At 58.2% G+C, this 56,280-nt stretch carries 54 protein-coding genes (1 of these 54 only partly in view); 40 read left to right on the top strand and 14 right to left on the bottom strand.

The genetic code is table 11. The annotated features are described in order from the left end of the window. The first annotated feature begins 122 nt into the window (after window positions 1-122). From PMYSY11_RS06020 to PMYSY11_RS05985, 8 genes are all read left to right on the top strand, one after another. On the top strand, window positions 123-944 hold the full coding sequence (locus PMYSY11_RS06020; protein WP_150548601.1) for an NAD-dependent epimerase/dehydratase family protein: 822 nt from the start codon (window positions 123-125) through the stop codon (window positions 942-944). Between the two features lie 48 nt (window positions 945-992). Further along, entirely contained in the window at window positions 993-1,874 is an 882-nt protein-coding gene (locus tag PMYSY11_RS06015; RefSeq protein WP_150548600.1) for an SMP-30/gluconolactonase/LRE family protein, read from the top strand. A 75-nt stretch (window positions 1,875-1,949) separates the two neighbouring features. After that, window positions 1,950-2,921 (top strand): TRAP transporter substrate-binding protein, encoded by a 972-nt coding sequence (locus PMYSY11_RS06010; RefSeq protein ID WP_090512826.1) that lies wholly within the window; start codon window positions 1,950-1,952, stop codon window positions 2,919-2,921. 67 nt (window positions 2,922-2,988) lie between these two features. Next, window positions 2,989-3,519 carry a TRAP transporter small permease gene (locus PMYSY11_RS06005; RefSeq protein WP_069900408.1) on the top strand — a complete coding sequence of 177 codons (531 nt, stop codon included), beginning with the start codon at window positions 2,989-2,991 and terminating at the stop codon, window positions 3,517-3,519. Then, the gene (locus PMYSY11_RS06000; protein ID WP_150548599.1) at window positions 3,519-4,799 is read left to right on the top strand and encodes a TRAP transporter large permease; all 1,281 of its coding nucleotides are present in this window, start codon (window positions 3,519-3,521) and stop codon (window positions 4,797-4,799) included. Before PMYSY11_RS06005 ends, PMYSY11_RS06000 begins: the two co-directional genes overlap by 1 nt. Before the next feature lie 72 nt (window positions 4,800-4,871). After that, window positions 4,872-5,783: an EamA family transporter gene (locus PMYSY11_RS05995; protein ID WP_150548598.1), complete on the top strand. Its 912-nt coding sequence runs from the start codon at window positions 4,872-4,874 to the stop codon at window positions 5,781-5,783. A gap of 57 nt (window positions 5,784-5,840) precedes the next feature. After that, entirely contained in the window at window positions 5,841-6,731 is an 891-nt protein-coding gene (locus tag PMYSY11_RS05990) for an aldose 1-epimerase (protein ID WP_150548597.1), read from the top strand. A 552-nt stretch (window positions 6,732-7,283) separates the two neighbouring features. Beyond that, window positions 7,284-8,522 (top strand): OprD family porin, encoded by a 1,239-nt coding sequence (locus PMYSY11_RS05985; protein ID WP_150548596.1) that lies wholly within the window; start codon window positions 7,284-7,286, stop codon window positions 8,520-8,522. A gap of 278 nt (window positions 8,523-8,800) precedes the next feature. On the opposite strand, the gene kdgD is transcribed toward PMYSY11_RS05985, so the two are convergent. Further along, complete coding sequence (kdgD, locus tag PMYSY11_RS05980; RefSeq protein ID WP_090512840.1) at window positions 8,801-9,712, bottom strand: 5-dehydro-4-deoxyglucarate dehydratase; 912 nt, start codon at window positions 9,710-9,712, stop codon at window positions 8,801-8,803. Window positions 9,713-10,249: 537 nt separating this feature from the next. Between kdgD and PMYSY11_RS05975 the strand changes: the two genes are divergently transcribed. The 6 genes from PMYSY11_RS05975 (at window position 10,250) to PMYSY11_RS05950 (ending at window position 17,571) form a co-directional block, all read left to right on the top strand. Then, entirely contained in the window at window positions 10,250-11,647 is a 1,398-nt protein-coding gene (locus tag PMYSY11_RS05975) for an enolase C-terminal domain-like protein (protein WP_150548595.1), read from the top strand. Between the two features lie 98 nt (window positions 11,648-11,745). After that, entirely contained in the window at window positions 11,746-12,717 is a 972-nt protein-coding gene (locus PMYSY11_RS05970) for a tripartite tricarboxylate transporter substrate binding protein (protein ID WP_069900414.1), read from the top strand. A gap of 74 nt (window positions 12,718-12,791) precedes the next feature. Then, a complete protein-coding gene (locus tag PMYSY11_RS05965) occupies window positions 12,792-13,265 on the top strand; it encodes a tripartite tricarboxylate transporter TctB family protein (RefSeq protein ID WP_150548594.1) in 474 nt (157 codons plus the stop codon). A gap of 9 nt (window positions 13,266-13,274) precedes the next feature. Further along, window positions 13,275-14,795 carry a tripartite tricarboxylate transporter permease gene (locus PMYSY11_RS05960; protein WP_069900416.1) on the top strand — a complete coding sequence of 507 codons (1,521 nt, stop codon included), beginning with the start codon at window positions 13,275-13,277 and terminating at the stop codon, window positions 14,793-14,795. Between the two features lie 120 nt (window positions 14,796-14,915). Then, window positions 14,916-16,073: an L-talarate/galactarate dehydratase gene (locus tag PMYSY11_RS05955; protein WP_150548593.1), complete on the top strand. Its 1,158-nt coding sequence runs from the start codon at window positions 14,916-14,918 to the stop codon at window positions 16,071-16,073. Between the two features lie 64 nt (window positions 16,074-16,137). After that, a complete protein-coding gene (locus PMYSY11_RS05950) occupies window positions 16,138-17,571 on the top strand; it encodes an FAD-binding oxidoreductase (RefSeq protein ID WP_150548592.1) in 1,434 nt (477 codons plus the stop codon). 71 nt (window positions 17,572-17,642) lie between these two features. Here PMYSY11_RS05950 and PMYSY11_RS05945 read toward each other — a convergent pair whose 3' ends face one another. The 3 genes from PMYSY11_RS05945 to PMYSY11_RS22010 form a co-directional block, all read right to left on the bottom strand. Continuing rightward, complete coding sequence (locus tag PMYSY11_RS05945; RefSeq protein ID WP_090512856.1) at window positions 17,643-18,398, bottom strand: FadR/GntR family transcriptional regulator; 756 nt, start codon at window positions 18,396-18,398, stop codon at window positions 17,643-17,645. 388 nt (window positions 18,399-18,786) lie between these two features. After that, complete coding sequence (locus tag PMYSY11_RS22015) at window positions 18,787-18,942, bottom strand: hypothetical protein (protein WP_172970667.1); 156 nt, start codon at window positions 18,940-18,942, stop codon at window positions 18,787-18,789. After that, window positions 18,933-19,292 carry a hypothetical protein gene (locus PMYSY11_RS22010; protein ID WP_172970666.1) on the bottom strand — a complete coding sequence of 120 codons (360 nt, stop codon included), beginning with the start codon at window positions 19,290-19,292 and terminating at the stop codon, window positions 18,933-18,935. The genes PMYSY11_RS22015 and PMYSY11_RS22010 overlap by 10 nt, the downstream gene beginning before the upstream one ends. A gap of 508 nt (window positions 19,293-19,800) precedes the next feature. Between PMYSY11_RS22010 and PMYSY11_RS05935 the strand changes: the two genes are divergently transcribed. The 8 genes from PMYSY11_RS05935 (at window position 19,801) to PMYSY11_RS05900 (ending at window position 28,932) form a co-directional block, all read left to right on the top strand. Continuing rightward, window positions 19,801-20,634 (top strand): SDR family NAD(P)-dependent oxidoreductase, encoded by an 834-nt coding sequence (locus PMYSY11_RS05935; protein WP_090512862.1) that lies wholly within the window; start codon window positions 19,801-19,803, stop codon window positions 20,632-20,634. An 81-nt stretch (window positions 20,635-20,715) separates the two neighbouring features. Then, window positions 20,716-22,593 (top strand): acyl-CoA synthetase, encoded by a 1,878-nt coding sequence (locus tag PMYSY11_RS05930; protein ID WP_150548590.1) that lies wholly within the window; start codon window positions 20,716-20,718, stop codon window positions 22,591-22,593. Between the two features lie 64 nt (window positions 22,594-22,657). Further along, window positions 22,658-23,635: an AAA family ATPase gene (locus PMYSY11_RS05925; RefSeq protein WP_150548589.1), complete on the top strand. Its 978-nt coding sequence runs from the start codon at window positions 22,658-22,660 to the stop codon at window positions 23,633-23,635. A 28-nt stretch (window positions 23,636-23,663) separates the two neighbouring features. Continuing rightward, entirely contained in the window at window positions 23,664-24,614 is a 951-nt protein-coding gene (locus PMYSY11_RS05920) for a DUF58 domain-containing protein (protein ID WP_090512869.1), read from the top strand. Further along, window positions 24,611-25,108, top strand: coding sequence for a DUF4381 domain-containing protein (locus tag PMYSY11_RS05915; RefSeq protein ID WP_150548588.1), 498 nt, complete (start codon window positions 24,611-24,613; stop codon window positions 25,106-25,108). Before PMYSY11_RS05920 ends, PMYSY11_RS05915 begins: the two co-directional genes overlap by 4 nt. Next, a complete protein-coding gene (locus tag PMYSY11_RS05910) occupies window positions 25,095-26,090 on the top strand; it encodes a vWA domain-containing protein (RefSeq protein ID WP_150548587.1) in 996 nt (331 codons plus the stop codon). Before PMYSY11_RS05915 ends, PMYSY11_RS05910 begins: the two co-directional genes overlap by 14 nt. Next, entirely contained in the window at window positions 26,090-27,616 is a 1,527-nt protein-coding gene (locus PMYSY11_RS05905) for a VWA domain-containing protein (RefSeq protein ID WP_150548586.1), read from the top strand. Before PMYSY11_RS05910 ends, PMYSY11_RS05905 begins: the two co-directional genes overlap by 1 nt. Next, window positions 27,613-28,932, top strand: coding sequence for a BatD family protein (locus tag PMYSY11_RS05900; protein WP_150548585.1), 1,320 nt, complete (start codon window positions 27,613-27,615; stop codon window positions 28,930-28,932). Before PMYSY11_RS05905 ends, PMYSY11_RS05900 begins: the two co-directional genes overlap by 4 nt. Before the next feature lie 22 nt (window positions 28,933-28,954). Here the strand turns inward: PMYSY11_RS05900 and hemH are convergent, their stop codons facing one another. Both hemH and PMYSY11_RS05890 read right to left on the bottom strand, forming a co-directional pair. Continuing rightward, window positions 28,955-29,977 (bottom strand): ferrochelatase, encoded by a 1,023-nt coding sequence (gene hemH / locus PMYSY11_RS05895; protein ID WP_150548584.1) that lies wholly within the window; start codon window positions 29,975-29,977, stop codon window positions 28,955-28,957. A 13-nt stretch (window positions 29,978-29,990) separates the two neighbouring features. Continuing rightward, complete coding sequence (locus tag PMYSY11_RS05890; protein WP_150548583.1) at window positions 29,991-30,893, bottom strand: TIGR01777 family oxidoreductase; 903 nt, start codon at window positions 30,891-30,893, stop codon at window positions 29,991-29,993. 211 nt (window positions 30,894-31,104) lie between these two features. On the opposite strand from PMYSY11_RS05890, the gene PMYSY11_RS05885 reads away from it, so the two are divergent. The 12 genes from PMYSY11_RS05885 to PMYSY11_RS05830 all read left to right on the top strand — a co-directional run bounded on the left by PMYSY11_RS05885 (window position 31,105) and on the right by PMYSY11_RS05830 (window position 41,288). Continuing rightward, window positions 31,105-32,100, top strand: coding sequence for an NAD(P)/FAD-dependent oxidoreductase (locus tag PMYSY11_RS05885; RefSeq protein ID WP_150548582.1), 996 nt, complete (start codon window positions 31,105-31,107; stop codon window positions 32,098-32,100). A gap of 8 nt (window positions 32,101-32,108) precedes the next feature. Continuing rightward, the gene (locus PMYSY11_RS05880; RefSeq protein WP_069897906.1) at window positions 32,109-32,324 is read left to right on the top strand and encodes a TIGR02450 family Trp-rich protein; all 216 of its coding nucleotides are present in this window, start codon (window positions 32,109-32,111) and stop codon (window positions 32,322-32,324) included. A gap of 186 nt (window positions 32,325-32,510) precedes the next feature. Beyond that, on the top strand, window positions 32,511-33,479 hold the full coding sequence (locus tag PMYSY11_RS05875; protein WP_150548581.1) for a YbgA family protein: 969 nt from the start codon (window positions 32,511-32,513) through the stop codon (window positions 33,477-33,479). Continuing rightward, window positions 33,476-34,438, top strand: coding sequence for a MerR family transcriptional regulator (locus PMYSY11_RS05870; protein WP_069897776.1), 963 nt, complete (start codon window positions 33,476-33,478; stop codon window positions 34,436-34,438). The genes PMYSY11_RS05875 and PMYSY11_RS05870 overlap by 4 nt, the downstream gene beginning before the upstream one ends. Window positions 34,439-34,449: 11 nt before the next feature. Further along, the gene (phrB, locus tag PMYSY11_RS05865; RefSeq protein WP_150548580.1) at window positions 34,450-35,901 is read left to right on the top strand and encodes a deoxyribodipyrimidine photo-lyase; all 1,452 of its coding nucleotides are present in this window, start codon (window positions 34,450-34,452) and stop codon (window positions 35,899-35,901) included. After that, window positions 35,901-36,323 carry a nuclear transport factor 2 family protein gene (locus tag PMYSY11_RS05860; protein ID WP_150548579.1) on the top strand — a complete coding sequence of 141 codons (423 nt, stop codon included), beginning with the start codon at window positions 35,901-35,903 and terminating at the stop codon, window positions 36,321-36,323. Before phrB ends, PMYSY11_RS05860 begins: the two co-directional genes overlap by 1 nt. Then, the gene (locus PMYSY11_RS05855; protein WP_090512899.1) at window positions 36,320-37,093 is read left to right on the top strand and encodes an SDR family NAD(P)-dependent oxidoreductase; all 774 of its coding nucleotides are present in this window, start codon (window positions 36,320-36,322) and stop codon (window positions 37,091-37,093) included. The genes PMYSY11_RS05860 and PMYSY11_RS05855 overlap by 4 nt, the downstream gene beginning before the upstream one ends. Beyond that, window positions 37,090-38,337 (top strand): NAD(P)/FAD-dependent oxidoreductase, encoded by a 1,248-nt coding sequence (locus tag PMYSY11_RS05850; protein ID WP_150548578.1) that lies wholly within the window; start codon window positions 37,090-37,092, stop codon window positions 38,335-38,337. Before PMYSY11_RS05855 ends, PMYSY11_RS05850 begins: the two co-directional genes overlap by 4 nt. Beyond that, a complete protein-coding gene (locus PMYSY11_RS05845) occupies window positions 38,337-39,137 on the top strand; it encodes a DUF1365 domain-containing protein (protein ID WP_150548577.1) in 801 nt (266 codons plus the stop codon). Before PMYSY11_RS05850 ends, PMYSY11_RS05845 begins: the two co-directional genes overlap by 1 nt. Continuing rightward, window positions 39,124-40,398: an SAM-dependent methyltransferase gene (locus PMYSY11_RS05840; protein WP_150548576.1), complete on the top strand. Its 1,275-nt coding sequence runs from the start codon at window positions 39,124-39,126 to the stop codon at window positions 40,396-40,398. The genes PMYSY11_RS05845 and PMYSY11_RS05840 overlap by 14 nt, the downstream gene beginning before the upstream one ends. Then, window positions 40,391-40,912: a DUF2878 domain-containing protein gene (locus PMYSY11_RS05835; protein ID WP_150548575.1), complete on the top strand. Its 522-nt coding sequence runs from the start codon at window positions 40,391-40,393 to the stop codon at window positions 40,910-40,912. Before PMYSY11_RS05840 ends, PMYSY11_RS05835 begins: the two co-directional genes overlap by 8 nt. Window positions 40,913-40,964: 52 nt before the next feature. Beyond that, complete coding sequence (locus PMYSY11_RS05830) at window positions 40,965-41,288, top strand: YkgJ family cysteine cluster protein (RefSeq protein ID WP_090512912.1); 324 nt, start codon at window positions 40,965-40,967, stop codon at window positions 41,286-41,288. 43 nt (window positions 41,289-41,331) lie between these two features. On the opposite strand, the gene PMYSY11_RS05825 is transcribed toward PMYSY11_RS05830, so the two are convergent. Further along, window positions 41,332-42,510, bottom strand: a complete 1,179-nt coding sequence (locus PMYSY11_RS05825; protein WP_150548574.1) for a BamA/TamA family outer membrane protein — start codon at window positions 42,508-42,510, stop codon at window positions 41,332-41,334. A 284-nt stretch (window positions 42,511-42,794) separates the two neighbouring features. Further along, window positions 42,795-43,379, bottom strand: coding sequence for a YajG family lipoprotein (locus tag PMYSY11_RS05820; protein WP_069897785.1), 585 nt, complete (start codon window positions 43,377-43,379; stop codon window positions 42,795-42,797). 833 nt (window positions 43,380-44,212) lie between these two features. Between PMYSY11_RS05820 and mqo the strand changes: the two genes are divergently transcribed. Continuing rightward, window positions 44,213-45,715, top strand: a complete 1,503-nt coding sequence (gene mqo, locus PMYSY11_RS05815) for a malate dehydrogenase (quinone) (RefSeq protein ID WP_150548573.1) — start codon at window positions 44,213-44,215, stop codon at window positions 45,713-45,715. Between the two features lie 58 nt (window positions 45,716-45,773). On the opposite strand, the gene PMYSY11_RS05810 is transcribed toward mqo, so the two are convergent. From PMYSY11_RS05810 to PMYSY11_RS05800, 3 genes are all read right to left on the bottom strand, one after another. After that, window positions 45,774-46,130, bottom strand: a complete 357-nt coding sequence (locus PMYSY11_RS05810; protein WP_150548572.1) for a PilZ domain-containing protein — start codon at window positions 46,128-46,130, stop codon at window positions 45,774-45,776. Window positions 46,131-46,188: 58 nt separating this feature from the next. Next, window positions 46,189-46,614 carry a DUF4124 domain-containing protein gene (locus tag PMYSY11_RS05805; protein ID WP_150548571.1) on the bottom strand — a complete coding sequence of 142 codons (426 nt, stop codon included), beginning with the start codon at window positions 46,612-46,614 and terminating at the stop codon, window positions 46,189-46,191. An 87-nt stretch (window positions 46,615-46,701) separates the two neighbouring features. After that, window positions 46,702-47,067 carry a tetratricopeptide repeat protein gene (locus tag PMYSY11_RS05800; RefSeq protein ID WP_069897789.1) on the bottom strand — a complete coding sequence of 122 codons (366 nt, stop codon included), beginning with the start codon at window positions 47,065-47,067 and terminating at the stop codon, window positions 46,702-46,704. A 283-nt stretch (window positions 47,068-47,350) separates the two neighbouring features. Between PMYSY11_RS05800 and pyk the strand changes: the two genes are divergently transcribed. Further along, entirely contained in the window at window positions 47,351-48,802 is a 1,452-nt protein-coding gene (gene pyk, locus PMYSY11_RS05795) for a pyruvate kinase (RefSeq protein WP_069897790.1), read from the top strand. A 72-nt stretch (window positions 48,803-48,874) separates the two neighbouring features. Here the strand turns inward: pyk and PMYSY11_RS05790 are convergent, their stop codons facing one another. Genes PMYSY11_RS05790 through PMYSY11_RS05780 form a run of 3 tightly spaced genes read right to left on the bottom strand, consistent with a single transcriptional unit; the run spans window position 48,875 to window position 51,760 of the window. After that, window positions 48,875-49,648: an enoyl-CoA hydratase gene (locus PMYSY11_RS05790; protein ID WP_150548570.1), complete on the bottom strand. Its 774-nt coding sequence runs from the start codon at window positions 49,646-49,648 to the stop codon at window positions 48,875-48,877. A gap of 59 nt (window positions 49,649-49,707) precedes the next feature. Further along, complete coding sequence (locus tag PMYSY11_RS05785; RefSeq protein ID WP_150548569.1) at window positions 49,708-50,646, bottom strand: iron-sulfur-binding ferredoxin reductase; 939 nt, start codon at window positions 50,644-50,646, stop codon at window positions 49,708-49,710. Continuing rightward, a complete protein-coding gene (locus PMYSY11_RS05780) occupies window positions 50,639-51,760 on the bottom strand; it encodes a GGDEF domain-containing protein (RefSeq protein WP_150548568.1) in 1,122 nt (373 codons plus the stop codon). Before PMYSY11_RS05780 ends, PMYSY11_RS05785 begins: the two co-directional genes overlap by 8 nt. Before the next feature lie 203 nt (window positions 51,761-51,963). Here PMYSY11_RS05780 and PMYSY11_RS05775 point away from each other — a divergent pair, with 203 nt between their 5' ends. The 4 genes from PMYSY11_RS05775 to tcyL all read left to right on the top strand — a co-directional run. Further along, window positions 51,964-53,487, top strand: coding sequence for a fumarate hydratase (locus PMYSY11_RS05775; RefSeq protein WP_069897794.1), 1,524 nt, complete (start codon window positions 51,964-51,966; stop codon window positions 53,485-53,487). A gap of 685 nt (window positions 53,488-54,172) precedes the next feature. After that, a complete protein-coding gene (locus PMYSY11_RS05770) occupies window positions 54,173-55,168 on the top strand; it encodes a D-cysteine desulfhydrase (protein WP_150549658.1) in 996 nt (331 codons plus the stop codon). 105 nt (window positions 55,169-55,273) lie between these two features. Continuing rightward, on the top strand, window positions 55,274-56,071 hold the full coding sequence (tcyJ, locus tag PMYSY11_RS05765; RefSeq protein ID WP_069897801.1) for a cystine ABC transporter substrate-binding protein: 798 nt from the start codon (window positions 55,274-55,276) through the stop codon (window positions 56,069-56,071). Further along, on the top strand, window positions 56,068-56,280 hold the 5' portion of the coding sequence (tcyL, locus tag PMYSY11_RS05760) for a cystine ABC transporter permease (protein ID WP_069897802.1). It continues 456 nt past the right edge of the window; only the first 213 of its 669 coding nucleotides appear in the window; it begins with the start codon at window positions 56,068-56,070; the stop codon falls past the right edge of the window. The genes tcyJ and tcyL overlap by 4 nt, the downstream gene beginning before the upstream one ends.

The following is a 56,280-nucleotide window of genomic DNA, read 5'->3' as shown; positions in this document are numbered from 1 at the left end:
AGCCTTTTCGACTTTAGTCACGTTGACATCCCAAACAAGTCCTGTTGAAATCAGCCAACTTCTAGTCATACGACAACGTATGACCATACAAACAATAACAATCTTTGATTCAGGGCCGCCTAATGACTCCTACCTCATCAGCCCAACCACGTGTTAACCGCCTCCTGCTGACCGGCGCTGCCGGCGGCCTCGGCAAGGTACTGCGCCAGCGCCTGGGCCAGTATGCCGACATCCTGCGCCTCTCCGACATTTCTCAGCTGGAACCTGCCAGCGGCCCACACGAAGAAGTTGTGCCGTGCGATTTGTCTGACAAAGCCGCCGTGCACGCACTGGTAGAAGGCGTTGATGCGATTCTGCATTTCGGTGGAGTTTCAGTAGAGCGCCCGTTCGAAGAGATTCTTGGCGCCAATATCAGCGGCACCTTCCACATTTATGAAGCGGCGCGGCGCCACGGCGTTAAACGCGTAGTATTTGCCAGCTCCAACCATGTGATCGGCTTTTATAAGCAGGATCAGGAACTGGACGCGCTCTCCCCTCGCCGCCCGGATGGCTACTACGGCTTGTCCAAATCCTACGGCGAAGACATGGCCAGTTTTTACTTCGATCGCTACGGCATCGAAACAGTCAGCATCCGTATCGGCTCATCGTTCCCGGAACCGCAAAACCGCCGGATGATGTCCACCTGGCTGAGTTTTGACGACCTCACCCAACTGCTCGAAAAATCCCTGTTCACGGCCAATGTCGGCCACACCATTGTTTACGGCATGTCCGATAACGCCAAAGTCTGGTGGGACAACCGCTACGCAGCACACCTCGGCTTCCACGCCAAGGACAGCTCCGAAGTGTTCCGCGACAAGGTCGAGGCGCAGCCGCCTGTTGCAGCCAATGATCCGGCGGCGGTGTATCAGGGTGGCGCTTTTGTTGCCGCTGGCCCGTTCGAATAAGTCGGCGCGACTTAACCCGGCCCGCGAACAATAATAAGAGACGCCTCCATGCAAGCCGAATTGATACTCGACGCCCGAAATGCCGTCGGCGAAAGCCCGGTCTGGAACATTCAGCAGCAAGCACTTTACTGGGCCGATATTCCGGCGCGCCGCCTGCATTGCTGGCACGCCGCAAGCGGCCAGAGCCAAAGCTGGCAAGCCGATGAAATGCTCGCCTGTATCGCTCATCGTGCAGACAACAAAGGCTGGATCGGCGCAATGCAGAGCGGCATTTTCGACCTGCAGCCGCAAGCCGACGGCACCCTGCAAAGCCGCTTGCTGGCGAACGTCAATCACAGCCACGCTGATATGCGCTTCAATGACGGCCGCTGTGACCGGCAAGGCCGCTTCTGGGTCGGCAGCATGCTGCTCGACATGGCAGCGGGCATTCCAGCCGGCGCGCTTTATCGGTTTGCCGATGGCCAACTGAGCCAGCAACTCGACGGCTTCATCGTGCCCAACGGCCTCGGTTTCAGCCCGAATGGCCGCACCCTGTATTTGTCTGACTCTCACCCGAGCGTGCAACTCATCTGGGCATTCGATTACGACACCGACACCGCCACGGCGCATAACCGTCGCGTGTTCGTCGACATGAATCATTTCCCTGGCCGCCCGGATGGCGCGGCGGTCGATGCCGACGGATGCTATTGGATCTGCGGTAACGATGAGGGCCTGATTCATCGCTTCACCCCGCAAGGCAAGCTGGATCGCTCACTCGCCGTACCGGTGAAAAAACCAGCCATGTGCGCGTTTGGCGGCGCGGATCTGAGCACCCTGTTCGTCACCTCAATCCGTCCCGGCGGCGACCTCTCCGACCAGCCATTGGCTGGCGGCGTGTTTGCTCTGCAACCGGGGGTGAAAGGCTTGCCCGAACCTGAGTTCCGGGGCTGACGCCCCAGGGTTTTCTGCTGTAACCAACGCTGTTCGCAACACTGCATACCAACAAAAACAAAACTGGAGATTCCAATGAACTTCAAACGCAAGTTGCTCGTCGCTGCCCTTCCTCTGATGTTCTGCATGTCGGGTGCTGCTCACGCACTGGAAATCAAATTCGCAGAGATTCATCCGGCAGGTTATCCAACCGTTGTTGCCGAAGAGGCGATGGGCAAGAAGATTGAAGCGGCCACCAACGGCGACATCAGCTTCAAGATGTTCCCAGGCGGTGTACTCGGCTCGGAAAAAGAAGTTGTCGAGCAGACTCAGATCGGCGCGATTCAGATGACCCGCGTCAGCCTCGGCATTGTCGGCCCGGTTGTACCGGACGTGAACGTCTTCAACATGCCATTCGTGTTCCGCGATCAGGCGCACATGCGCAAGATCATTGACGGTGAAATCGGTCAGGAAATTCTCGACAAGATCACCAATTCCGAATTCAACCTGGTCGCGTTGGCCTGGATGGATGGCGGCACCCGCAACCTCTACACCAAGAAGCCGGTGCGCAACATCGAAGACCTCAAAGGCATGAAAATCCGCGTTCAAGGCAACCCGCTGTTCATCGACATGATGACGGCCATGGGCGCCAACGGCATTGCCATGGACACCGGCGAGATCTTCAGTGCCCTGCAGACCGGGGTAATCGACGGCGCGGAAAACAACCCGCCAACCATGCTTGAGCACAACCACTACCAGAACGCCAAGTACTACACCCTGACCGGCCACCTGATTCTGCCGGAGCCGGTGGTGATGTCGAAGGACACCTGGAACTCGTTGAGCGAAGAGCAGCAGGCGCTGGTCAAGAAAGTGGCCAAGGAAGCCCAACTCGAAGAGCGCAAACTCTGGGATGCCAAGTCCGCAGCCAGCGAAGAGAAGCTCAAAGCCGCCGGTGTCGAGTTCATCACGGTCGACAAAAAACCTTTCTTTGATGCCACCGCTCCAGTACGCGAGAAGTACGGCGCGCCTTACGCCGATCTGATGAAGCGCATTGCAGCTGTCGAGTAATACCCTACTCCCTGAAAGCGCCTTGGCGGCGGCTTGCAATGCGTCGCCAAGGCAGTGGTGAAGCCTGATGAAAGATACCTTCTTACGCGTCAACGACGTGATCTACACCAGTTGCATCTGGGTTGCAGGTCTGTCGGTTGCGACCATGGCCCTGATTATTCCCTGGGGCATTTTTACCCGTTACGCACTCGGCAGCGGCTCCAGCTGGCCCGAGCCCGTAGCGATTTTGCTGATGGTGCTGTTCACCTTTATCGGTGCTGCCGCCAGCTACCGCGCAGGCGCGCACATGGCCGTGTCGATGGCCACCGATCGCATGCCGCAACACGTTCAGCGCTATTTAGAAGTGCTGGTGCAACTGCTGATGGCGACCATCTGCCTGTTCATGCTCATTTGGGGCATCAAACTGTGCGCGGCCACCTGGAACCAGTTCAACCCGTCTCTGCCAAGTTTGCGCGTCGGCCTGTGCTATTCGCCGATCCCGCTGGGCGGTGCGCTGACTCTGATTTTCATTGTCGAGCGCATGGTGTTTGGCGACCAGAGCCACCGCAAAGCGGTCAATTACGAACAACACGAAGAAAGCAGTGAGGCCCTGTCGTAATGGACGCTTTTATACTTCTTGGCACCTTTATTCTGCTCATCGTGCTACGCATGCCCGTGGCGTACGCCCTCGGTTTGTCGGCATTGGCAGGCGCCTTCTGGATCAATATCCCATTTCACGCGGTGATGATTCAGGTCGCGGGCGGGGTTAATAAATTCTCCCTGCTGGCCATTCCATTTTTCGTTCTTGCCGGCGCGATCATGGCCGAGGGCGGCATGTCCCGGCGCCTGGTCGCATTTGCCAGCGTGCTGGTCGGATTCGTCCGTGGCGGCCTGTCTCTTGTGAACATCATGGCTTCGGCGTTCTTCGGCGCGATCTCCGGCTCGTCGGTTGCCGACACCGCTTCGGTGGGCTCGGTGCTGATTCCGGAAATGGCCCGCAAGGGTTATCCGCGTGAATTCTCGACAGCCGTAACCGTAAGCGGTTCGGTGCAAGCACTGCTGACGCCGCCTAGTCATAACTCGGTGCTGTACTCGCTGGCAGCAGGCGGCACGGTGTCGATCTCAGCCTTGTTCATTGCCGGTATCGGGCCGGGGATTTTGCTCACTTGCGTGATGATGGGCATGTGCCTGTTCTTCGCCAAACGCCGCAGCTACCCGAAAGGCGAAGTGATCCCGCTCAAGCAGGCGCTGAAGATTTGCGTCGATGCGCTCTGGGGTTTGATGACCATGTTCATCATTCTCGGCGGCATTCTAAGCGGTGTGTTCACCGCAACAGAGTCTGCAGCCATTGCCGTGGTCTGGGCATTCTTCGTCACCATGTTCATTTATCGCGACTATAAATGGCGTGACCTGCCCAAGCTGATGCACCGCACCGTGCGCACGCTGTCGATCGTGATGGTATTGATCGCCTTTGCCGCCAGCTTCGGCTACATCATGACCCTGATGCAGATACCCGCGAAAATCACCACGGCGTTCCTGACCTTGTCAGATAACCGCTATGTGATCCTGATGTGCATCAACGCCATGCTACTGGTACTTGGCACCTTGATGGACATGGCGCCGCTGATCCTCATTCTCACGCCGATTCTGATGCCAGTGATTACCGGTCTGGGCATCGATCCGGTGCACTTCGGCATGATCATGCTGGTGAACCTGGGCATTGGCCTGATTACCCCGCCCGTTGGCGCCGTGTTATTCGTCGGCGCAGCCGTGGGCAAAGTGACCATCGAAAACACCGTCAAAGCACTGCTGCCGTTCTACGCCGCGCTGCTGATGGTACTGATGGCCGTGACCTACATTCCGGCTATTTCGTTGTGGTTACCGCACGCGCTGTTGTAAGCGCTGCATGACTCAGGGAGCGCCGCCTGCGGGCGGCGCATGCTTGAATTGGCCAAGGATGCAAACCCCGCAATGTCTATTTCAACCCCGCTGCCACGGCACATTGCCGTGCTGCTACTGGCCTCACTAGCCTGCTCGTTCGCGGGCAATCACATTGCTGCGCGCATCGCTTTCGATCACGACACCGGCCTGTTGCTGGCCATGCTCTGCCGCGCCGGCGTGACAATGCTGGCGCTCGCCGCACTGATCGCCTATCGCCGCGAGTGGGTTGCTCTGAGCCGCACGACATGGGGTTGGCAACTGCTACTCGGCTTACTCATCGCTATCCAGAGTTTCTGTATCTATTCCGCCGTGATGCGTATTCCGGTGGCGCTCGCCTTGTTGCTGGTAAACATGGCGCCGATTTTTCTCGCCCTGCTCAACTGGGCATTGGGCGGGCCCAGACCCACCCGCCGCGCGGCCATATTAATGGGCCTGATTTTATTCGGCCTGGTCCTGGCACTGAATGTTGCAGAACAGCTTTCGAGCCAAACCGAAATCGACGCACGCTGGATCGAAGGCGTGATGTTCAGCGTCACAGGCGCTGTGGTGTTTGCTTTTGCCCTGTGGATTACCGAACACAAATTACACGCTGTACCCGGCATGGTGCGCAGCGTGCTGACGCTGCTTGTGGTGTTTGTCGCTGCAGCTCTGGTCGGCAGCAGTGGCGTGGTCGAAAACGGCATGCACTTGCCAAGCGCTGCCACCGGATGGATCGCCCTCGCCTGCCTGGTTCTGCTTTACGGGGCAGCCTTCTCCACCCTGTTTATATTCGTCTCGCGCCTCGACATCACCCGCAATGCACCGGTGATGAACATGGAACCGGTGGCGGGCCTGGTGTTTGGCTGGCTGATTCTCGATCAGCACCTTAACGGCATACAGATTATCGGCGGCCTTATCGTGGTCTGCGCTGTGGTGCTGCTGGCCTACAGCAAACAAAAGTAATCAGCCGCGTTGAATAGAGCGCCCCCGAAACCGGCAGCGTTCAACTGGGGATCAAGCATGCAACCCGCATTACTGTATCTCGAAGATTCGCTGACCCGCCTGAGCCTGCTCCCGGAGCGAGGCGCCAGCCTGGTCAACTGGACAATCAAGGCCACAGGCCAGCCGCTGCTGCGCCCCAGCGATGACGCCGCGCTTGCAGCTGGCACGCCGAGGCGACTGGCCTGCTACCCACTGGCGCCCTGGTCGAACCGGATTGCCAACGGCGGATTCGACTGCCCCGACGGCTGGCTGGCACTTTCGGCCAATACTGATCACGATCCTTACCCGATTCATGGCAGTGCCTGGCAACAGGCGTGGCACGCTGAACAACACAGCACCGGTCATGCACGCCTGAGCCTCGATAGCCGCGAACCCTTTGCGTACCGCGCCGAGCTGGATATTTCGCTGGATGAAGGCTGTTTGCATCTGCGCTTACAGGTCACTCATCTGGCCGATGAACCCGCGTGGCATGGTCTGGGCTTGCACCCCTATTTACCCCGCACCGCCGCCACGCGCTTACAGACAGTGGCCAGCCAAGTGTGGCTTGGCGCACCTGGCGAGCTGCCCAGTCAGCCGGGCGCGATACCCGCGCAATGGGACTTCGGGCAACGCAACTGCCTGCCAGACACGCTGGTTGATCATGCCTTCAGCGGCTGGGATGGCCGCTGCGTGATTAGCCAGGAAGACGCCGGCTACCAACTGAGCTGTCGGGCCAGCGGCGCGGATTATTTTTTGCTGTTCTGCCCTCCAAGCAGCGAGTTCTTCTGCTTTGAACCTGTGAGCCACCCGATCAACGCGCATCACTTGCCAGGCCGACCTGGCTTGCGTTTGCTGCGCAAGAACGAGGCAGCCGAAGTGGATTTCAGCCTGCACTACCAAGCGTTCAACGCGCCGCGAGAAACAGACTGACCGGGCGAAATTCAGGGCCAACGCTGGCGCGTTAGCACAATGCTTACCGATGCTTCACGCGAGGGAAGAAAACATGATGTCATCCTACAACTAAAGTTTTTTAGCATTACCAACCTCTAACCCAGTGGCTGATCTTAAAAATCAGACATCAGGCTAAATTCGGCCTAAATAAAGCCGAAAATCAGCAAAAACAGGGTTAAAAGACAAAAAAATATCTCGAATTAGCCAAAAGTAGACATTGACAATAACAAACTCAGCTATGAATAATCAGGCAAGTTGTACGACGACGTACAACACTAATAATAATCACAAAAACAGGTCCAGCATGAAGCTATCAATCCGCACTCCCCATCTGTCGCTTGTTCGCATCACGCAATTGCACCGCCCGATACTGGCGAATTTCAGCCTAGCGAATTGCGCCCAGTAGCTGTCACACAACCCCAAAAAAACTATCCGCACCCCGAACCGGCTCGCTCTTATTGCCTGTAGAACAGCCCTGCGCGCGGTTTCGATGACGGATGCAACTCGGTCACACACTGGAGCAAAATAATAATGACTGCACGCAACGCCCTCTCTCTTGCTGTACTCAACGCCATCGGCGCAGCTGCCCTGCCACTGAGCAGCCAGGCTGCTGGTTTTGCAGATGATGCCAAGGTCAACTTTGGCCTGCGCAACTTCTATATCAACCGTAATTTCACCAACCCGGCTTATCCGCAGGGCAAGGCTGAAGAATGGACCCAGAGTTTCATTCTGGATGCGCGTTCGGGCTTCACCGAGGGCACGGTCGGTTTCGGCGTCGACGTACTTGGTCTGACCGCGATCAAGCTCGATGGCGGCCGCGGCACGGCCAGAACAGGCCTGCTGCCGGTGCATGATGACGGTCGCCCGGCGGATGATTACGGCCGCCTTGGTATTGCCGGCAAGGCGCGTATCTCGAAGACCGAATTGAAGATTGGTGAGTGGATGCCGGTGCTGCCGATTCTGCGCTCCGACGATGGTCGCTCGTTGCCACAAACCTTTCAGGGCGGTCAGCTGACCTCCAGCGAAATTGCTGGCCTGACCCTGTACGGCGGCCAGTTCCGTGGCAACAGCCCACGCGATGACGCCAGCATGGACGACATGAGCTTCGGCAAAGGCGTTTCGGACCGCTTCAATTTCGGCGGTGGTGAATTCCGCTTCAACGAAGACCGCACAATGATCGGCGTCTGGGGCGCAGAACTGAAGGATGTGTACAACCAGCAGTTCTTCAATCTGGTGCACACCCAACCGGTGGGCGACTGGACGCTGGGCGCCAACCTCGGCTACTTCATCGGCGGCGAAGACGGCAGCGAACTGGCCGGCAAGATGGACAACAAAACCAGCTCCGGCCTGTTCTCGGCCAAGAGCGGTTCGCACACCTTCTACCTCGGCCTGCAGCGAGTCAGCGGTGACAAGTGGATGCGCGTGAACGGCACCAGCGGCGGCACCCTGGCGAACGATAGCTACAACTCAAGCTACGACAACGCTGAGGAACGCTCCTGGCAGGTTCGTTATGACTTCAACTTCGCAGGCCTCGGCATTCCCGGCATGACCCTGATGAACCGTTATATCAGCGGCGACAATATCAAGAGCGGCGCAGTTGATGACGGCAAAGAGTGGGGCCGCGAAACCGAGCTGGCCTACGTCGTCCAAAGCGGCGCATTCAAGAACCTGTCGATGAAATGGCGCAACAGCACGATTCGTCGTGACTTCAGCACCAGCGAGTTCGATGAAAACCGCCTGATCTTCAACTACCCGCTGCCGATTCTGTAACACCTCACGCGACCTCCTCCACGTAGCACTTTACCCGCCCTTGAGGCGGGTTTTTTATGCCCGCAGTTCACTGAGCGATACCCAAGCGAATCGCTCAGGTATACGCCGCAAACACACGCGTCATAGTTCAAGCCACCCGCAACCAACAGCGGATAGCCCTGCCCCGTCAAACCCCTGGAGGAGATAGACAGCGAGTCGCACCAGCAAGACAGACCTTGGCGGCCTAGAAGACGCTGGGCCAGAACAGCCCAGCGGTATTACAAGCAACTCAACAAGTGTTACTGAGCGCCTTGGGCATCGATCAGAGCAGCCAGCTGCTCGTATTCCTCAGGAAGCAGATCTGTCAGCGGGGCGCGAACCGGGCCAGCATCGAAGCCTGCGATTTTGGCGCCGGCTTTAACGATGCTCACCGCGTAGCCTGCACGGCGGTTGCGGATATCCAGATACGGCAGGAAGAAGTCATCAATGATCTTGCCAACGGTGGCGTGATCTTCACGGGCGATTGCGTGATAGAAATCCATCGCGGTTTTCGGGATGAAGTTGAACACCGCAGACGAATATACCGGCACGCCCAGTGCCTTGTAGGCAGCGGCATAGACTTCGGCAGTCGGCAGACCGCCCAGATAGCTGAAACGATCACCGAGGCGGCGACGGATCGACACCATCAACTCGATATCACCCAGGCCATCCTTGTAACCGATCAGGTTCGGGCAACGCTCAGCCAGCTGCTCCAGCAGCGGCGCCGTCAGGCGGCAAACGTTGCGGTTGTAAACCACCACGCCGATTTTCACTGACTTACACACCGCTTCAACGTGAGCGGCAACGCCTTCCTGACTGGCTTCGGTCAGGTAGTGCGGCAGCAGCAACAAACCTTTGGCACCCAGACGCTCGGCTTCCTGAGCGTACTGAATCGCCAGACGGGTCGGGCCGCCGACACCGGCCAGAATCGGCACACCGCCGTCGCAGGTATCAACAGCTGTCTTGATAACAGCGGAGTATTCATCAGGGGCCAGCGAGAAAAACTCGCCGGTGCCGCCTGCAGCAAACAATGCAGACGCGCCGTAAGGCGACAGCCACTCAAGACGACGCGCATAAGTGTCAGCACGGAAATTGCCGGCAGCGTCAAAGTCGGTCACCGGGAAAGACAGCAGACCGGAAGAGAGGATGGACTTCAGTTCTTGTGGATTCATTATTCGAACACCCTGAAAAGCGAGTTGTGATGGGAGTAGTTCAGCTCATGCTGTAGTCATACGTTATCGTACAACTATAAATAAAACCATACCTGTCGTCTTGTAAATTGATATGTAGCCGGCAACGTGCATAGCTACAGCACACGAACGTCTGCGAAATATTGCTTAAAAAGCCGAAAATAGACGGTCTTAGGCCACTTAACCTCAGCCAAACACACAACCACAGCAATCCACTCTTTACGCTGCAGGCGATGAAATACCTGTTTGCGATGACATCGCATCGTTGACAAGCGGGTTTCGAGATGTTGATAATCGAGCCAAGTCATACGACAACGTATAACACTAAAAACAACAATCGAATTACAGGCCCTGCTATGCCATTTTCATCACAGGCCCATCCGCACCTCTGCATCCGGTGCGGCGTAAAGTTGACCCGCACCAGCCTCTCAGCTGATGCCACTGCCCCATTTGCTACAGCCAATCAACTGCCACAGATTGGCAACCGCGCCCTCCCTTTCCATGCGGGGAGTGGTAGCCATGCGTGACTGCAAAAGCCCTATCGTCAGAACCATGCAAGTGATCCCAGTAGCGGGACACGACAGCATGCTGCTCAATCTCTGCGGCGCCCATGCCCCTTATTTCACCCGTAATCTGGTACTGCTGACCGACAACGACGGGCGTACCGGCATCGGTGAAGTGCCTGGCGGTGAGGGCATTCGTCAGGCACTGGAGCGCTGCCGCTCGTTGGTTATTGGCCAGCCGGTGGCACGCTACAACTTCATTCTCAACAGCCTGCGCCGCAGTATTGCCGGACGCGACGGCAGCGGCCCGCAGACCACTCAGCATCAGGTAACGTCTGAGTCCGAAGCCGCTGTGCTCAAGCAGCCGCACGAAATCAATCTGCGCCTCGACAACGTCATCACGGCAGTAGAAGCCGCCCTGCTCGACCTGCTCGGCCAGCACCTTGGTGTGCCGGTAGCCGAATTGCTCGGCAGCGGTCAGCAGCGTGATTCGGTGCCGATGCTGGCTTATCTGTTTTACATCGGTGATCGCAACCGCACCGACTTACCTTATCTGAGCGGCGATGACAGCCAGCACAGCTGGTATCACCTGCGTCATCAGGAAGCTCTGACACCGCAGGCAATTGCCGATCTGGCCAGCGCCGCACACGCACGCTATGGCTTTAAAGACTTCAAGCTCAAAGGCGGCGTGATGCGCGGCGCGCAAGAGATGCAAGCTGTAGCGGCAATCAAGGCGCGCTTCCCTGACTCACGCGTAACTCTCGACCCGAACGGCGCCTGGTCATTGGCAGAGGCGATAGAGGTTTGTCAGGGCCAGAACCATATTCTGGCGTATGCCGAAGACCCATGCGGGCCTGAAAATGGCTTTTCCGGCCGCGAGATCATGGCCGAGTTCAAGCGTGCCACCGGCATCCCGACGGCAACCAACATGGTCGCTACAGACTGGCGCCAGATGGGCCATTCGCTGCGCCTCGAGGCGGTCGACATTCCACTGGCAGATCCGCATTTCTGGACCCTGCAAGGCTCGGTTCGGCTCGCGCAGATGTGCGAAGAATTCGGCCTGACCTGGGGCTCGCATTCGAACAATCACTTCGATGTATCACTGGCCATGTTCACCCACGCCGCTGCCGCAGCACCTGGCCGTATCAGCGCAATCGACACCCACTGGATATGGCAGGAAGGCCAGGAACGCCTGACGCGTGAGCCGCTGCAGATTGTCGGCGGCGAAGTGCGTGTTCCGCAGAAACCCGGCCTCGGTATCGAGCCCGATATCGACCGGATCATGCAGGCGCACGAGCTGTATCAGCAAGTCGCCAGCGGCGCCCGCGATGACGCCATGGCCATGCGCTACCTGGTTCCTGGCTGGCAGTACGACCCGAAAAAACCGAGCCTGGGCCGCGAGCCAGCCCTGTGAATCAGGCTCACGCAACACTGCTCCACGGTGACATTTAGCACGAGCAAGAAAACACCTAATAAACACAAAAAACCAAGCTGTAGTTCTGGAGAATGACAATGAAAAAAACACTGTGCGCCTCCCTTATCGCCTCCTTTCTTTCGCTCACTGCTGGCGCAGCTGTTGCGGCTGATGCAGCAAACTGGCCGACTCGCCCAGTGCAGGTTGTGGTAATCGCCAATGCTGGCGGTGACACCGATTTCAACGCCCGGATGATGGCCAAGTACTTCACCAAGGTCACCGGCAAGTCGATGGTCGTGACCAACGTCGCCGGCGGTGGCGGCACGCTGGCAGCCGAACAGGTTAAAGGTGCAGCCGCAGACGGCAACACCATCCTGTTCACCCACACCGGCCAGCTGATTGTTAACGAAGTGGCAGGTTTGAGCGAAGACAGCTACGACGCATTCGATATTTCCTGCATCGCCGGCGTCGATAAAGGCGCGGTGTTTGTATCGGGCAAAAGCTCGGGTATCGACACCCTCGATCAGCTGATCACTAAAGCCAAAGCTGAGCCCAACACCATCACCTACGGCACTGAAATGGGCAGCTTTTCCCACCTGCAAGGTCTGATGTTCGAGAAGCTTTCGGGCACCGATCTGAAGCTGGTCGACAGCGGCACCGTATCGGAAAAAATCGTAGCCCTGCTCGGCAAGCGCATCGATCTGGGCGCCATCAGCTACGGCTCGGTTCAAGACTACGTGACCAGCGGCAAGATGAGCGCACTGGGCCAGCCAAACGAAGAGCGCAACGCCCTGCTCGGCGACATCAAGACCTTCAAGGAACAGGGTGTTGATCTGGTGATCGACAAGCCTTACGTGGTGGCCTTCCCGAAAGGCACAGACCCGGCAATCGTCGCCAAAATGGCGGACGTGATGAAGCAGATCACCGAGCAACCGGAATACGCCGAAGAACTGAAGAAATCCTTCAAGCAACCGGTCAGCTACTACGGCACCGAAGAAGCCAAGGCAATCCTGAGCAAGAGCCGCGACACGTACATGCAATTCAAGGATGAGCTGCGTCAAACCAAGTAATCCCGCAACAAGCCGGGTGCGCCCGAATGGTGAGCGCCCGGCTGCTCCGTCCTGACGATTAAAGAGGATCCACCATGGATACCTGCAAAAGAAACGAGTTGCTGATTGGTCTGGCGATGCTCGGCGCCGGCCTGGGCTACTTGTTCATGACCCTGCAATTGCCTAGAAGAGGCTTCGTCGATTCAGCCTTCGTGCCTTACATCCTGTCAGCGGTTTTGTGTCTGCTGGGTGTTCTGCAACTGCTGGCCTGGAAAAAACTGCCTAAGCCAACCGCAGGTGCAGCGGTTGAAAAAGAGTCGATTGATTACCTCACCGTTATTAAAAGCTTCGCCTTGGTCATCATCTACGTGGCCCTGCTGGAAACCGTCGGTTTCCCGATCATGACCGCCCTGTACCTGTATGTGCAGTTCCTCGTATTGACCCCTCTCGATCAGAAAGCCAATCACCTGCTGTACGCCGGGATCGCGCTGGTGTCGAGTGCGTCGATCTACTTCCTGTTCCGCGAGAGCTTCGATCTGTTGCTGCCCGCAGGCTTACTGAATTTCTAGGAGACGGCGATGATTGAACTCCTGCAACAAGGCTTCGGCGCCGTATTCTCGCCCTATATATTCGTGCTGATCACCCTGGGCGTCGCCGTCGGCATCGTCTTCGGCGCAGTGCCCGGCCTTTCGGCCACCATGGCCATCGCCTTGTGCTTGCCGCTGACCTATACCATGGGCCCGGCTGCCGGCTTGTCGCTGTTGGTTGCACTGTTTATCGGGGCAACGTCTGGCGGACTCATATCGGCGATATTGCTCAATATTCCGGGAACGCCCTCATCGATTGCGACCACCTTCGACGGCGCGCCAATGATGCGCCAGGGCCTGGGCGTTAAAGCCCTGGGGCTTGGCGTGGTGTTCTCGTTTCTGGGGACTATTTTCAGTATTGGCGCACTGATGTTCATTGCCCCGATGCTGGCCGATATTGCCCTGAGTTTTGGCCCGCACGAATACTTCGCGATTGCCGTGTTCTCGCTCACGCTGATCGCCACGCTGTCGACCGGTTCCCTGGTAAAAGGCTTGTTTGCAGGCGCGCTGGGCTTTGCTTTCTCCACCGTCGGCATCGCCCCGGTTGAGGCAGTACGGCGCTTTACCTTCGATCACCCGAGCCTGAACGGCGGCTTTGCCATGCTCACGGTGATGATCGGCATGTTCGCCGTGGCCGAGGTGCTCAAGTTTGCTGAAAAAGGCCGCTCGGCTGATCGCGCCAAGCCGCAGAACATCAGCATGAAAGGCATCAAGGGTTTCGGTTTCTCGATCAAGGAATTCATCTTCCAGATCCCTAACGCCACCCGTTCAGCCCTGATCGGTGTCGGCATCGGCATTTTGCCGGGCATTGGCGCCGGCACCTCGAACATCGTCTCGTACATCGCCGCCAAGAAGCGTTCAAAAACCCCGGAGATGTTCGGTAAAGGCGCTCCAGAAGGCGTGGTTGCCAGTGAAACGGCGAACAATGCCGGTATCGGCGGCGCGATGATTCCGCTGCTGACCCTGGGCATTCCGGGTGACACCACCACGGCGATTCTGCTGGGCGGTTTCATGATCCATGGTATTCAGCCAGGTCCGTTGCTGTTCCTTACCCAGGGCGATTTGGTCTACACCATATTCGCGGCGCTGCTTCTGGCCTCGGTGTTGATGCTGTTTCTCGAATTCTTCGGCTTGCGCATCTTTATCAAGCTGTTGTCGATCCCCAAGCACATCTTGCTGCCGATTATTCTGGTGCTCTGCGTGGTCGGTGCGTTCGGCCTCAATAGCCGGGTCTTCGATGTCTGGGCGATGATGCTGTTTGGTTTGCTTGGCTACGGATTCGTCAAAGGCGGCCTGCCGATTGCCCCGTTCATTATTGGTTTCATCCTCGGACCGATGGCCGAAACCAATTTGCGCCGTGGCCTGATGTTGTCTGACGGCAACTTCATGGGCTTCCTCAGCAACCCGATTTCCGCGGCCTTCCTGGCACTCGCGGCGCTGTCAGTGTCCTGGCATCTGGTTACTGCACTGCGCGGCAAAAAAGACGGCGTTGCTCAGCTTATGAGCAGCTAAGCGCTCAACCTCTCCGCAGTTCTTCAATTTGCACCCCAACCCTGCTGTGACAACGCCCCAACGTTGTTACAGCACGGGCAACGCTGGCCTTAAAAACGCTACATCCACGGGAGAATCAGCATGCAAGACCTGAAAAACAACACGTCTGGTGATGATGATCAAATTGCCTGGGTTCGCGTCGCTTCGGTATTTGTGCCGCTCGCCAATCCCATCAGTGACGCCAAAGTTCTCACGGGCCGGCAGAAGCCGATGACCGAGATCGCCATTCTGGTGGTCGAAATCGAAACCAAAGACGGTCATCGTGGCCTTGGCTTCAGCTATTCAAAGCGCGCAGGCGGCCCCGGCCAGTTTGCCCATGCCAAGGAACTCGCTCCGGTACTGATCGGAGAAAACCCCAGCGACATCGCCAAGTTGTGGGACAAGCTGTGCTGGGCGGGCGCCTCGGTCGGGCGCAGCGGCCTGGCAACTCAAGCCATCGGCGCTTTCGACGTGGCCCTCTGGGATCTCAAAGCCAAGCGCGCCAACCTGTCACTGGCTCGCCTGCTCGGAGCTCATCGCGATTCGGTGCAGTGCTACAACACCTCGGGCGGCTTCCTGCACACCCCGCTCGAGCAGTTAATGATCAACACCGATATCTCACGCGAAAAAGGCATTGGCGGCATCAAGCTTAAAGTCGGCCAGCCCGATCAGGCGCTGGATCTGCACCGCGTCAGCAGCATCCGCAAACACCTCGGCGACGCCTTCCCGTTAATGGTCGACGCCAACCAGCAATGGGACCGGCCAACCGCTCAGCGCATGTGCCGCCAGCTGGAACAGTACAACCTGATCTGGATTGAAGAGCCGCTCGACTGCTACGACGCCCAAGGCCACGCCATGCTCGCGCAGCAGTTCGACACACCAATCGCCACTGGCGAAATGCTCACCAGCGTTGCCGAACACTGGGAGTTCATCAAACAGGGTGGTGCCGACTATCTGATGCCGGATGCGCCGCGCATTGGCGGCATCACGCCTTATCTGAAAGTCCAGGCGCTGGCCGAACACAACGGCCTGATGATTGCGCCGCACTTCGCCATGGAACTGCATATCCATCTGGCGGCCACCTACAGCCGCGAGCCCTGGGTCGAGCATTTCGAATGGCTTGAGCCGCTGTTTAACGAACGCATGGAAACCCGCGATGGCCGCATGCTGGTGCCAACCCGGCCAGGCCTTGGCTTGTCGCTGAGTGAACAGAGCGCACGCTGGACCGCACAGGAATTCACTGCGGGCAATCGCCCGTAGCGCCCCACATCTGCTGGTTGCAGGCGGCCAACACCAAGTGCAACCGGCAGCACAGGAGACCGCAATGAGCCTCGTCACAAGCCCCGAATTTATTCGCCGTATCGAAAGCATCGTCGGCAGCGCCGGACTGGTGCAAGACCCCGAGCGCATGCACAGTTATCTGGTCGACTGGCGCAATGCCTACACAGGCAATGCGGCATTAATCGTCCGCCCGGCCAATACCGAACAGGTCGCGGCGGTGGTGCGCCTGTGCCATGAGGCAAACGTCGCACTCGTACCGCAGGGTGGGAACACCGGTTTATGCGGCGGCTCGATCCCCGATGCAACCGGCCAGCAAGTGGTGCTGTCGCTCACCCGCATGACGCGCATCCGCGAGATCGACCCGGCCAACGCGACCATCACGGTCGAGGCCGGAGTCATTCTGCAGCAGTTGCAACAAGCCGCCAGCGAAGCCGGGCGCCTGTTCCCGTTGTCGCTGGGTGCAGAAGGCAGTTGCACAGTGGGCGGCAACCTCGCGACCAATGCGGGCGGAACCGCTGTTCTGCGGTACGGCAACATGCGCGAACTGACTCTGGGCATAGAGGTTGTGCTGCCTGACGGGCGTATCTGGAATGGCCTGCGCGGCCTTCGCAAAGACAACACCGGCTACGACCTCAAGCACCTGTTTATCGGCTCGGAAGGCACGCTCGGCATCATCACCGCTGCTGTACTCAAGCTGTTCCCCGCCACCCACAGCATGGCCACTGCTTGGGTTGCCCTGCCTTCACCAGAAGCGGCGATCGAGCTAATCAGCCATATTCGCGGAGTCTGCGCCGATCGCCTGACCGGCTTCGAGATGATGTCGCGGCAAAGCCTGGAGTTTGTCTTGAGCCATGTCGCCGGTTGTCGTGACCCGCTGACCAGCGAGCAACCGTGGTATGCGCTGATCGAGTTACGCGACACGATCAGCGATGCGCCTCTCACCGAGCTACTTGAAACCTGCCTCAGTCACGCATTTGAGCAGGGCTTGGTGATTGATGCCGTGATCGCCAGCAATGACAGCCAAGCCGCTGCATTATGGGGCCTGCGCGAGGGCATTTCAGAGGCGCAGAACCATGAAGGGCCGAGCCTGAAACATGACATCAGCGTCCCGGTAAGCCAGATACCCGCGTTTATCGAACGCACGGATAAAGCTCTGCAAGCCAGGTTCCCGGGCGTGCGAATCGTCTCGTACGGGCACATTGGCGACGGCAATCTGCACTACAACATCAGCAAACCGGTGGGCGCCGACGATGTTGCATTCAAGGCCAACGAGCTGGCGATCATGGATATCATTTATCAGAAGACCGGCGAGTTTAACGGCAGCATCAGCGCCGAGCATGGCCTGGGGCAGTCAAAGCCAGCTGCGGCGGTGCGTTTCAAGGACCCGCTGGAAATCGAACTGATGCGCGCGATCAAACGCACGCTGGACCCAACCGGGCTAATGAACCCGGGCAAAGTATTTGCCGCCGAACAATAGCCGCTCATGCGCGTGAGCATCTGCGACGGCAAATGCTCACGCGCTGTTTGCTGGCTTTGCGTATGGAGAAATCAGGCGTTCAGGGCTTCGGCTTCGGCCGCTTCGTGGGCCTGACGCAGACGTTCGCGGCTGTTGGTCAGGTGCAAACGCATGGCGGCGCGTGCTGCTTCCGGGTCCTGACGGGCAATCGACTCATAAATCTGCTCATGCTCACGGCCCAGACGCGCCATGTAATGCGCCTGATCATCATGGGCAATGCTCGCCGAATTGACGCGGGTACGCGGGATAATACTGGTGCCCAAGTGCATCATGATATCGGTGAAGTAGCGATTGCCGGTGGCCTCAGATATCAGTAAATGAAACTTGAAGTCCGAAGCGACAGCGTCACCGGTCTGCGAGGTGGCATCTTCCAGCGCATCGAGCGCTTCGCGCATTCCTTTGAGCTGCTCGTCACTGCGGCGCTGCGCAGCAAGACCGGCAGACTCGACCTCAAGGCTGATACGAAACTCAAGCACCGCCAACACTTCACGCAAGGTGACGATAGTCGCCGGATCAATGCGGAAACCGCTGGGGCTGGGCGTGTCGAGCACGAAAGTGCCGATACCGTGGCGGGTTTCAACCAGACCGGCCGCCTGCAGGCGTGACAAGGCTTCGCGCACAACTGTGCGACTCACGCCCTGAGCCTCCATGATCGCCGACTCGGTAGGCAACTTGTCGCCACGCTTGATCAGACCCTCACGAATCTGCTCGGAGAGTTCGGCAACCAGCTCTTGCGCAAGACTGCGATGCTTGCGACGAGTACGCGGCGGCGGAGTCTGAGTATCCATAACGGCTTATATTCTCAACATTAATTGTGGGGTTAAGCATATCGCAGCAGTCGTACGATGACATCATTAAATAGCCATCATTTATTATAAATAAAGGACATTCTGCGTAATAAGAATCAGCTACAGGGCAATAAAGACGGGCAATACTGCAAAGATGCCATATTCGCAGGTGATTACGATATCAGACGATAGAAGTGGTTGTTGCGCAGGTCGATCATCTGCCAGAGGCCAGACCGAGGAATAACCCAACCGCTATCCCCGGCCCTGCGGCAACAATTTGAAGCAGCTAATTAAAACCCCGGCTTGCGCAGATATCCGCTGCGCACTCTCGGGGCTGGATTCATCGCATAAACCTGCGAATGAGGCCTGTTAACTTATGTGCGGGCAATTAGCGATTACCTCCGCGATCATCGCCTGGCTCACCGGCCGCATGTAATCCACGGTCATCGCCGACTTCTCCTGCGGCGTGCATACCACGGTCATCACCTACATGCATGCCACGGTCGTCACCCACGTGCATGCCGCGATCGTCGCCTACATGCATACCGTGATCGTCACCGGCCTCGCTGTGGTTGCCGTGGTCATCTCCGGCTTCAGAGTGATTGCCATGGTCATCACCGGCCTCATGCCCGGAATGATGACCACCACCATCATGGCCACTGTCGTTTCCTCCATGACCTCCGCCACCACTGCCGCCGCCTCCACTGCCACTTCCACCGTGGCCTCCGCCACCACTTCCGCCGCCTCCACTGCCACTTCCTCCGTGGCCTCCACCACCGCTTCCGCCGCCTCCACTGCCGCTTCCACCGTGGCCTCCACCGTGGCCTCCGCCACCACTTCCGCCTCCTCCACTGCCACTTCCTCCGTGGCCTCCGCCACCACTTCCGCCTCCACCGCCGCTACCGCCCTCCTTTGCATAGGCAGTTGAGAAACCAGTCATGCTTAATGGGGCAATGGCTGCCGCGCCCACCAGCAATGCGCAGGCTGATAGAGCCAATACTTTCTTGTTCAGGTTCATGAATACGCACCTCATTATTGAAGTAACGAGCGCAAGCCAAGCCGAGGGAGCCTTGAGGCCCCCGGGCTGGTTACTTAAATATTGCAACATTTGCCGCAAACGCACCGGATTTAGACCAGTGGTGGTGAATGCATACCTGACTAACGAAGTTTCTGCAGGCCGCGTCAATAGTGACCTCAGCGCGTACGCTGGGGGATTCGCATTTCGTGAAATATCAAGTTTTAGGCGCAGTTTGCAAAGCCCGCATCAATACGGCGGATCTAACCTATGAGCGGCATTGAGCCGCAGGCAAAAATGCACTGCTTTGCACTCGGCAAACACGCATAAAGCGTTTAAACCAGAGGCTGCCAAGCGTTATTCGCCCATAACAAGAAAGGAAAACATATGCGTAACTGGACGTTCGGAACCCCCAAGGTGGCCTATATATCGGGCGGTGGAAGCGGCATCGGTTTGAACATCGCCAACGTATTGCTTGAGGAAGGTTGCAGCGTGGCGCTATTCGATCTCAAGTTCGACGATGAAGTGTTACGACAACTGCGTAAACAATGCCGGGCCAGCCAAAAAGTCGAAGTCTACGTGGTGGATATTACCGATCCCCAAGCGGTTGATGCGGCTATGGATGAAGCCGCCCAGACGTTGGGCGCCGCCGATCTCGCCCTCAATTCGGCCGGTATTCTGCGCACTGGCGTGTTCACTGAAATGCCTTACGAGACGTTCGAACAGGTGGTGCGGATCAACCTGCTGGGCAGTCGCAACTTTGCCGCCAGCGCACTGCGTCATATGCACAGCGGCAGCCATCTGGTGCTGGTCGCCTCATTAGCCGGGATTGTTGGCACTTACACGCAAGCGGCTTATGTAGCCTCGAAACACGGCGTAGTTGGTTTGGCTGAAGTGTTGCGCCTTGAGCAGAAACTCAAAGGAATTGATGTCTCGGTTATCTGCCCAGGCGAAATCTCCACGCCGCTGCTGACCTATGAGCGTGAACACGGCAGCAATGTCACCAAACGGCTCAATGAAATCGCCGGCGTTCTTACGGTTGATGAAGCCGTGAGCGGCATCATGAAAGGCCTCCGCTCGCGTGAATTCATGATCACCCCGGGGTTTCGGGCAAAAATTCTGCGCGCTGTCGCACGCAAGGCTTCTGGACTGTTTCGCCGAACAATCGATATAAATCTGGCTAAAGCGATTGCCGAAGATCAGGCCTTAAGCCTTAAATAGGGCTTTCGCCGGCGCTGCTACGCAGTGCCGGAATTCACCAGAAGGCCGGAATCTCGGCTGCGCTTGCCAAGGATTGTGTACATGGGTGTTTTTCCTCTCCCCGACCTGCATATCTCAACCATCGCGGACATTCACGCACTGGAACAGACTGCCGTAACCGACTTGGCGCTGCCCAACAGCACCTACGAACTACTGCAAAATGCGGCCGCCACTTACGGCGACAAGGTCGCATTGCGCTTTCTGCCGAAAGCGACGCTTGATGAACAATCGATCAATCTGAGCTTCCGGCAACTCTTCGCTGGCGTCACCCAGACTGCCAACGCCTTGCATCAGCTGGGCGTAGACAAACACAGCGTGGTTTCGATGCTGCTGCCGAACCTGCCGCAAACTCATCTGGCCATCTGGGGCGCGGAAGCGGCCGGGATTTTCAACCCGATCAACCCGCTGCTTGAAGTCGAGCATATTGCCGCCATCATTAATGAAGCGCAGTCAAAAGTGCTGATCACGCTGGCGCCAATGCAAGGCAGCGACTTGTGGCAAAAAGCTCAGGCCATCAAGCAACTGGCGCCCTGCCTCAGCCATATTCTCACCGTCAACCTCACCCCCAGCGCAGACGGCTCGCAACACCTAAGCGACTCGGTGCTCGACTTCGACGCAACGATCAAGGCGCAACCCGCAGACCGGCTTATCAGCGGTCGCCAATTCGCCCCGGACGACATCGCCTCGTACTTTCATACCGGCGGCACCACTGGCACGCCCAAACTGGCGCCACACACCCACCGCAACGAGCTGGTGTGCTGCTATCAGATGGCCAGCGTGGTTAATCTGGACGCGCAAAGTAAGTGCCTCTGCGGCCTTCCGTTGTTTCACGTCAACGGTGTGTTCGTCACCGGTCTGGCACCGTGGCTGGTCGGATCCGAGGTGATTCTGGCAACGCCTGCGGGCTACCGCACACCGGCGCTGATGGACAATTTCTGGGCATTGGTCGAGCGCTATCGCGTCTCGTTTTTCAGTTGTGTGCCGACCATTCTCAGTGGCCTGCTCGACAAGCCAAGCGAGGGCCATGATTTGTCATCGCTCGATGTAGCCCTCTGCGGCGCAGCGCCGCTGGCAACCGAATTGATGCGTAAGTTCGAGCGTAAAACCGGTATTGTTCTGCTCGAAGCCTACGGCCAAACCGAAGGCACCTGCGGCAGCACGGTCAACCCTAAACACGGCGAACGCCGGGTAGGCTCAGTCGGTTTACCCCTGCCCTATCTGAAAATTCGCATTGTCGAAGTCGATGCACAGGGCAAGTGGCTGCGTGATTGCGCAGTCAATGAGCCGGGCTGCGTTGCCATCTCCGGACCCAATGTTTTCAGTGGCTACAAGCAGGCGCAGCAGAACGAGGGCCAGTGGATTGCCGAAGGCTGGTTCAATACCGGTGATCTCGGACGCCTCGACGAAGACGGTTACCTGTGGCTGACCGGCCGCAGCAAAGACTTGATTATTCGCGGCGGCCACAACATTGACCCGCAAATGATCGAGGAAGCTTTCTACCAGCATCCAGAAGTTGCCGAAGCCGTGGCGATCGGCAAGCCGGACAAGCGCGTCGGTGAGGTGCCGGTTATTTTCCTGCAACTGCAAAAAGGCGCTGGCGTCAGCCTTGACGAGCTGATGCGCCACGCTCAGGCAAGCATTCACGAGAAAGCGGCCGTGCCCAAAGAGATTCACTTGGTTGAGGCCATGCCGTTAACCGCCGTCGGCAAAATTTTCAAGCCGCAACTGCGCAATCAACTGATTGAAAAGATGGTCACTGATGAGCTGAATGCCCTGCTGCAAACACCGTTTAAAGTGGCCGTACGGGTCGACAAAAAGTTGGGCCAATGCGTGATTGTGTCGACCACTGCCGAATCTGCTGCCACGGTTAAACAGGCACTGGCCGACTACACATTCTGTCTTGAGGTGAATCAGGGCTGAGTTGAAATTCACCACGCAGGTATTCACCTGAATACCTGCACGCGTTGTACGAAAAGGGAGATTTATGAGCATTCGCAACGAATTTCTGGACTTGCAACGCCGTATTGGCGAGTCGGTACTCGGTCAGGATGATGTAGTGCGTCAAGTATTGCTGGGGCTGTTGGCCAACGGCCATGTACTGCTCGAAAGCCTGCCGGGTCTGGCCAAGACGCGCACGGTGAAAGCGCTGGCCGAGCACCTCGACACGCGCATGAGCCGCATCCAGTTCACCCCCGACCTGCTGCCATCGGACATTACCGGCGGCGAAGTCCTGCACAGCAAAGACGGGCAAAACCAGATCCGCTTCGAGCCGGGCCCGCTGTTCGGCAATATCATCCTCGCCGACGAGATCAACCGCGCACCCGCCAAGGTCCAGGCGGCGCTACTGGAAGCCATGGAAGAACGCCAGATCACCGTGGCAGGTGAAAGTCACGCCATGCCGGAGTTGTTCATGGTGCTGGCGACGCAGAACCCAATCGAGCAGGAAGGCACCTATGCGCTGCCTGAAGCGCAAATGGACCGCTTCCTGATGAAGGTGCAACTGGATTATCCCTCGGCAGAAAATGAAAGTGAGGTGCTGCGCCTGCTTCGCGCCGAAGAAAAGCAGGGCCTCAAGGGCGATCGGCCGGCGGTGCAGCGGCTGGATCCCGCGCTGGTGTTCAAAGCCCGTCTTGAGATCAGCGAGATCCATGTCGCCGAGAGCATTGACCGCTATCTGATTGACCTGGTGAACGCCAGCCGCTCTGCCGCCGATTACGACGCCGACCTGGCCCGCTGGATTGCCATTGGCGCCAGCCCCCGTGGCGCGATCAGTCTGGACCGAGTAGCACGAGCGCATGCCTGGCTCGAAGGCCAGGACTTTGTCTCCCCGGATGATGTGCGCGCAATCATGCTGCCGGTTCTGCGTCATCGCCTGCAACTGAGCTACGACGCAGTGGCCGACGGGGTCAGCGCCGATCAGGTGGTGCAGCGTATGCTCGATGTCGTCGCCGTTCCGGCATGAGCACCGCCGCCGATAATCAGGATTGCCCATGACTGCGCCCGCCGATAAAACCGATGGCTTCGTCTACGTGTCGCTCAGCCAATTAATGGCGCTGCAAACGCCTGCACGCGGCCTGAGTTTTGCCGCCCGGCAACCACGTGCAAGCATCCTCGCTGGCAACCACGCATCGCGCATGCGCGGTCGCGGGCTGAATTTTGATGAACTGCGTCGTTATCAGCCAGGCGACGACCTGCGCCACCTCGATTGGCGCGCCTCGCTGCGCACCGGCAAACCCTTTGTGCGTTCATTTAGCGAAGAACGCGACCGGCCGATGCTGGTGGTGGTCGACCAGCGCATCAACATGTTCTTTGGCTCAAGCCGAAGTTTTAAATCGGCAACAGCGGCGGAGCTGGCCGCCCTCGCCGCCTGGATCGCATTTCACAGTGGGGACCGGGTCGGCGGTCTGGTGTTTGACGACCAGCAGATTGAAAGCTTCGCGCCCCTGCGCAGTCGCGCCCGCGTGCAGGCACTCTGCGCGAGTATCTGCCAGCATAATCAGGCGCTGAATGCGGGCATTGCCGAGGTCGAGCACGACACTCAACTCGACACGGTGTTGCAGCGCTGCCTGAATCTGGCCAGTCACGACCACACCCTGTGCATCGTCAGCGACTTCGCCGGCGCCACCCCGCGCACATTGCAACTGCTGCGCCAGCTCTCCAGTCACAATGATGTCATTGCCATGCAGGTTTATGACCCAACGGCGCTGGCCTTGCCCGAGAGCGGACGCATACGGGTCACTCAGGGTGAGCTACAGGTCGAGTTGGCGATTGATAAAAAACACATTCGCCAGCCACTCGGCGAGTTTCTCACCGGCCGCCTGCGCGATGTCGCCAAGCTGTTAAGGCGCAGCCAGGTGCCACTGCTGATGATCAGCACCGCTGAAGATGCCTTAAGCCAATTACGCCGCGAACTCGGGCGCCTGCATGAGGTGCACCGATGAGCAGTGACTCACCCTTGATCAGCCAGCTCATCGAGTTGCCGCTGCCGGAACCGATCAGCTACCTGCCGCAAACCTGGGGTTGGCTGGCACTACTTGCGCTTATAGGTGCGGTGGCGCTGATTTACGCCTGGAGACGCGTGCAACGCTGGCGGCGTAATCGCTATCGCCGTGAGGCGCTGCAACAGTGGCAGCAACTCAATCAGCAGGCGCAAAGCAGCGATCCGACTCAGGCCGTTGCGGCCCTGCGTGAGCTCCCCGAATTGCTCAAACGCACGGCCCTGTCGATGCCCACAAATCCTCCGGTGGCAGAGTTGAGCGGGGCGCGCTGGCAGGCATTTCTGGCCAAGACCAGCGCCCAACCGCTGCCCGAGAACTTTGCCACGCAACTGGCATTACTGAGCTACGCCCCAGCGGCGAGGCTTGAGCAACTGGACGCGCAGCAACTGCTCGCGACCAGTCGCCACTGGCTGGAGACGCACAATGTGGCAGTTTGAATACCTCTGGCTACTGGTGTTGCTGCCATTACCCTGGCTGATTTATCGCCTGTTGCCCGCTTATCGCGAAGCCCGCAGTGCCGTGCGCGTGCCTTTTTTCAAGGCCATGCTGCAAGCCATTGGCGCCACGCCAGACGCCCAGAACAATCGACACGACCGCTGGCAATTGCTGCTCAACCTGTTGATCTGGGCGCTGCTTCTACTGGCCGCAGCACGGCCTGTGGAAGTCGAGAAACCCATCGTGCGTCAGCAACCGGTGCGCGACATGATGCTCGCCATCGATATTTCGCAGTCCATGGAGACGCGCGACTACCGCGATGAAAACGGCCAGCTGATCGACCGACTGAGTGCGGTTAAAGCAGTGGTCAAAGGCTTTATCGACAAACGCCAGAATGACCGGATCGGCTTGATCGTGTTCGGCAGCGGTGCCTTTGCTCAGGCGCCAATGACCCTCGATCACTCAAGCCTGGATATTCTGCTCGACGAAACCGCCATTGGCATGGCCGGACCCAACACCGCGATTGGCGATGCCATTGGCCTGAGTATCAAGTTGCTTGATGCCGCCAAAGAGCGCGAGAAAGTGCTGATCCTGCTCACTGATGGCAATGACACCAGCAGCGCTATCGAACCGCAGCATGCCGCCATCATGGCGAAAAACCATGACATCGTCATACACACCATCGCCATTGGCGACCCCAAAGCCAGCGGCGAAGACAAGGTGGATCTCACTGCGCTGAAACGCATTGCCCGCACCAGCAACGGTCGCTTCTTTCGCGCCGATGACAGCTCGGCGCTGGAACAGGTGTACGCCACACTCGATGCCATGACGCCGCACGATGTCAAAACCCTCAGCCATCAGCCCAAACGTGACTGGTTCTGGCTACCACTCGGCGCGGCGTTATTGTTGCTGTGCCTTTACCATCTACTGGCAATTGCCGCTGCACGTTTGCCACGCATGCATCCGCACAGCAAGGAAAGCTGATGGATATTGACTTGTCTGCCCTGCACTTCATCCGCCCACTCTGGCTTTTGCTGTTGGTGCCCGGGTTGTTGTTGCCGATTATCTGGCGCAATGGCCAGAGTATGCAGCGCCGGTTGAACGGCAAGATCGCGCCGCACTTGCTCGACTATCTGCTGCTGACACCGCAGGACAATCACCGCCTGCGACCCGTGCATCTGTGCGCCGCGATCCTGATTATTGGCGCCATTGCCGCTGCGGGGCCGACCTGGCAGGAAGACCGTCCCGATTTTGTTGATAACCACGCGCCACTGATTCTGGCGCTTGATCTCTCGCCCTCGATGGACAGCCGCGACGTGCCGCCGAGTCGCCTGGAAGCGGCCAAGCACAAACTGCATGATCTGGTCGAACGCCGTGGCAACGCGCACACCGCGCTGATCGCCTATGCCGGCAGTGCACACATTGTGTTGCCGGCCACCGATGATCCGGCGCTGTTGAACAGCTTCATTGAGCCTCTGAGCAGTTCGCTGCTGGAGATGCCCGGCAAGAATCTGCTGCAAGTGGTCGAGCAGGCCAAACGGATTCTTGCCGCCGAAAAAGCCCCCGGCAGCCTGGTGATTATCAGCGACGGCGCCGACACCTCCCAGCTTGATGCGCTGCAACAGCAACTCAAAGGCAGCCTGTTGCAAGTGTTGATACTGGCGGTGGGCTCTGAGGCGTCCAATTTTGATCGCCCGGGCCTGGAGCAATTGGCACACGCGCTGGATGCACCGCTCGGCAGCCTGACCCTGAATGATGACGACCTCGACTGGATTGAGCTGCATGCGCAGAAGCACTTCAAGGCTGCCAGCGGCGATGCCAACGAAACACGCTGGAAGGATGCCGGTTACTGGTTGGTGTGGCCGCTGTTGCTAATCGCACTGCTGTGCATTCGGCGTGGCTGGAGTATCAGTTGGAGCGCGGCAATCGTACTTGGCATTGGCTTGGCGCAACCGGCACCGGCGCAAGCAGGTGGGTTCGCGGACGCTTTTTTAACGCCCGACCAGCAAGGCCGCTGGGCCTTTGAGCACGGCCATCTGCCGGCCGCTGCCGCGCACTTCAAAGATCCATACTGGAAAGGCATCGCCGCCTATCAGGCGTCTGATTACAAGCTGGCCGTGAGCACGTTCAGCACCCTGGATACCGCTCGGGGCCAGTTCTACCTGGGCAATAGCCAAGTGCGCCTGTTTCAGTTTGCCCCGGCAATTGAGGCCTACAAACGCGCCTTGGCATTGCAGCCGGACTTTGCCGAAGCCAAGGCCAACCTGAAACTGACCCTGGCCCTGCAAGAAAAGAGCTTTGAAGACGCCGAGAACCTGCCGGGCGATAAAGCTGACGAGTTGAAGTTCGACAATACGAGCGATCGCGGCAAGGAAACTGAATTGAAAGCCGGCAAGGCGATCAGCGATGAGTTGTGGCTGCAAAACCTCAGCACCTCACCGGCGAAATTCCTCAAGCAAAAATTCTCCATGCAAAATGCAGCCAGAACTGCCGCAGGTACCGCACAATGAAATCCTGGCTGCTACTGCTCAGCTTGCTCGCGCTGACATTTTCCGCCCACGCCAGCGAACCCGAATTACAGGTAACCGCACGGCTGGTTCCGGACAAAAACATTGTGGTTGGCAGCACCGTGAGGCTGCAAATTGATGTGCTGGTCGAAACCTGGCTGACTGCCGCGCCGGATTTGCCAGAGCTGAAACTGTCGGGCGCAAGCGTAATACCGAGCAACGGCCGGGCCCAGAACATCAGTCGCAAACAGGCCGGCAAGACCCTGTTTGGCGCGAGTTACAGCTACTTGATTACCCCGCACCAAGCCGGCAATTTTTCCATACCGGCGTTAACCATCGAGGCCAGTGTCGGTCAGGCTAGCGCCCCACTCAGCGCCAGCACTCAGCCCATAACCTTCAGCGCCGCGCAGCCTCCGGGCTTCGCCGCAGATGAAGTGCCATTGGTGGCCAGCGCGCTCGACTGGCAGCAATCAATCCATTATTCCGCGCAACCGCTGAAAGTAGGCGACAGCATTACCCGCGAGCTGCACCTCAAGGCCCAAGACTCTCTGGCGCTTAATTTGCCAACGGTTGAAGCGCCAGCAGTCGAAGGCCTGCGTCTGTATAAACGTGAGCCTGAAGTGACCGATCTTGAAGATGGTCGCGGCCATAAAACCGGCGGCCAGCGCGTTGATCGGCAAGTATATGTGGTCGAACGTGAAGGCGATTTCAGTCTGCCGCCACTTAAGCTCAAATGGTGGGACAGCAGCGCCAACACCCTGCGCGAAACCAGCATTGACGCTGTCGAGTTCAAGGCTGCCGCGCGAGCGCCGCTAAAAACTCCGTTCTCGGTTGAGCAGGACCTTGAGCAACTGGGCCAAAGCACCCGCATACACCTCTCGCAATATTGGTTGAGCTTGCTATTGGGCGCGGTATTGCTGACCGTGGTGGCGTACTACGCGCGTCCGTTAATCTGGCGCGGCCGTCGTGTTTATCAGGCTCAGCGCGCGCGAATCAAGCAACAATGGCGAGCCTCTGCGCTTTTTGCCTGGCGTCAGGTTGGCCCGCAGCTGAAACAGCCGCAACCGCAACTGGGGGCTTTTTACCTGTGGCTGCAGCGCCGCACCCAACGTAAGAGCCTGCGCCAGTTCATGCAGTTGTTGCCGCCATCATTGGCCAAGCGGCTGAGCCGGTTTATCGAGCAACGCTATGCTCAGCAAACTGCCAACCCGCAGGCGGTGGAGGATTTGCTGGACGCCCTGCCGAACCTGCGCCGGGCAGCCAACAAGCGCACTGACCGTACGCACAAGCCAGCGTTAAGGCCACTCAACCCGCAATAACCGCGCTGCGGTTCTGGCAGGATTAAAGTTGCTGCGGTGCGCGGGCGCACAATGCACCCAGCGCTTTAACCCACTCGGGATGATCATTCAGGCACGGCACCAGCTGCAGCGATTCACCGCCTGCTTCGATGAACACCTCGTTGGCGCGATCACCAATCTCTTCCAGGGTTTCGATGCAGTCGGCGACAAACGCCGGGCACATCACCAGCACCTTCTTCACCCCTTGCGCGGCAAGCGCCTGCAAGTGCGGCTCGGTGTAAGGTTCGATCCATTTTGCACGCCCCAGTCGTGACTGGAACGACACCGACCATGTGCCATCGGCCAGCCCCGTTTTCCGGGCAAAGGCCTCGGCGCTGCGAATGCACTGCGCGCGGTAGCAACGGGCAACCACTTCATCCGACGCGGTCTGGCAGCAGTCCGCCCCTTTAAGGCAATGGCCAGTGGGGTCGAGCTTGCGCAAGTGACGCTCGGGCAAGCCATGAAAGCTCAGCAGCAAGTGGTCATATTCCTGCTGCAAATGCGGCGCGGCGCTGGCGACCAATGCATCGATGTACTCGGGCTGATCGTAAAACGGCGCGACAATCGACAAGCGCATGTTCATGGCGTTGTCACGCATTACCCGCTTCACTTCCTCGATCACCGTGGTGGTGGTGCTGTCCGCAAACTGCGGATACAACGGCGCCAATGTCACCTGAGTGACGCCCTTTGCGGCAAGACGCTTGAGGCTGGATTCGATCGAGGGCTGACCGTAGCGCATGGCCAGTTCCACCGGCCCGTGCTGCCATTCACTGCGCATGGCTTCGGCCAGGCGTTGGCTGAGCACCACCAGCGGCGAGCCCTGCTCCCACCAGATCGAGGCGTACGCGTGGGCGGATTGCTCCGGGCGTTTGATCAGTATCAGTGACACCAGCAGCCGGCGCACCGGCCACGGCAGGTCAATTACATAAGGGTCCATGAGAAATTGATTGAGGTAGCTGCGCACGTCAGCAACATCAGTCGAGGCAGGAGAGCCCAGGTTAACCAGCAGCAGAGCGTGATCGGTCATGCAAAATCCTAATTCAGTGGGTACTCAACAGATCCGCGAGCGCCACATCCAATCGAGTGAAACGAAACTTGTAACCGGCGTCGAGCAAACGCTGCGGAACGCAACGTTGACCAGCGAGCAGTAAACCGGACATCTCGCCGAGCGCCATGCGCAAAACGATGCTGGGTACAGGTAACACAGCAAAGCGACTCAGAGCGTGCGCCAGCTCATAAGTAAACTCACGGTTACGAACAGGATGCGGCGAGCAGACATTATAAGGGCCGCTGGCGCTTTGGTGATGCATAAGAAAATCTATGGCGCCGATTTCATCCGCCAGATGCACCCAGGGCATCCATTGCCGACCGCTGCCGACATTGCCGCCCATACACATTTTGTAGAGCGGGATCAGGCGCTTGAGAAAGCCCTGCTTATTTGCCAAAACCAGACCGGTTCGCACCAGCACAACACGAATCCCCTGCGCTTCAGCACGCATGGCGGCCTCTTCCCAGGCGTTGCACAATTGCGCGGCGAAATCATTGGTCACCTGCGGCACATCCTCAGCCAACTCGCGCTCACCGCCATCACCATACCAACCCACGGCCGAGCCCGAGACCAACACCGCAGGTTTCTGTGCGCGCTGGCCCAGCCATGCCACCAACTCTTCGGTTAAACCAATCCGGCTCGACCAGAGCAGCGTCTTGCGTTCACTGCTCCAGGGTTTATCGGCAATCGGCTCGCCAGCCAGATTAATCACCGCATCGAGTGGCTCGTCAGACACCTCAGCCAACGCCGCAATGCCACGCACCTTCGCCCCGCAAAGCTCGGCGACGCGTTCGGGCGTGCGGCTCAGCACAGTCAGCTGATGTCCTTGCCCAGCCCATAAATGACACAAGCCCCGACCTATCAGGCCAGTACCGCCGGTGAGCAAAATATGCATGACATCACCCTCTTTACACATCAGGATTTGGTGAACCACGGGATGCTTGAGCTAGTCTATTGGTACACACAAATCAGCATCCGTTACTATCAAGATAGCTAATCCTAAGCACAGGCATGCAAGTAACCACGGCCTATACTCTTATACATTAAGCATATTTTGTACAGCTCTAGTATAATTTGCACACTGCGCCAGACTTACGAGGCTAACCATGACCGCTTCAGCTCCCATCGCCATTATCGGTGCCGGTATCGCCGGGCTCTCCGCAGCGCAAAGCTTGCAGAGTGCCGGCTACGCGGTACAACTATTCGACAAGAGCCGTGGCAGTGGCGGGCGCATGTCCAGCAAGCGCAGCGATGCAGGCTCACTGGATTTGGGCGCGCAATATTTCACCGCACGTGACCGCCGCTTTGTTGAGGCCGTGCAGCGATGGCAGGCGCGTGGCTGGGTCAGTGAATGGACGCCCAGCCTTTACAATTACAAACATGGCGAGTTGAGCCCGTCCCCAGACGAACAAATACGCTGGGTCGGCAGCCCGCGCATGAGTTCAATTACGCGCGGTATGCTGGGTGATCTGCCGGTGCATTTCTCCTGCCGGATTACCGAGGTCATTCGCGGCGAGGAACACTGGAGCCTGCAAGACAGCGAAGGCACAAACTACGGGCCATTTTGCCAGGTGATTATCGCCACTCCCGCCCCTCAGGCATCGACCCTGCTCGCGGCAGCACCGAAACTGGCCAGCGCTGCTGCGAGTGTTGCAATGGAGCCAACGTGGGCCGTTGCCCTGGCCTTTGAAAACGCCCTTGATAGCAATGTGCAGGGCTGCTTTGTACAAGACGATGCACTCGACTGGGTCGCCCGCAACCGCAGCAAACCGGGGCGTGAGAATGTGATGGACACCTGGGTGCTGCATGCCAGCAGCGCCTGGAGCAAACAACATTTGGACACGCCCAAAGAGCAGGTCATCGAACAACTGCATGGTGCGTTCGCCGAGATGATTGGCTGCTCAGTGCCGCCGCCTTCATTCAGTCTGGCTCATCGCTGGCTCTATGCCCGCCCAGCTGGTGCCCACTCGATTGGCGTGCTGGTGGATTCCGATCTGGGCATTTATGCCTGCGGCGACTGGTGTTTGTCTGGCCGGGTGGAAGGTGCCTGGCTCAGTGGCCAGGAAGCGGCACGGCGTCTGCTGGAAAACCTGCAACAGTGACCGCGCCCCTGCACCGACTCAATCCGCGCAAGTTGCTGCTGTCGAAATGGACGGCAGCACAACCGCGCAATCGCGAAAAACACTTTCTGGTGACCCAATTACACCTCGACGAAAACGACGAGGTGATTGCTGTAGAACTTGAAGCTGTTTACAGCAAACGCTCGCAACGCCTCGACTGGCAAGCCCTGCGCAACGCAGACCAATGGCTTACCGGCTGGCGCTAACTCCCCGCCACAAATCCCCGCCTGTACAACTCTGCGGAGCCCTGCCTCTGCTCTGCCTACGACACATCCTGCAAAATATCGATGCAATATCTATACAAATAATTTGACTTGTACAATTCTGATCCTATGATAGAAAAAGTTGTACGGAGAATAGTTTTCGTACAAGTATTTATCACAGGGCCTGCCATGAACAGCCAAAGCACTTCAGTCCGTAAACCCAAAATAGGCATCAGCGCCTGCCTGCTCGGCTCCGAAGTCCGCTACAACGGCGGGCACAAGGAATCGCGGTTGTGCAGCCGCACCCTGACTGAATATTTCGACTTCATCGGTATCTGCCCGGAAGTGGCCATCGGCCTGGGCATCCCTCGCGAGCCCATCCGTCTGGTCGGTGATCCCGATGCGCCACGTGCCGTCGGCACAGTCGATCGCGAGTTCGACGTGACCGCAAAGCTGGCCGATTACGGCTCGCGCATGGCAGGCGAACTCACCGACATCAGCGGCTATATCTTCATGCAGCAGTCGCCTTCATGCGGGGTCAACCGGGTCAAGGTGTATCAGGACAACGGCCGCCCGAGCGAACCCAAAGGCCAGGGCATATTTGCCCGCGAGTTCTGCAAGCGCCACCCCAACCTGCCGGTTGAAGAAGATGGCCGCCTGAACGATCCGGTCTTGCGTGAGAACTTCCTGACCCGCGTTTTTGCCTATGCGCAGTGGCAACAACTGTGCAAAGACGGCCTGAGCCGTCATCGCCTCATTGAGTTTCACTCGCGCTACAAGTACCTGCTGATGGCGACCAACCCTCTGCAATACAAAGCACTTGGGCGTTTGCTCGGCAACATGGCCAAGCAGGAACTCAAGCCGTTGGCCGAACATTATTTCAGCGAGCTGATGCGCGCCTTGAAAACCTGTGCAACTCGTCGCACCCACAGCAACGTGTTGCAGCACCTCAGCGGCTACCTGAAACAGTCGCTGAGCAGTGAGGAAAAGCAGGAAATGCAGCAACTGATCGGCCAATACCGTCAGGGCATCGTGCCGCTGGTGGTGCCGCTGACACTGCTCAAGCATCACCTGCGCCAACACCCTGATCGTTATATTGCGCAGCAGGTTTATCTGCAGCCGCATCCCGAAAACCTCAGCCTGCGGAACGCCATATGAGCGAGCAACACGCGTTGCCGCCGGATCAGGCGGAGCCTGGGCAAAATGCTGGCGATGACTACCAGAGCGCCATCGCCGAAGGCTATTTGCCGATTCGCGAAGTCGCGCGTATCACCGGCGTCAACGCGGTGACCCTCCGCGCGTGGGAGCGCCGTTATGGCCTGATCGTGCCGCACCGCACGCCCAAGGGTCATCGCCTCTATCACCAGAATCATGTCGAGCGTATTCAGGCCATCCTGACGTGGCTCAACCGCGGCGTTGCGGTCAGTCAGGTCAAGGGGCTGCTGCGCGGCAACAACGCTCAGGTGCAGGAAGCTGATTCGCAGTGGCAGCAAAAATGCCTGCACATGCAGAGCGCAATCTACAGCCTCAATGAGCGCAGCCTCGATGAATGTTTGAATCGTGAGCTGGCTGTCTATCCGCCGCACACGCTTTACACCCAACTGCTCAAGCCATTACTCGATGCCTTGCAATTACGCTGGCAGGGTCAGTTCGGCAGCCAGGTCGAGCAAGTGTTTTTCTACTCGTGGCTGCGCAGCAAACTGGGCGCGCGGGTGTATCACAACAACCGCCAGCACAACTCGGCACCGGTGTTGATGATCAATTTGTCCGACCTGCCGATGGCGCCGGAGCTTTGGCTCAGCGCCTGGCTGGTGAGCAGCGCTGAATGTCCGGTCGAAGTTTACGACTGGCCGATCCCGGCGGCCGAACTGGCACTGATTGCTGAACACGTCCAGCCGCGCGCCCTGCTCCTGCATTCCAGCCAGAGCCTGAACAGCCAGCAATTGCCGAAGTTGATTGGCAGCTGTGATTGCCCCTGCCTGATTACCGGCGCGACCGTAGAAATTCATCAGCAATTGCTGGAGCAACTGGCGGCAGATAACAGCCAGCTGCTGATCGCCCGCGACCCGCTGGCGAGCGTACACGCCTTATCCGATCTCGATTTGCTGAATAGCTGACAGGACGCTCAATGAATCAATTAATGTGGTTTCGCACAGACCTGCGAGTCAGCGACAACAGCGCACTTGCCGCCGCCATGAACGCAGGCCCAACCGTGGCCGTGTTTCTACTGAGCCCTGCACAATGGGCGCGCCACGATGACGCGCCGTGCAAGGTCGACTTCTGGCTGCGCAACCTTGCCGAGCTGAGCGCTGCGCTGGCAGAACTCAATGTGCCCCTGCTGGTGCGTAACGCCGACCTCTGGGACCAGGCGCCGCAGGTCATTGCCCAATTGTGCGAGCAGCTGTCTGTGGAGGCCGTGCACGTCAATGAGGAATACGGCATCAACGAGACGCAGCGAGATAATGCCGTCGCCGCTGAGTTGGACAATCACGGCGTGCACTGGAGCAGCCACTTCGACCAACTGCTGTTTCAGCCCGGCAGCATCCTGACCCAGGCTGGCCAGTACTTTCAGGTATTCAGCCAATTTCGCAAGGTCTGCTATCAGCACTTGCAGCGCGCCGTTCCAGCCATTGTCGACACCCCAAAGGCGCAGGCCGAGCTGTCGGTCAAAGCCGATAAAGTCCCGCAATCGGTCTACGGATTTGCATCGCCGAGTGCGACGTTACAAGCGCTCTGGCCCGCCGGAGAAGCGGTTGCGCAACAGCGTATGCAGCACTTTGGTGATGAGCACATTCGCGACTACCAAACTGCCCGTGACCTGCCCGCAGTGCCCGGCACCAGCCAGTTGAGCAGCTATCTGGCAGCGGGCGTGATCTCGGTGCGCCAGTGTTTACAGCAGGCCTTGCTGCACAACTACGGTGAGTTTTCCGATGGCAACAACGGCGTCGTAACCTGGATTAACGAACTGCTCTGGCGAGAGTTCTACAAGCATATTCTGGTGGGTTATCCGCGCGTGTGCCGTCACCGCGCATTCCGCCTGCAAACCGAATACCTGCCTTGGCGTAAAGCACCGCAGGACCTTGTGGCCTGGCAAGAGGGCCGCACGGGTATACCGATTATTGATGCGGCGATTCGCCAACTGCTGGAAACCGGCTGGATGCACAACCGGTTGCGCATGATCGTGGCAATGTTCCTGACCAAGAACCTGTTGATCGACTGGCGCGAAGGTGAGCGCTTCTTCATGCGCCATCTGATTGATGGTGATCTGGCGGCCAACAATGGCGGCTGGCAATGGAGCGCCTCGACCGGCACGGATGCAGTGCCCTACTTCCGCATCTTCAACCCGGTCAGCCAGTCGCAACGCTTTGATCCAGAGGGGCGCTTTCTGCGCCGTTGGCTGCCGGAGCTGATTGGCCTAAACAACAAGGACATTCACAACCCCGATGCCATGGGCGGGCTGTTCCGTCTCAGCGATTACCCGCGGCCAATCGTAGACCTGAGCAAGAGCCGCGAGCGCGCCCTCAGTGCGTTCAAGAATCTGCCTACTCGCAGCGAACTTAACCTGGAGGCGGCCTACTGATGAGCGATTTCCTCGAACAATTCGCCCGCGATTTCAACGCACTGAATGCAGGCAACCTCGAACGTCTGGACGAGATGTACAGCGATGACCTGGCGTTTACCGATCCCATGCACAGCATCAACGGGCTCAGTGATTTCAAGGCCTACATGAGAGAGATGTACGCCAACGTCGAGCAGATCGAATTCATCTTCGAGGCCTGCGACTACGTCGCTGAGGATCAGGGTTACCTGCGCTGGACCATGCGCTTTCGCCACCCACGGCTGGCCGCAGGCAAACAGATTGAAGTGCCCGGCTGCTCGCACCTGCGCTGGCGGGAAAAAGTCTATTACCACCGCGACTATTTCGATGCCGGCGCCATGCTTTACGAGCATTTGCCGGTGATGGGCGCAGTAATCAACTGGCTCAAAAGGAGACTGGCATGAACGCTCGACGTATCTGGCTGACCGGAGCCAGCAGTGGTATCGGCGCAGCGTTGGCCGAAGAGTTGCTCAAGCAGGGCCATAAACTGGCACTCAGTGCACGTCGCGTGGAGCCACTGGTGGCGATGGCGCGCCGTTATCCGGAGCAGGTTCTGTTGGTGCCCGGCGACCTGAGCAACGTTGAAGAGGTGCGCGCAATTGGCCGGCGTATCGAGCAGAGCTGGGGCGTACTCGATACGGCGATCCTCAATGCCGGGACCTGCGAATACCTCGACAGCCAGCACTTTGAAGCCGCGATGGTCGAGCGCGTGGTCACTTCCAATCTGTTCACCACCAGCTATTGCATCGAGGCTGCCCTGCCGCTGCTGCGTCTTGGACAATACCCGCATTTGCTCGCGGTCGGCAGCTCAGTGACCTATCTGCCCCTGCCACGCGCCGGGGCCTATGGTGCTTCAAAAGCCGCGATTCGCTACCTGATTGATTCTCTGCGCATTGACCTGGCCCATGAACACATCGATGTCACGCTGGTCAGCCCGGGCTTTGTCGATACACCTCTAACCCAGGAAAACGATTTTCCCATGCCGATGCGCTGGCCAGCCGAAAAAGCCGCGCGCCACATCGCCAAACGCATGGAGCGGCGGCCGCAGGAAATCGCCTTCCCCGGACTGTTTATCGCCGGCCTTACCACTCTGGCCCATCTGCCGGCTCGCCTGCGTCTGGCGATTGGCAAGAGCTTGTCTCGCAACCAACCTGCAGCGAAGGATCCGGCATGAAGATCGCCATCATCGGCAGCGGTATTTCCGGCCTGACCAGCGCTTATCTGCTGAGTCGCAAGCATGAAGTAACGATATTTGAGGCCAGCGACTGGATTGGCGGGCATACCCATACCGTGGAGGTGAGTGCGGGCGGCGAGCAGCATGCCATTGATACCGGTTTTATCGTGTTCAATGACTGGACCTACCCCAACTTCATTCGCCTGCTCGACACCCTTGGCGTGCGCTACAAGCCAACTGAGATGAGCTTTTCGGTCAACGATCCGGATACGGGTCTGGAGTACAACGGCAACAACCTCAACACCCTGTTTGCCCAACGCAGCAATCTGTTCTCGCCGACATTCCTCGGCATGGTCCGCGATATTCTGCGTTTCAATCGTCAGGCAACAGACGACCAACATAATCAGCGCTTCAGCGAAACCACAACGCTGGGTGAATACCTGCGCAGTAACAATTACGGCCAGGCATTTATCAATCAGTACATCGTGCCGATGGGCTCGGCTATCTGGTCGATGTCACTGGCGGACATGCTCAACTTTCCGCTGCAATTCTTCATCCGGTTCTTCAACAATCATGGCCTGTTGTCGGTGAGCAACCGGCCGCAGTGGCATGTGATTGAAGGCGGTTCGAGCCGCTACGTCGAACCGCTCTGCGCCTCATTCAAAGAACACATCCGCATCAACTGCCCGGTGCACAATGTTGAACGTGATGAACAGGGCGTAACCGTGCACAGCGCGGCGGGTAGCGAGCGCTTCGACAAGGTGATTTTTGCCTGCCACAGCGACCAGGCCTTGAAACTTCTGGCCGAACCGCTGGCGCTGGAACGCGAGATACTCGGCGCCCTGCACTACGCCGACAACGATGTAGTGCTGCACACCGACACGCGCCTGCTGCCCACCCGCAAACTGGCCTGGGCCAGCTGGAACTACCGTTTGGGCGGGCCGAGCGAGCAATCGGCAGCCGTAACCTACAACATGAATATTTTGCAGGGCATCGAGAGCCAGACCACCTTCTGTGTGAGCCTCAACCAGACCGCACTGATCGACCCGACGCAAATTCTCGCCCGCTACACCTATGCCCATCCGCAATACAGCCTCGCGGGTATCGCCGCACAAGCGCGCTGGCAAGCGCTGCAAGGCCAGGCCCATAGTTACTTCTGCGGCGCTTACTGGGCCAATGGTTTCCATGAAGATGGTGTGGTCAGCGGCTTGCGCGTGGCTCGCGAATTCGGTGAGGCGCTGTAATGAACAGTGCCCTCTACAGTGGTTGGGTAAACCACCGGCGCTTCACCCCGAAAAGCCACAGCTTTAAATATCGCATGGGCTTTATTTATCTGGACCTCGACGAGCAAACGCAGGTACTCAATCTTTCGCGGTTGGCGGGCAACAGTCGCTGGGCACCGCTGTGTATCCGTGAAGAGGATTTTTTACCGGCTTTCACCCGCAGCGGCATGCGCCTGATCGATGCCGTTCGCCAGCGCGTTGGCGAGGCCATCGGGCAAGTCCCACAAGGGCCGATTTGCCTGCTCACGCAACCGCGCAGTTGGGGCCTGGCGTTTAATCCAGTGAGTTTCTTCTACTGCCATGCAGCAGACGGCACGCTGGCCGCGATTCTCTGCGAAGTGAGCAATACGCCCTGGCGTGAGCGCTATCACTACGTACTCCCGGCCACAGGCAGCGGCCAACAACATTTTGCTGTGGCCAAGGCCTTTCATGTATCACCGTTCTTGCCGCGCGATCTTGAGTACCGCATGTCGTTCAGCGCGCCGGCCAACCGCCTCGGCGTGTTCATGGCCGACTGGCAGGGCGAGACCAAGGTCTTCGATGCCAGCCTTAGCCTTGAACGCACCGAACTCAGCCGCAAGAGCCTGCACGGCTATCTGTGGCAATTCCCCTGGATGACCGGCAAAACCGTTGCCGCCATTTACTGGCAGGCCCTGCGCCTGCTGTTCAAACGCCTGCCCATTTTCAGCCATCAAGGCGCCAGCACTGATTTCAGTGTCGCCCTTCAGGACTCCAAGGAAGTACGCCATGAAAAGCTCTAGCCTGACTCCGACCAAAGACTCCGTGCGCACTGGCAATGGCATCGGTGCAAGCTTTCTGCGCATGGCGGTCATGCGCCAACTGGGACAATTGCGCAATGGCGCCCTTGAAGTGGTGGATGGCAATCAACGCCAGTTGTTCGGCGATGCCATGGCGAGCCTGCGCGCCGAGCTTCACATCCACAATGACGCCATCTGGGGCATGGTCGCCAGCAATGGCTCGATCGGCGCCGGTGAGGCGTACATTCACGGTTACTGGACCTCGCCTGACTTAACGGCGGTGGTGCGCGTGTTTGTCAGCAACCTGGAAGTGCTGGACGCGATGGAAGGCGGCCTGGCGACCTTGAGCCGTCCGTTTATCAAGGCGCTGCATTGGATCAATCGCAATACCCGCAGCGGCTCGCGGAAAAACATCGCCGCACATTACGACCTCGGCAACGACATGTTCGAGCAATTTCTCGACCCGACCATGATGTACTCAGCGGCCCAGTTCCTGACCCCGCAAGATACCCTGGAACAGGCGCAGTTGAACAAGCTTGAGCGGATCTGCCAGAAGCTCGAGCTGAAACCCGACGATCACCTGCTGGAGATCGGCACGGGCTGGGGCAGCATGGCGATTTATGCGGCCATTCACTATGGCTGCAAAGTCACCACCACGACCCTTTCGCAGGAACAATACGACTATGCCGCCGAGCGGATTAACCGCCATCGGCTGCAAAGCAAAATCACCCTGCTGCTGGAAGACTACCGCGACCTGCAGGGCCGCTATGACAAGCTGGTGTCGATCGAAATGATCGAAGCTGTCGGCCATAAATTCCTCCCGGAATACTTCGCCCAATGCGCGCGCCTGCTCAAAGATGACGGGCTGATGTTGCTGCAAGCCATCACTATTCGCGACCAGCGTTACGAGCAGGCCAAGAACAACGTCGACTTCATCCAGCGCTATATATTTCCAGGCGGCGCCCTGCCCTCGGTGAGCAAGATGCTCGATGTGATCTGTAAACACACCGACATGAACCTGCACCACATGGAAGACTTTGGCCTGCATTACGCGAAAACCCTGCGGATGTGGCACGATAACCTGCATCAGGCCCGACATAACCTTGAGCAGCTCGGCTACGACGAATACTTCTACCGCATGTGGGAGTTTTATCTGTGCTATTGCGAGGGTGGCTTCATCGAGCGCACCATCGGCACCGCGCAACTGCTCATGGCCAAACCGGCCGCCCAACCACAGCCCTTACTCGGACGTTTTGATGTCTAAATTGCTGGCCAACGCCCTGCTGTTTCAACTCGGCTGGTTCACCTGCATTCTTGCGGGGAACAGCCTGTGGTTATTGATCGTCGGAGCGGTGCTGGCAATACATCTGCTCTGGACCAGCAGTTGGCACGCGGAAGGCAAACTGCTGATCAGCGTGTTTCTGGCCGGCAGCGCATTGGACACATTCCTGCTCAACCTCGGGCTGTTCCAATTGCCGGTCGAAAGCAAGGTCATCCCGCTGTGGTGGGCATTGTTGTGGCCGCTGTTTGCCAGCACGCTCAATCATTGCCTGGCATGGACCGCCAAACCGTGGTGGCGCGCCAGTTTGCTCGGTGCCTTGGGCGGGCCGCTTTCGTACTACGCCGGAGTCGAGTTGGCGGGCATCCAAATGCCCCACGGCGAATGGCCAACGCTGTTGTTGCTGGCTGTGATATGGGCTGGCGTGATGCCCATACTGCACGGTTTCAGTTCGCTGTACCGCAGCCAGTACGAGCAACGCTTGCGCACTCAGCGCTGAGCTTTCTGCGTTTTCGATCACGGCGCTCGCAGGCTTGGAGTAGACTGCGGGCATGACCGATGCCAAGCCCGACGCGAATATTCTCATTGCGCATGCCCAGCAGCCCGAAATTGCCTGCTCGAACTGCGCGGCCTGCTGCTGCCAGCTCGAAGTCATGTTGCTCACAGAAACCGGCGTGCCAGAGCGTTATATCGCTACCGATGAGTGGGGCGGTGAGGTCATGCTCAGACTCGACGACGGCTGGTGCGCAGCCCTTGATCGCGACAGCATGCGCTGCAGCATCTATGAGCGGCGCCCGCTTATCTGCCGCGAATTCGAGATGGGCTCACCCGAGTGCCAGGATGAACGACGCGGCATGAGCAGCATCTACCGCTAAGCGTGCGCTTGTCGCCCGCTTGCAGCAAAGCTGCATAGCAGGCTTACCAGGTTGATCCGGTCTGGATGTACAGCGCGGTATCTTCCGGGCCCCGCGCCACATCCACGCCCATGACCAGGCCGTAGCGCCGGGCAATCATGTAGCGGAATCCACCGCCGACTGTATTCACTTCCTCTGCATCAGAAAATTCGCTGAAATCATCGGCTGCACGTCCGGTTCCGGTGAAGAACCCCAGTTTCCAGCGCTGATTGATTTTGTAGTCCAACTGGATTTCCGCGACCCCAACCCGGGTACCTTGGTAGCGGGATTTCGGCACACCGCGCAGGTCGATGAAAGGCGGCACGTAAGGCGGCAGGTCGTCGCTTCCACGGGCGTTGACCCCATCCACCTGCACACGCAGCCCAAGGTTCCACTGATCGTTCAGCTCCCAATAGTTGAGGCCCGAAAGCTGGTAGCTGGAATAGTCGTAATCACTGCCAATGGCATCGTCGAAGACGGTGTAGTTACTGGAGTAGTAATAACCGTGCTGGGGATTGAACGGGTTGTCACGGCTGTCGTATTCAAGCACCAGGCCCAGGCCTGAGGTAGTGGCCGAGCGCACGCTGTTGCTTTCGATGTAATCTTGCACCGCCAGTGGCAGACGCGACAGATCGGGAGAGTTGGCCAGTTCGCCTTCCACTTTACGGTAAAGCTGGCGACCGCCGACAAACACATGCGTGTCTGGAAGCCGGTATTTGAGATCCTGAAACACCACCGGGCCGCGCAAATTGAGCTCAATCGGCTGACTCAAGTCGCCCGTTCGCGGCAGTGAGTAAAACTCCAGATTGGGCGATGCGTAGGCCAGCACGCCGCGGTAGCGCAGCGTGTCATCCAACCAGAAACCAAGATGCCCAATGGCGCCGGCCCACGTGCCATTCTCGGTGCCCATGCCGGCGACAATGCTGATGTTTTCAGGCAGCAAGGCTTTGTTTTGAGTGCGTTGTTTACGCTGCTCTTCAGACTCATGAAAGAACAGCGCCCCCAAGGCCAGCCCAGCGCCCACTGCGGGCTCGGTAATGATCCCCGGCACCGGCAGAAAACCGTGCGGTACTTCAGCCAGAAAGTTACTGGCATCGACTTGACCATCTTCAGGGTCAATAAACTTATCGCTTAAATCCGCGTTAGCGAATGTCGGCAGTGTCACAGTCAGAGTGACAAGCAAGGACTGCCACGTTTTCAACATAATCCAAAGGCTCTCGAACAGGGTCTGGCATTTAATGTAGCCCAACTGGCAGCCAGCGGTGATGCAATGCGGCCTCAAACCCAACTGCCGCATGGAGCTGTTCGATGCTTGGTTAATAACTCATGGCAGAACAATAAGCAGAGGCCAATTGATCAGGCAAAACCGCTTAACCCAACGGCGACCATCCCCTCTCTGCAAAAACAGGCGCCCATAAAAAATGCCAGACAAAACCGCTGCCTGGCATTCTCAAGTGTGCTGCGCTCATCGAGCGCAATCACGGGGCATTACTGGTTGAGCAACTGCCCAATCGCCGGATCCTTGAACGCGCGCGTCATGGCGTCGCTCAATACATCGCTGACCAACTGTGTGTTGGTATCTTGGTTGGGCGACATGCCGAATCGTTGATTCAGCGACGCGCCGTAACGACCGCTGAAGCGGCGGTTGCTGTTCTGCACATCGGCGCGAATGGTTGCGCTGATATTGGCTTCGGTCACATACAGCTCATCTTTTGGCGACTGATATTTAAGGTCAGTCAGGGTCAGCGTCAGCTGCGGGGCATTAACCGCATTGCTGGTAGGGGTAAAGCCCAACAGGCGCACAGCGGCTTCAGCTTCGGCCTGCATGCGCGGCACCAGCGCTTCACGGTTCACGCTGATGGCGCTGGTTTCCGGGTAGAGCCCGCCGCGCGTACCCAGCACTGGCGATGAGCGACCATCGGCAATTTTCACCACGACAGGCTGGCCATGGCCAACGGCGGTCAGTGATGAAGTCAGTTTAGGTTGAGGGGTGATTTGTTGAGGGCTGTGGGCACAACCAACCAGCGTAAGGCTGGCAACCGTAATCAGGCCAAACAGCAAGCGAGGCAACATGCTCATCTCTCCAATGACGTAGAACGCAAAAAGTGCGGCAAGTATACCCAGCGCGCAGACGCGCTAACAGCACTGCTAGTGAGACATATGTGCAGCAGCGCGGGTTCAATCAGGCTATTGGCAGCACGCGCCGTTGCTACTTTAGTCGCGGGACTATTTTCCCGAGTGGCCCGATGAATTGCCCTGCCAATAGCCACAGTCTCGGAAAAAACCTGTGTGCAAATATCGTCTGTGACATTAAAGCGCCACAACAGCTCGCTGAAAGCATCACGCTAGAGCCTTTCCCGCGCGAGCGCGGACAAATCGAACTATCGGGCTGACTGACCCTCAAAATAGCTAAGAGTGACCAGTCGTCGCTCATGCGCGCGCAGACTAAGTGTTGGTTGACTGACCATTGGCTGAATAAAAGTCACGTCGGGCGATCAATTTTGCTGCATTCGTCTTATAATCGCGCCCCGATTATAAGGACGCCTCCTGATCGGGCCTTGCTTTTCAGCCTTGCCCCAGAGAGTCGCCCACTTCGTAAAGCCTTTTGCACGAAGACCACCCTGCCCGTGTGCCACAACCCAGCAATGGCGGCACCTGCAGTGTAGGTCGAGGCCGGCTTACGAACTTTTGAGGTTCATGTCTCCAAAAGAGCATGAAAAAAAACGGTTTTAACAACTTCACAAGAGTGTGGCGAAAAAATGAACAACTTTGCGGCGGGTTTGCGCACGGTTATCACTTCACCGGTGTCGTCAGGAGAGTTCAGCGACCGCTGATGAACGCTTTGCAGCGTTGATTCACGCATGGCCACTGGCTGTCAATTGGGTGCTGATTTTGGAGAAGCGATAATGGCGCAGAATAATTACGATTCAGTAGACGTGTTGCTGGTTGGGGCCGGCATCATGAGCGCGACGTTAGCCGTGCTGCTGAAAGAACTCGATCCAGCAATCAAACTGGAAATCGTCGAGTTGATGACATCCGGAGCGATCGAAAGCTCCTTCCCGTGGAATAACGCAGGTACCGGCCACGCAGGCCTGTGCGAGCTGAACTACACCCCTGAAGGCGCGGACGGCTCAATCGACATCAAGAAGTCGGTAAGCATCAACACGCAGTTCGAAGAATCGAAGCAGTTCTGGGCCTATCTGGTCGAGAAAGGCGCATTCGGCTCACCCAAGGACTTCATCAATGCCGTACCGCACCTGAGCTTTGTGCGCGGTGAAGATGGCGTCGCGTTCCTCAAGAACCGCTTCAACGCACTGACTGCGCACCACGCATTCAGCGAAATGGAGTACACCGAAGACCGCGCCACCATGGCTGAGTGGATGCCGCTGATGATGCCGGGACGCGATCCCAACGAGCGCATTGCAGCTACCCGCGTCATGGCCGGTACCGACGTAAACTTTGGCGCACTGACTCAGAAGCTGCTCCAGCACCTGAACAATCAGCCGGACGCCAGCGTCAAGTGCAACCAGAAAGTGGTCGGTCTGGAGCGTAACGCTCAGGGCTGGCGCGTGACGGTGAAGAACCCAACCAACGGCAACAGCCGCCAGATTCAGGCCAAGTTTGTATTCCTCGGCGCGGGCGGTGGTGCCCTGCCGTTGCTGCAAATGTCCGGCATCGAGGAAGGCAAAGGCTTCGGCGGCTTCCCGGTGAGCGGCCAGTGGCTGCGTTGCGACAACCCGGAAATCGTCAAGCAGCACCAGGCCAAGGTTTACAGCCAGGCTGAAGTGGGCTCGCCGCCGATGTCGGTTCCGCACCTGGACACACGCGTCGTCGATGGCAAGAAATCCCTGCTGTTCGGACCGTACGCCGGTTTCTCCACCAAGTTCCTGCGTCACGGCTCCTTGATGGACCTGCCGTTGTCGGTTCGTCCGAACAACATCGGACCGATGCTGGCCGTTGCGCGCGACAACTTCGACCTGACCCGCTACCTGATCAAGGAAGTGATGCAGTCCGAAGAGAAGCGCCTGCAAACCCTGCGTGGCTTCTACCCGGAACTGGACCCGAAAGACTGGCGCCTGGAGATGGCCGGCCAGCGTGTGCAGATCATCAAGAAAGATCCGAAGCGTGGCGGCATTCTGCAGTTCGGCACTGAGCTGGTTGCAGCGCATGACGGCTCTATTGCCGCACTGCTGGGCGCATCGCCTGGTGCGTCGGTGACTGTATCGATCATGCTCGACCTGATCCGTCGCTGCTTCCCGGAGCGCGCTCAGTCTGCCGAGTGGACCAGCAAGCTGGCCGAGATGTTCCCGGCTATGGGCGACGTGCTGGCCAAGGACGCTGAAGTATATCGTCAGGTACAGGAGCGCTCCGATGCGCTGCTGCAACTCAGCGAGCCCGCAATGGCCTGAGGCTGTTGTGATTAGAAAAACCGCCTGCGGGCGGTTTTTTTATGCCCGCGCTATGGCCTCAGACCGAGGTGGCGGTGTGCCGGAAACTGAAGTAGCGACGCAAAGCGCAGATCATCTCGACATATTCGGCGGGCGGCGCCACCAGAGCGAAGCCCGAGTCGAAGCTGCCGGGCGTGACATCTTCACGGCACCATTGGCAGGTGGCGGTGATGTCGATGAAGCGCTGCGCAGGATGGCCGGGAATTTTCAAACGCATCTCGAAACGCGCACCCACCAGCAACGGCAGCTCGCTGATCAGCATCATGCCATCGAGCGACACATTGCCAATGAAACCCATCGGCTTATCGGTATTGCGGTTGTAGACCTTGAGATAGGAAGGTAGCTGCAGCCGACTGATATGACGTTGATTAGGCATAGTGGCAAATCGCTATATTGAAATCTGAGTATAACTGCCTGCGCCGGCATTTGCAGACCTAGCTGCAATTTTTGCCGATTTCACTGCGCAAATGCTGCCGCGCCGCATCCATTTCCTGATCCGAATAATAACTGCGCTCGCCATCAGCGTCTGGCCGATAGTAACGATAACCTTCGGGCATCTGCTCCAACTGCTTGCGGAGTTTTGTGCAGGTCTGCTCGGTCTTGGCCCGGCGCTCTGCTGTAGCAGCAGCGGCTTGGGCCTGCTCATCGCGGCGGGCATCGTAAAATCGCTCGGTGCGGGCCTGACGCTCACGTGTGGCTTGATCACGCTCGACCACTTGCGGCTTGACCTCGACTCGCTGCGCGCCAGCACCATTTGGCCGCTGCTCGAAATGCACCTGCCCGGACGCATCAGTCCAGCGGTAGATCTCGGCGCTGGCCAGTGCTGGCAACAGCAGTACACACAGCAATAGCCGCATCAAACTTCTCCATGGATAAGCACACAAGCATACCCCTGAATGGCCAACACGCCAGTTGCTCAGCGGTAAAGCAACAAGCCCGGGTGGGGCCTAGCGCGAGCCCAGAAGTGGCTTCTCGGTGGGCACATGGCCAAGCTGGCGCAAGGTTTCCAGACGCGCACGCGCACGAAAAGCGTATTCGCTGGTTGGATAAGTGCTGATGATGAAATGATAGGTTTGCGCCGCATCCACAAATAGTCGCTGGCGCTCAAGGCACTGGCCGCGCAACAGCGATATTTCCGGCTGCAGATAGCGCCGCGATCGGCTGGTGCGCTCGGCCTTGGACAACTCCAGCAAGGCAGTCTCGCAATTGCCGCGATCATAGGCGCGGTAGGCGCTGTCTATATGATGGTCCAATGACCAGCGGGTGCAGCCGGATACGCCCGCCAGCACCAGCATGATGATCAATGCACGCATTACAACTCTCCTCGATAATTCCGCCTCAATACTCAGGCAAGCCTGAACCGTTGAGTGCACATGCTGATGCTATCGGCCGCCGGTTAAAATTCTTCACCGCCAATACGCGCATCACGCATTGCTTTAACGCTAGAGCAAAAGCGTCATTCATGCTTTGGCACCCGCCGCACGGCGGCCACTTGCACAAATACAAGCCGACAGCGCTAAGGTAGTGCAGATGAACAATGACTACAGCGTTTTGCCGTAGTAGCCTCGCCACCAGTTGTATATCAGGAGCCTGAGCATGACCGTACGTCGCACCAAAATCGTCGCCACCCTTGGCCCAGCGAGTAACTCACCGGAGATGCTCGAACAACTGATCATGGCCGGCCTCGATGTTGCCCGCTTGAACTTCTCCCACGGCACCCCGGACGAGCACAAGGCTCGCGCCAAGCTGGTACGTGAAATTGCCGCCAAACACGGCCGTCACGTTGCGCTGCTGGGTGACTTGCAGGGCCCGAAAATTCGTATCGCCAAGTTCAGCAACAAGCGCATCGAACTGGCAATCGGTGATCACTTCACCTTCTCAACCAGCCATCCGCTGACTGATGGCAACCAGCAAATCGTGGGCATCGATTATCCGGACCTGGTCAAGGATTGCGGCGTCGGCGACGAGTTGCTGCTCGATGACGGCCGCGTCGTCATGCGCGTGATCAGCGCCACAGCCGATGCGCTCAATTGCGAAGTGACTGTCGGCGGCCCGCTCTCCGACCACAAAGGCATCAACCGCCGTGGCGGTGGCCTGACAGCGCCAGCACTGACCGACAAAGACAAGGCCGATATCAAACTGGCGGCCGAAATGGAGCTGGACTATCTCGCGGTGTCGTTCCCGCGTGATGCAGCAGACATGGAATACGCCCGCCAACTGCGTGACGAGTCCGGCGGTACTGCCTGGCTGGTGGCGAAAATCGAACGCGCCGAAGCGGTCGCCGACGACGCCACACTGGACGGCCTGATTCGCGCCAGCGACGCGGTGATGGTTGCCCGTGGCGACCTCGGTGTTGAAATCGGCGACGCCGAACTGGTGGGCATTCAGAAGAAGATCATTCAGCACGCCCGCACGCACAACAAGGCGGTTATCACTGCAACGCAGATGATGGAGTCGATGATTCAAAACCCGATGCCAACCCGCGCCGAAGTGTCGGACGTTGCCAACGCGGTACTCGACTACACCGACGCCGTGATGCTTTCGGCCGAAAGTGCGGCCGGCGCCTACCCGCTCGAAGCGGTTCAGGCGATGGCGCGGATTTGCATCGGTGCCGAGAAGCACCCGACCAGCAAGAAGTCGAGCCACCGCATGGGCGAGACGTTCACCCGATGTGACGAGAGCATTGCGCTGGCGGCCATGTACACCGCGAATCATTTCCCGGGCGTCAAAGCGATTATTGCCCTGACTGAAAGTGGCTACACGCCGCTGATCATGTCGCGCATTCGCTCATCGGTGCCGATTTTCGCCTTCTCGCCGCATCGCGAAACTCAGGCCCGTGCGGCCTTGTTCCGAGGTGTCTACACCGTACCGTTTGACGCAGCAGCATTGTCACCGGAGCTGGTTAGCCAGGCGGCGGTGGACGAGTTGCTTCAACGCGGCGTGGTGCAGGCTGGCGACTGGGTCATCCTGACCAAGGGCGACAGCTACCACACGATTGGCGGCACCAACGGCATGAAGATTCTGCATGTCGGTGATCCACTGGTATAAGCCAGACCGGGTTCACTTGCAGGCGCCACACCGGCCCTGCAAGTGAACAGGCTTTACCCGAAAAACGCCTGATTAACTGAATTGAGAGAAATCAGGCTGTCTGCGCTGCATGAATGCTGTCATTGCCTCACGCGCTTCCGGCGAGTGCAGGCGCTTGCAGAACAACGCCCCTTCTTCTTCGATCACCTCGCGCAATTTCTGCCGATCCGGTGAACGCATCAATCGCTTGCTGTCCGCCAGTGCCGACGGCGGTAGCTGGACAAAACGCATGGCCATTTCCAACGCCTTGGCATGAGTCGCCTGACTGTCTTCCAACGCCTGATTGGCAATGCCCCACTGCGCGGCCTGCGCGCCACTGAAGCTTTCACCCAGTAACAGCAGCTCTGCAGCTTTTGCATGGCCCAACATCTGCGGCAGGATCAGGCTCGAGCCGAACTCGGGACACAGGCCGAGATTGACGAAAGGCATGCGCAGCAGCGCGTCGCGCTGGGTATACACCAGATCGCAATGCAGTAGCAGGGTTGTGCCAATGCCCACGGCAGGCCCGCATACAGCTGCGACAACCGGCTTGCTGAACTCAAAGAGCGCAAGCATGAAATGGAACACGTTACTGCTCATGTCACGCGGCGGGTTTTGCAGGAAATCGGCAACGTCATTGCCGCTGGTAAAACAGTCATCGCCGCCGGTAATCAATACCGCGCGCACTGAACTGTCGGCATCGGCGCTGCGCAGGGCTTCGGCGAGCTGGCCGTACATGGCGTTGGTCAGGGAGTTTTTCTTTTCGGGGCGGTTGAGGCGCAAGGTAACCAACCCGGCGTTACGCTCCACCTGCACATGATCATTCATCACTCACATCTCGCTATTATTGTTCAAGGGCGATGCATGCCTCGCCCCGAAAGTGGCTTTCAGCGCGCGTGAGGCACAAATAAATCGGTAAACACCTGGTTGCGGGGTACGCCGGCCAGATACAAGCGCCGGGCGAAGCTCTCAACCTGCTCAGGATGACCGCAGAGTAAAGCCTGAGTTTGCCGGGAAACAAGCCGTAGACCGGCCAAAGCCGCTGGCAACTCGGCCGCCGTCACGCAACTCACGTGCAGCTGTGGATGGGCGTTGGCCAATGTTTTTAACGACTCGGCCAAGTAGTGCTGCCCGGCTGAGGCGAGATGCAGCAAGCGTATTTCAGCCTGATGGTTTTGCCGCAAGGCTTCGCGCAACACCCCAGAAAGCGGCGCCAAGCCGGTGCCGGATGCCAACAACCACAGCGGCTTGGCTTGCCAGTCCGGGTCGTAATGCAAGGCTCCACCGCGCAGCTCACCCAAAGCCACACTGTCGCCCGGCTGTAATTGACGGGCAAGCGAGGTGAAAGCGCCCTGCTCCGGACAATCGATGTGAAACTCCAGCCACGGATCTTCATCCGGCAAACTGGCCAGCGAATACGGCCGGGCAATTTGCTGATTTATCCACAGCAGCAGATGCTGGCCGGGCTCATAACTGAAAGGTCGCGCTGGTGTTAAGCGCAGGCGCAAGACGCGACTGCTCAACCAGTCGCAGCTGTGCACCGTGGCCGGGCGCGCATCGTTAAGCGGGTTGAACAGTTCGATCTGCACATCGCCCTGCACCTGACATTGGCAAGCCAGACGCCAGCCTTGCTGTCGGCGCTGGGCATCCAGTGCATCAGGCTTGGCATCGGCCAACTCGCCGCTCACGCAGTGCACCATACAGGTATGACAACTGCCGGCCCGGCAACTGTAAGGCACGCGAATATCGGCACTGAGCAAGGCATCAAGCAGATTGGTTGCGGGCGCCACAGTCAGCAGTTGGTCGCCCACCCGAAGGTCAGGCATCTGCATCTTCCCAAGCCGCCGAACAGCGATTGCGGCCATCGCGCTTGGCTTGGTACAGCGCCTGATCGGCGCGGTGCAGGGCGTCATCCAGATCGTCGTGTGCAGTTAGCAACGTCATGCCAACCGAAAGGCTCAGATTATTGATTTTCACACCCACGGGTTCGGCGTTACTGAAGGCTTCACGCAGGCGCTCACAACACGCGGTGAACTGATCTGCGTCGGTATTAGGCAACAGTAAAACAAATTCCTCGCCACCGTAACGGGCAATGATGTCGCCTTCACGCAAACACGACTGCGCGACGCCGGCAAATGTTTGTAGAACCCGGTCGCCAGCGGCGTGCCCATGGGCGTCGTTGATGCGTTTGAAGTAATCGAGGTCAATCAACGCCAGGCCATGCTGGCGGCCGTGACGCAGGAACTTCAACTCACGCGTGGCCAGCCGGATAAAGTTGCGCCGGTTACACAGCCCGGTGAGTTCATCGGTTGCAACCAGATCTTCAAGCTGGCGCATCATGCCGCGCAATGTGTCCTGATGCGCCTGCAACGCAACCCGGCGCTGGCGCATACGCTGACGCATGGACTGCAGATAGCTGGCAAACAAACCCAACCAGAGCAAGACCACAGTGAGTGTGGCAACTTGCAGGATGGCCTGACTGACACTGCCAAGGGTGAAGTTGTAGGCCTGATACAGATTCAGGGCAATAAAACCGAACAGCGCATAGAGCGTGCAACGCCAGAACACCGCTGAGCGCAACTGGAACACACCGAAGAGCAAAATCAGTGCATAGAACACCAAGAAAGTGCCACGTTCATCAGTAGAAATTGCCAGCAGGGCATGCTGGCAGGTGATCCCGAAGAGAACCTGCGCTTCGGTCAGACTGGGGTCATCAAAATACTGATTGCGCTCGCTGATAAACAGCCAGAAAAACACAACCTGCCCGGCCAGCACGCAACCTAAGAGAATGAATAAGGCCGGTAGAGATGCGGTCACCAGATCGGTGAGGTAAGCCACAGTGCACAAGAAAGCTATCAGACAATAGGTTGCAGCCGCCATGCTGAATCGCCGCAGCAACAGCCTCTGCAATGACTTTGACGGTGCTTCCAAGTCACTCATTATTAGAATTCCATGCACTAGTGGCAAATCGCCGCTACTGTAGCCTGATCTTGACTATGTTGTCAGCCAAGCGTAGCCAAATAATTAGTTAGCTGTTAGCCATCAATCGCACGCGCTATAATGCCTCCCCTTTTTTTACGCCTAATGCGTCGATTTCTTCCGGCGCGTCCATAAGTTCCTGCCCAATCAAAGGAGCGCCAAGCATGACCGTGATCAAGCAAGACGACCTGATTCAGAGCGTTGCCGACGCACTGCAGTTCATCTCCTATTACCATCCGACAGACTTCATTCAGGCTATGCATGAAGCATACCTGCGCGAAGAATCCCCGGCGGCCCGTGATTCGATGGCGCAGATTCTGATCAACTCGCGCATGTGTGCCACAGGGCACCGCCCGATCTGTCAGGACACCGGGATCGTCACCGTGTTTGTCCGCGTGGGCATGAATGTTCGTTGGGACGACGCCACCATGGGCGTTGAAGACATGATCAACGAAGGTGTTCGCCGCGCCTACAACCTGCCAGAGAACGTGCTGCGTGCATCGATCCTCGCCGACCCGGCTGGCGCACGTAAAAACACCCGCGACAACACCCCGGCAGTGATCCACTTCTCGATCGTCCCTGGCGACAAAGTTGAAGTTGATGTCGCAGCCAAAGGCGGCGGCTCTGAGAACAAGTCGAAGATGGCCATGCTCAACCCGTCCGACTCGATCGTCGACTGGGTGCTGAAAACAGTTCCGACCATGGGCGCAGGCTGGTGTCCGCCGGGCATGCTCGGCATTGGTATCGGCGGTACTGCCGAAAAGGCCGCCGTCATGGCCAAGGAAGTGTTGATGGAGTCCATCGACATCCACGAACTCAAGGCCCGCGGCCCGCAGAACCGCATCGAAGAGCTGCGTCTTGAGCTGTTCGAGAAGGTCAACCAACTGGGCATCGGCGCTCAAGGTCTGGGCGGTCTCACCACCGTTCTCGACGTCAAGATCATGGATTACCCGACGCACGCAGCGTCCTTGCCGGTGTGCATGATCCCGAACTGCGCAGCCACCCGTCACGCTCACTTCGTGCTCGACGGCAGCGGCCCGGCCGAACTGGAAGCGCCGTCGCTGGACGCCTACCCGGAAATCGTCTGGGAAGCGGGCCCAAGCGCACGCCGTGTTGACCTCGACACGCTGACCCCGGAAGACGTACAGAGCTGGAAGCCGGGCGAGACCATTCTGCTCAACGGCAAGATGCTCACCGGTCGCGATGCGGCGCACAAGCGTATGGTCGAAATGCTCAACAAGGGCGAGCAACTGCCGGTCGACCTTAAAGGTCGCTTCATTTACTACGTCGGCCCGGTTGATCCGGTAGGCGACGAAGTGGTTGGCCCGGCTGGCCCGACTACCGCAACGCGGATGGACAAGTTCACCCGTCAGATCCTTGAGCAAACCGGCCTGCTGGGCATGATTGGTAAATCCGAGCGCGGCCCGATTGCTATCGAAGCGATCAAGGACCACAAAGCGGTTTACCTCATGGCAGTCGGCGGCGCGGCGTATCTGGTGGCTCAGGCCATCAAGAAGTCGAAAGTCCTGGCATTTGAAGAAATGGGTATGGAAGCCATCTACGAATTCGAAGTTAAAGACATGCCGGTTACGGTGGCGGTCGATACTTCGGGTGAGTCGGTGCACATCACCGGCCCGGCCATCTGGAACAAGAAAATCGCCGACAGCCTGGCGGTAGAAGTTCAGTAAGCCTGAGTCACTGCTTTGTATTCGGCGCAGCTCATCCCTGCGCCGTCAGCGACACCACGAAAGCCCGGCCCCGTGCCGGGCTTTCGCGCTTCTGAGCAACAGCGCCAAGCCTTTTTCCAACCCATCAACTCGCAAGGTTCACGGGCCGCACTGAGCAGCCGTGACCAGAGTGTCACCTGCCGCCAATTGCTCAAGCGTGTCGGCGAGCACAGCAAACGCGTGCGGACATTCGCGGACAAAACGCGTTGCACTGGCACTTGATAACGGCTTAGACTGGTCCTTGTGGGACTTGGCTGCGCTCAATGCAGGCTTGGTTTACATCCCGCTCCCCAGTTTCTTCTCGGCGGCGCAACACAGAGCTCATGCTCGAAAGCGCCGCCGCAGACAGCTACATCGGCAAGGACGCTGACCCTATTCAATCACTCGGTTTAACCCTGTGCGCCTGACATTGCCCTTCGCCAAATTGGCGAATCGTGCGCAATGAATTCGGGCACCTAAAACCCGCTGCACCTCTGGCCTGCCCGGCAACCCGTTCGGGCAGCCGCACCTGCATCCGAAACGCAGGCCCCGGCCTGTCATAATAATGGCCCACGCCAACTCAATATCTCACGATCCAACAGCAATCCTTTGCGCAGACCGGTCTTGGGCTAGAGTTGAATCTTTAAACCTGCACAGAATTCTGATGATGCTCAGCACTTCCCTTTCGAAATTCACGCGCCTGCCATTGGTTAACACCCCAACACCACTGGAGAAACTCGAACGCCTTTCGAGCCAGCTGGGCACCGATGTCTGGGTTAAACGCGACGACATCACGCCGTTCGCCCTGGGTGGCAACAAGGTTCGCAAACTCGAGTTTTTGGCAGCCGATGCCTTGGCACAAAACGCCGATACGCTGGTAACGGCGGGTGCGATCCAGTCCAATCACGTTCGCCAAACCGCCGCCATCGCAGCACGCCTCGGCCTCAAATGCCTGGCGCTGCTGGAGAACCCGATTGCCAGCAGCGACCGCAACTATCAGAGCAACGGCAACCGTCTGTTGCTCGACCTGTTTACCTGTGAAGTTGAACACGTCGCTAACCTCGACAACGCCGATGAGCAACTGCAAGAGGCCGCCGATCGCTTGCGCGCGAACGGACGCAAACCCTACATCGTGCCGATTGGCGGCTCCAACGCGCTCGGCGCACTGGGCTACGTCCGCGCCGGGCTTGAGCTTGCCGAGCAGATCAAACTCACCGGCGAGCAGTTCTCAGCCGTGGTTCTGGCCTCGGGTTCGGCCGGCACGCACAGCGGCCTGGCGCTCGCACTCGAATACGCTTTGCCCGGTACTCGCGTGGTTGGAGTCACCGTTTCACGCACCGACGCTGCGCAGCGCCCCAAGGTTGAAGGTTTGCTGCAACGCACGGCAGAACTGCTGAATATCGCCGTGCCGGATGCCCTGCAAATTGAACTTTGGGATGGCTATTTCGCTCCACGTTATGGCGAGCCCAATGCAGCTACACTGCAAGCAATCAGTTTGCTGGCTGCCACCGAAGGACTGCTACTGGACCCGGTTTACACCGGCAAAGCCTTCGCCGGTTTGCTTGACGGCATTGCCAACCAACAGTTTGCAACAGGGCCAGTGCTGTTTCTTCACACCGGAGGCTCGCCGGCCTTGTTCGCGTATCACCCTGCCGCAGGTTGATAACGGCTATTAATCCCGTTCATTGGTCGTATGGGCGACTTCTGATTATTTTGTACCACCCCTCGCAGCCAAGCTGCGGGCACACCAGCCTAAGCGAGTGACACTATGAAGCTAGCTACTTTGCGTCGCCATTTCCTGATCACCAGCCTGGGCCTGATTCTCGGCTCCAGCATGATCAGCAGCACCTATGCCGCCGAACTGCTTGAGCACATCAAGAGCACGGGGAAAATCCAGATTGGCCTTGAGGGCACTTACCCGCCGTTCAACTTTCAGGATGCGGATGGCAAACTGACCGGCTTCGAAGTGGACTTCGCCAAAGCGCTTGCGGCCAAGCTTGGCGTTGAAGCTGCGTTTCAACCGACCAAGTGGGATGGCATTCTCGCCGCCCTCGAATCCAAACGTCTGGATGTGGTGATCAATCAGGTGACCATCACCGACGAGCGCAAGAAGAAATATGATTTCTCGACGCCCTACACCGTATCCGGCATTCAGGCACTGACACGTAAAGGTGAGGCCGACAGTATCAAGCAACCCGCTGATCTGGCCGGCAAGCGCGTCGGCGTGGGTCTGGGCACCGCTTACGAGACCTGGCTGAAAGAGAATGTGCCGCAAGCCGACATCAAAACCTACGACGATGACCCGACCAAATTCCAGGACCTGATGGTTGGCCGTCTGGATGTGATTCTGGTGGATCGTCTGGCAGCCTTCGAAATGGTTGAAAAAACCTCGGGCAAGATGGCCGTGGCTGGTGAACCGTTCTCACGTCAGGAGTCTGCAGTTGCCATGCGCAAGGGCGACCCGGAACTGCTCGCCGCGATCGACAAGGCCATGGCCGAAATGCGCGCAGACGGCAGCCTCAAGGCTATTTCCGAAAAATGGTTCAAGTCTGACGTCACCCAATGATCGAAGAAAGCCTACAGCTTGCGATGGACTCGGCGCCTTACCTGCTCAAGGGCGCCATGTACACGGTTGTCCTGAGTATTGGCGGGATGTTCTTTGGATTGCTGCTGGGTTTCATGTTCGCCTTGATGCGCCTCTCGCGCTTCAAGGTGCTGAACTGGCTCTCGCGCATCTACGTCTCGTTCTTTCGCGGCACGCCTTTGCTGGTGCAA

The sequence above is a fragment of the Pseudomonas marincola genome (assembly GCF_900682675.2).
GTDB lineage: Bacteria > Pseudomonadota > Gammaproteobacteria > Pseudomonadales > Pseudomonadaceae > Aquipseudomonas > Aquipseudomonas marincola.
This window is presented reverse-complemented; position numbering and strand designations above follow the sequence as displayed.

What these genes read in the sequence shown, in the direction of transcription:
- PMYSY11_RS06020 (WP_150548601.1), top strand. Translation starts at nt 123, where the DNA reads ATGACTCCTACCTCATCAGCCCAACCACGTGTTAACCGCCTCCTGCTG.
- PMYSY11_RS06015 (WP_150548600.1), top strand. Translation starts at nt 993, where the DNA reads ATGCAAGCCGAATTGATACTCGACGCCCGAAATGCCGTCGGCGAAAGC.
- PMYSY11_RS06010 (WP_090512826.1), top strand. Translation starts at nt 1,950, where the DNA reads ATGAACTTCAAACGCAAGTTGCTCGTCGCTGCCCTTCCTCTGATGTTC.
- PMYSY11_RS06005 (WP_069900408.1), top strand. Translation starts at nt 2,989, where the DNA reads ATGAAAGATACCTTCTTACGCGTCAACGACGTGATCTACACCAGTTGC.
- PMYSY11_RS06000 (WP_150548599.1), top strand. Translation starts at nt 3,519, where the DNA reads ATGGACGCTTTTATACTTCTTGGCACCTTTATTCTGCTCATCGTGCTA.
- PMYSY11_RS05995 (WP_150548598.1), top strand. Translation starts at nt 4,872, where the DNA reads ATGTCTATTTCAACCCCGCTGCCACGGCACATTGCCGTGCTGCTACTG.
- PMYSY11_RS05990 (WP_150548597.1), top strand. Translation starts at nt 5,841, where the DNA reads ATGCAACCCGCATTACTGTATCTCGAAGATTCGCTGACCCGCCTGAGC.
- PMYSY11_RS05985 (WP_150548596.1), top strand. Translation starts at nt 7,284, where the DNA reads ATGACTGCACGCAACGCCCTCTCTCTTGCTGTACTCAACGCCATCGGC.
- kdgD (WP_090512840.1), bottom strand. Translation starts at nt 9,712, where the DNA reads ATGAATCCACAAGAACTGAAGTCCATCCTCTCTTCCGGTCTGCTGTCT.
- PMYSY11_RS05975 (WP_150548595.1), top strand. Translation starts at nt 10,250, where the DNA reads ATGCGTGACTGCAAAAGCCCTATCGTCAGAACCATGCAAGTGATCCCA.
- PMYSY11_RS05970 (WP_069900414.1), top strand. Translation starts at nt 11,746, where the DNA reads ATGAAAAAAACACTGTGCGCCTCCCTTATCGCCTCCTTTCTTTCGCTC.
- PMYSY11_RS05965 (WP_150548594.1), top strand. Translation starts at nt 12,792, where the DNA reads ATGGATACCTGCAAAAGAAACGAGTTGCTGATTGGTCTGGCGATGCTC.
- PMYSY11_RS05960 (WP_069900416.1), top strand. Translation starts at nt 13,275, where the DNA reads ATGATTGAACTCCTGCAACAAGGCTTCGGCGCCGTATTCTCGCCCTAT.
- PMYSY11_RS05955 (WP_150548593.1), top strand. Translation starts at nt 14,916, where the DNA reads ATGCAAGACCTGAAAAACAACACGTCTGGTGATGATGATCAAATTGCC.
- PMYSY11_RS05950 (WP_150548592.1), top strand. Translation starts at nt 16,138, where the DNA reads ATGAGCCTCGTCACAAGCCCCGAATTTATTCGCCGTATCGAAAGCATC.
- PMYSY11_RS05945 (WP_090512856.1), bottom strand. Translation starts at nt 18,398, where the DNA reads ATGGATACTCAGACTCCGCCGCCGCGTACTCGTCGCAAGCATCGCAGT.
- PMYSY11_RS22015 (WP_172970667.1), bottom strand. Translation starts at nt 18,942, where the DNA reads ATGCATGTAGGCGACGATCGCGGCATGCACGTGGGTGACGACCGTGGC.
- PMYSY11_RS05935 (WP_090512862.1), top strand. Translation starts at nt 19,801, where the DNA reads ATGCGTAACTGGACGTTCGGAACCCCCAAGGTGGCCTATATATCGGGC.
- PMYSY11_RS05930 (WP_150548590.1), top strand. Translation starts at nt 20,716, where the DNA reads ATGGGTGTTTTTCCTCTCCCCGACCTGCATATCTCAACCATCGCGGAC.
- PMYSY11_RS05925 (WP_150548589.1), top strand. Translation starts at nt 22,658, where the DNA reads ATGAGCATTCGCAACGAATTTCTGGACTTGCAACGCCGTATTGGCGAG.
- PMYSY11_RS05920 (WP_090512869.1), top strand. Translation starts at nt 23,664, where the DNA reads ATGACTGCGCCCGCCGATAAAACCGATGGCTTCGTCTACGTGTCGCTC.
- PMYSY11_RS05915 (WP_150548588.1), top strand. Translation starts at nt 24,611, where the DNA reads ATGAGCAGTGACTCACCCTTGATCAGCCAGCTCATCGAGTTGCCGCTG.
- PMYSY11_RS05910 (WP_150548587.1), top strand. Translation starts at nt 25,095, where the DNA reads ATGTGGCAGTTTGAATACCTCTGGCTACTGGTGTTGCTGCCATTACCC.
- PMYSY11_RS05905 (WP_150548586.1), top strand. Translation starts at nt 26,090, where the DNA reads ATGGATATTGACTTGTCTGCCCTGCACTTCATCCGCCCACTCTGGCTT.
- PMYSY11_RS05900 (WP_150548585.1), top strand. Translation starts at nt 27,613, where the DNA reads ATGAAATCCTGGCTGCTACTGCTCAGCTTGCTCGCGCTGACATTTTCC.
- hemH (WP_150548584.1), bottom strand. Translation starts at nt 29,977, where the DNA reads ATGACCGATCACGCTCTGCTGCTGGTTAACCTGGGCTCTCCTGCCTCG.
- PMYSY11_RS05890 (WP_150548583.1), bottom strand. Translation starts at nt 30,893, where the DNA reads ATGCATATTTTGCTCACCGGCGGTACTGGCCTGATAGGTCGGGGCTTG.
- PMYSY11_RS05885 (WP_150548582.1), top strand. Translation starts at nt 31,105, where the DNA reads ATGACCGCTTCAGCTCCCATCGCCATTATCGGTGCCGGTATCGCCGGG.
- PMYSY11_RS05875 (WP_150548581.1), top strand. Translation starts at nt 32,511, where the DNA reads ATGAACAGCCAAAGCACTTCAGTCCGTAAACCCAAAATAGGCATCAGC.
- PMYSY11_RS05870 (WP_069897776.1), top strand. Translation starts at nt 33,476, where the DNA reads ATGAGCGAGCAACACGCGTTGCCGCCGGATCAGGCGGAGCCTGGGCAA.
- phrB (WP_150548580.1), top strand. Translation starts at nt 34,450, where the DNA reads ATGAATCAATTAATGTGGTTTCGCACAGACCTGCGAGTCAGCGACAAC.
- PMYSY11_RS05860 (WP_150548579.1), top strand. Translation starts at nt 35,901, where the DNA reads ATGAGCGATTTCCTCGAACAATTCGCCCGCGATTTCAACGCACTGAAT.
- PMYSY11_RS05855 (WP_090512899.1), top strand. Translation starts at nt 36,320, where the DNA reads ATGAACGCTCGACGTATCTGGCTGACCGGAGCCAGCAGTGGTATCGGC.
- PMYSY11_RS05850 (WP_150548578.1), top strand. Translation starts at nt 37,090, where the DNA reads ATGAAGATCGCCATCATCGGCAGCGGTATTTCCGGCCTGACCAGCGCT.
- PMYSY11_RS05845 (WP_150548577.1), top strand. Translation starts at nt 38,337, where the DNA reads ATGAACAGTGCCCTCTACAGTGGTTGGGTAAACCACCGGCGCTTCACC.
- PMYSY11_RS05840 (WP_150548576.1), top strand. Translation starts at nt 39,124, where the DNA reads ATGAAAAGCTCTAGCCTGACTCCGACCAAAGACTCCGTGCGCACTGGC.
- PMYSY11_RS05835 (WP_150548575.1), top strand. Translation starts at nt 40,391, where the DNA reads ATGTCTAAATTGCTGGCCAACGCCCTGCTGTTTCAACTCGGCTGGTTC.
- PMYSY11_RS05830 (WP_090512912.1), top strand. Translation starts at nt 40,965, where the DNA reads ATGACCGATGCCAAGCCCGACGCGAATATTCTCATTGCGCATGCCCAG.
- PMYSY11_RS05825 (WP_150548574.1), bottom strand. Translation starts at nt 42,510, where the DNA reads ATGTTGAAAACGTGGCAGTCCTTGCTTGTCACTCTGACTGTGACACTG.
- PMYSY11_RS05820 (WP_069897785.1), bottom strand. Translation starts at nt 43,379, where the DNA reads ATGTTGCCTCGCTTGCTGTTTGGCCTGATTACGGTTGCCAGCCTTACG.
- mqo (WP_150548573.1), top strand. Translation starts at nt 44,213, where the DNA reads ATGGCGCAGAATAATTACGATTCAGTAGACGTGTTGCTGGTTGGGGCC.
- PMYSY11_RS05810 (WP_150548572.1), bottom strand. Translation starts at nt 46,130, where the DNA reads ATGCCTAATCAACGTCATATCAGTCGGCTGCAGCTACCTTCCTATCTC.
- PMYSY11_RS05800 (WP_069897789.1), bottom strand. Translation starts at nt 47,067, where the DNA reads ATGCGTGCATTGATCATCATGCTGGTGCTGGCGGGCGTATCCGGCTGC.
- pyk (WP_069897790.1), top strand. Translation starts at nt 47,351, where the DNA reads ATGACCGTACGTCGCACCAAAATCGTCGCCACCCTTGGCCCAGCGAGT.
- PMYSY11_RS05790 (WP_150548570.1), bottom strand. Translation starts at nt 49,648, where the DNA reads ATGAATGATCATGTGCAGGTGGAGCGTAACGCCGGGTTGGTTACCTTG.
- PMYSY11_RS05785 (WP_150548569.1), bottom strand. Translation starts at nt 50,646, where the DNA reads ATGCCTGACCTTCGGGTGGGCGACCAACTGCTGACTGTGGCGCCCGCA.
- PMYSY11_RS05780 (WP_150548568.1), bottom strand. Translation starts at nt 51,760, where the DNA reads ATGAGTGACTTGGAAGCACCGTCAAAGTCATTGCAGAGGCTGTTGCTG.
- PMYSY11_RS05775 (WP_069897794.1), top strand. Translation starts at nt 51,964, where the DNA reads ATGACCGTGATCAAGCAAGACGACCTGATTCAGAGCGTTGCCGACGCA.
- PMYSY11_RS05770 (WP_150549658.1), top strand. Translation starts at nt 54,173, where the DNA reads ATGCTCAGCACTTCCCTTTCGAAATTCACGCGCCTGCCATTGGTTAAC.
- tcyJ (WP_069897801.1), top strand. Translation starts at nt 55,274, where the DNA reads ATGAAGCTAGCTACTTTGCGTCGCCATTTCCTGATCACCAGCCTGGGC.